This window comes from Streptomyces sp. NPDC104313 (genome assembly GCF_055583985.1).
In genome coordinates this window covers 337,812-395,482 of the sequence record NZ_JBVJMW010000008.1, presented here as the reverse complement: position 1 = coordinate 395,482, position 57,671 = coordinate 337,812, and the positions used below count along the sequence as shown (strand labels likewise).

At 72.3% G+C, this 57,671-nt stretch carries 36 protein-coding genes (1 of these 36 only partly in view); 20 read left to right on the top strand and 16 right to left on the bottom strand.

Features of this window, described 5'->3' with window-relative positions; genetic code table 11:
* The 3 genes in view from ACZ60Q_RS21475 to ACZ60Q_RS21465 are tightly spaced (at most 4 nt apart) and all read right to left on the bottom strand, a layout consistent with a single transcriptional unit that may run on beyond the window.
* Positions 1 to 702, bottom strand: partial view of a DUF4350 domain-containing protein gene (locus tag ACZ60Q_RS21475; RefSeq protein ID WP_469636789.1) — the 5' portion only. 549 nt of this gene lie to the left of the window's left edge; 702 of the gene's 1,251 nt are visible here — the first part of the coding sequence; it begins with the start codon at positions 700 to 702; the stop codon falls past the left edge of the window.
* Positions 699 to 1,385 (bottom strand): DUF4129 domain-containing protein, encoded by a 687-nt coding sequence (locus ACZ60Q_RS21470; RefSeq protein WP_469636786.1) that lies wholly within the window; start codon positions 1,383 to 1,385, stop codon positions 699 to 701. The genes ACZ60Q_RS21475 and ACZ60Q_RS21470 overlap by 4 nt, the downstream gene beginning before the upstream one ends.
* 4 nt (positions 1,386 to 1,389) lie before the next feature.
* Entirely contained in the window at positions 1,390 to 2,601 is a 1,212-nt protein-coding gene (locus ACZ60Q_RS21465; protein WP_469636783.1) for a proline-rich domain-containing protein, read from the bottom strand.
* A 140-nt stretch (positions 2,602 to 2,741) separates the two neighbouring features.
* Between ACZ60Q_RS21465 and mtnA the strand changes: the two genes are divergently transcribed.
* The 7 genes from mtnA to ACZ60Q_RS21430 all read left to right on the top strand — a co-directional run bounded on the left by mtnA (position 2,742) and on the right by ACZ60Q_RS21430 (position 11,297).
* Positions 2,742 to 3,884, top strand: coding sequence for an S-methyl-5-thioribose-1-phosphate isomerase (gene mtnA, locus ACZ60Q_RS21460; protein WP_469636780.1), 1,143 nt, complete (start codon positions 2,742 to 2,744; stop codon positions 3,882 to 3,884).
* A gap of 4 nt (positions 3,885 to 3,888) precedes the next feature.
* Entirely contained in the window at positions 3,889 to 4,578 is a 690-nt protein-coding gene (mtrA, locus tag ACZ60Q_RS21455) for a two-component system response regulator MtrA (RefSeq protein ID WP_007448372.1), read from the top strand.
* Position 4,579: 1 nt separating this feature from the next.
* Complete coding sequence (mtrB, locus tag ACZ60Q_RS21450) at positions 4,580 to 6,619, top strand: MtrAB system histidine kinase MtrB (RefSeq protein ID WP_469636777.1); 2,040 nt, start codon at positions 4,580 to 4,582, stop codon at positions 6,617 to 6,619.
* Between the two features lie 28 nt (positions 6,620 to 6,647).
* Positions 6,648 to 8,486, top strand: coding sequence for an LpqB family beta-propeller domain-containing protein (locus ACZ60Q_RS21445; protein ID WP_469636833.1), 1,839 nt, complete (start codon positions 6,648 to 6,650; stop codon positions 8,484 to 8,486).
* Between the two features lie 85 nt (positions 8,487 to 8,571).
* Entirely contained in the window at positions 8,572 to 9,345 is a 774-nt protein-coding gene (locus ACZ60Q_RS21440) for a ComF family protein (protein ID WP_469636774.1), read from the top strand.
* Positions 9,346 to 9,671: 326 nt separating this feature from the next.
* Positions 9,672 to 10,361 carry a ribosome hibernation-promoting factor, HPF/YfiA family gene (gene hpf / locus ACZ60Q_RS21435; RefSeq protein ID WP_469636771.1) on the top strand — a complete coding sequence of 230 codons (690 nt, stop codon included), beginning with the start codon at positions 9,672 to 9,674 and terminating at the stop codon, positions 10,359 to 10,361.
* Between the two features lie 183 nt (positions 10,362 to 10,544).
* Positions 10,545 to 11,297 (top strand): response regulator, encoded by a 753-nt coding sequence (locus ACZ60Q_RS21430; protein WP_469636768.1) that lies wholly within the window; start codon positions 10,545 to 10,547, stop codon positions 11,295 to 11,297.
* A 39-nt stretch (positions 11,298 to 11,336) separates the two neighbouring features.
* On the opposite strand, the gene ACZ60Q_RS21425 is transcribed toward ACZ60Q_RS21430, so the two are convergent.
* Positions 11,337 to 12,524 carry a winged helix-turn-helix domain-containing protein gene (locus ACZ60Q_RS21425; RefSeq protein WP_469636765.1) on the bottom strand — a complete coding sequence of 396 codons (1,188 nt, stop codon included), beginning with the start codon at positions 12,522 to 12,524 and terminating at the stop codon, positions 11,337 to 11,339.
* Positions 12,525 to 12,600: 76 nt separating this feature from the next.
* A complete protein-coding gene (locus tag ACZ60Q_RS21420) occupies positions 12,601 to 13,212 on the bottom strand; it encodes a GNAT family N-acetyltransferase (protein ID WP_469636762.1) in 612 nt (203 codons plus the stop codon).
* A gap of 240 nt (positions 13,213 to 13,452) precedes the next feature.
* Between ACZ60Q_RS21420 and secA the strand changes: the two genes are divergently transcribed.
* Positions 13,453 to 16,278 carry a preprotein translocase subunit SecA gene (gene secA / locus ACZ60Q_RS21415; RefSeq protein ID WP_469636759.1) on the top strand — a complete coding sequence of 942 codons (2,826 nt, stop codon included), beginning with the start codon at positions 13,453 to 13,455 and terminating at the stop codon, positions 16,276 to 16,278.
* A gap of 65 nt (positions 16,279 to 16,343) precedes the next feature.
* On the opposite strand, the gene ACZ60Q_RS21410 is transcribed toward secA, so the two are convergent.
* Positions 16,344 to 16,790: an Rv3235 family protein gene (locus ACZ60Q_RS21410; RefSeq protein ID WP_469636756.1), complete on the bottom strand. Its 447-nt coding sequence runs from the start codon at positions 16,788 to 16,790 to the stop codon at positions 16,344 to 16,346.
* 274 nt (positions 16,791 to 17,064) lie between these two features.
* Between ACZ60Q_RS21410 and ACZ60Q_RS21405 the strand changes: the two genes are divergently transcribed.
* Complete coding sequence (locus ACZ60Q_RS21405) at positions 17,065 to 17,571, top strand: DUF6912 family protein (RefSeq protein WP_469636753.1); 507 nt, start codon at positions 17,065 to 17,067, stop codon at positions 17,569 to 17,571.
* 38 nt (positions 17,572 to 17,609) lie between these two features.
* Positions 17,610 to 18,287, top strand: coding sequence for an HAD family hydrolase (locus tag ACZ60Q_RS21400; RefSeq protein ID WP_469636750.1), 678 nt, complete (start codon positions 17,610 to 17,612; stop codon positions 18,285 to 18,287).
* Between the two features lie 194 nt (positions 18,288 to 18,481).
* Here the strand turns inward: ACZ60Q_RS21400 and ACZ60Q_RS21395 are convergent, their stop codons facing one another.
* Positions 18,482 to 19,060 (bottom strand): DJ-1/PfpI family protein, encoded by a 579-nt coding sequence (locus ACZ60Q_RS21395; protein WP_469636747.1) that lies wholly within the window; start codon positions 19,058 to 19,060, stop codon positions 18,482 to 18,484.
* 433 nt (positions 19,061 to 19,493) lie between these two features.
* Here ACZ60Q_RS21395 and ACZ60Q_RS21390 point away from each other — a divergent pair, with 433 nt between their 5' ends.
* Complete coding sequence (locus ACZ60Q_RS21390; protein WP_469636744.1) at positions 19,494 to 24,542, top strand: NAD-glutamate dehydrogenase; 5,049 nt, start codon at positions 19,494 to 19,496, stop codon at positions 24,540 to 24,542.
* A 186-nt stretch (positions 24,543 to 24,728) separates the two neighbouring features.
* Here ACZ60Q_RS21390 and ACZ60Q_RS21385 read toward each other — a convergent pair whose 3' ends face one another.
* Both ACZ60Q_RS21385 and ACZ60Q_RS21380 read right to left on the bottom strand, forming a co-directional pair.
* A complete protein-coding gene (locus ACZ60Q_RS21385) occupies positions 24,729 to 25,469 on the bottom strand; it encodes an ABC transporter ATP-binding protein (RefSeq protein WP_469636831.1) in 741 nt (246 codons plus the stop codon).
* A 79-nt stretch (positions 25,470 to 25,548) separates the two neighbouring features.
* Entirely contained in the window at positions 25,549 to 26,454 is a 906-nt protein-coding gene (locus ACZ60Q_RS21380) for an ABC transporter permease (protein ID WP_469636827.1), read from the bottom strand.
* A gap of 255 nt (positions 26,455 to 26,709) precedes the next feature.
* On the opposite strand from ACZ60Q_RS21380, the gene ACZ60Q_RS21375 reads away from it, so the two are divergent.
* Positions 26,710 to 27,345 (top strand): TetR/AcrR family transcriptional regulator, encoded by a 636-nt coding sequence (locus tag ACZ60Q_RS21375; protein WP_469636741.1) that lies wholly within the window; start codon positions 26,710 to 26,712, stop codon positions 27,343 to 27,345.
* Between the two features lie 155 nt (positions 27,346 to 27,500).
* Here the strand turns inward: ACZ60Q_RS21375 and ACZ60Q_RS21370 are convergent, their stop codons facing one another.
* Positions 27,501 to 28,718, bottom strand: coding sequence for a hypothetical protein (locus tag ACZ60Q_RS21370; RefSeq protein WP_469636739.1), 1,218 nt, complete (start codon positions 28,716 to 28,718; stop codon positions 27,501 to 27,503).
* A gap of 82 nt (positions 28,719 to 28,800) precedes the next feature.
* Complete coding sequence (locus ACZ60Q_RS21365) at positions 28,801 to 32,562, bottom strand: bifunctional glycosyltransferase/CDP-glycerol:glycerophosphate glycerophosphotransferase (protein WP_469636736.1); 3,762 nt, start codon at positions 32,560 to 32,562, stop codon at positions 28,801 to 28,803.
* Between the two features lie 101 nt (positions 32,563 to 32,663).
* Here ACZ60Q_RS21365 and ACZ60Q_RS21360 point away from each other — a divergent pair, with 101 nt between their 5' ends.
* The 6 genes from ACZ60Q_RS21360 to ACZ60Q_RS21335 all read left to right on the top strand — a co-directional run bounded on the left by ACZ60Q_RS21360 (position 32,664) and on the right by ACZ60Q_RS21335 (position 43,596).
* Positions 32,664 to 33,917, top strand: a complete 1,254-nt coding sequence (locus tag ACZ60Q_RS21360) for a CDP-glycerol glycerophosphotransferase family protein (protein ID WP_469636734.1) — start codon at positions 32,664 to 32,666, stop codon at positions 33,915 to 33,917.
* 136 nt (positions 33,918 to 34,053) lie between these two features.
* Positions 34,054 to 34,869 (top strand): methyltransferase domain-containing protein, encoded by an 816-nt coding sequence (locus tag ACZ60Q_RS21355; protein ID WP_469636731.1) that lies wholly within the window; start codon positions 34,054 to 34,056, stop codon positions 34,867 to 34,869.
* A gap of 58 nt (positions 34,870 to 34,927) precedes the next feature.
* Positions 34,928 to 35,818: a TylF/MycF/NovP-related O-methyltransferase gene (locus ACZ60Q_RS21350; RefSeq protein WP_469636824.1), complete on the top strand. Its 891-nt coding sequence runs from the start codon at positions 34,928 to 34,930 to the stop codon at positions 35,816 to 35,818.
* Positions 35,819 to 36,128: 310 nt separating this feature from the next.
* Positions 36,129 to 39,581: a bifunctional glycosyltransferase/CDP-glycerol:glycerophosphate glycerophosphotransferase gene (locus ACZ60Q_RS21345; protein WP_469636728.1), complete on the top strand. Its 3,453-nt coding sequence runs from the start codon at positions 36,129 to 36,131 to the stop codon at positions 39,579 to 39,581.
* Positions 39,578 to 42,457, top strand: coding sequence for a CDP-glycerol glycerophosphotransferase family protein (locus ACZ60Q_RS21340; protein WP_469636725.1), 2,880 nt, complete (start codon positions 39,578 to 39,580; stop codon positions 42,455 to 42,457). Before ACZ60Q_RS21345 ends, ACZ60Q_RS21340 begins: the two co-directional genes overlap by 4 nt.
* The gene (locus ACZ60Q_RS21335) at positions 42,454 to 43,596 is read left to right on the top strand and encodes a glycosyltransferase (RefSeq protein ID WP_469636722.1); all 1,143 of its coding nucleotides are present in this window, start codon (positions 42,454 to 42,456) and stop codon (positions 43,594 to 43,596) included. The genes ACZ60Q_RS21340 and ACZ60Q_RS21335 overlap by 4 nt, the downstream gene beginning before the upstream one ends.
* Positions 43,597 to 43,640: 44 nt before the next feature.
* On the opposite strand, the gene ACZ60Q_RS21330 is transcribed toward ACZ60Q_RS21335, so the two are convergent.
* The 5 genes from ACZ60Q_RS21330 to ACZ60Q_RS21310 form a co-directional block, all read right to left on the bottom strand.
* Positions 43,641 to 45,869 (bottom strand): bifunctional glycosyltransferase/CDP-glycerol:glycerophosphate glycerophosphotransferase, encoded by a 2,229-nt coding sequence (locus ACZ60Q_RS21330; protein ID WP_469636719.1) that lies wholly within the window; start codon positions 45,867 to 45,869, stop codon positions 43,641 to 43,643.
* A gap of 189 nt (positions 45,870 to 46,058) precedes the next feature.
* Positions 46,059 to 46,940, bottom strand: coding sequence for a carbohydrate ABC transporter permease (locus ACZ60Q_RS21325; protein ID WP_469636716.1), 882 nt, complete (start codon positions 46,938 to 46,940; stop codon positions 46,059 to 46,061).
* Between the two features lie 100 nt (positions 46,941 to 47,040).
* Entirely contained in the window at positions 47,041 to 48,327 is a 1,287-nt protein-coding gene (locus ACZ60Q_RS21320; protein WP_469636713.1) for a carbohydrate ABC transporter permease, read from the bottom strand.
* A gap of 106 nt (positions 48,328 to 48,433) precedes the next feature.
* Positions 48,434 to 49,792: an ABC transporter substrate-binding protein gene (locus tag ACZ60Q_RS21315; protein WP_469636710.1), complete on the bottom strand. Its 1,359-nt coding sequence runs from the start codon at positions 49,790 to 49,792 to the stop codon at positions 48,434 to 48,436.
* A 278-nt stretch (positions 49,793 to 50,070) separates the two neighbouring features.
* The gene (locus tag ACZ60Q_RS21310; RefSeq protein WP_469636707.1) at positions 50,071 to 53,817 is read right to left on the bottom strand and encodes an FHA domain-containing protein; all 3,747 of its coding nucleotides are present in this window, start codon (positions 53,815 to 53,817) and stop codon (positions 50,071 to 50,073) included.
* Positions 53,818 to 54,462: 645 nt separating this feature from the next.
* Between ACZ60Q_RS21310 and ACZ60Q_RS21305 the strand changes: the two genes are divergently transcribed.
* Positions 54,463 to 56,151 carry a serine/threonine-protein kinase gene (locus ACZ60Q_RS21305; protein WP_469636704.1) on the top strand — a complete coding sequence of 563 codons (1,689 nt, stop codon included), beginning with the start codon at positions 54,463 to 54,465 and terminating at the stop codon, positions 56,149 to 56,151.
* Positions 56,152 to 56,360: 209 nt separating this feature from the next.
* On the top strand, positions 56,361 to 57,608 hold the full coding sequence (locus ACZ60Q_RS21300) for a serine/threonine-protein kinase (RefSeq protein ID WP_469636701.1): 1,248 nt from the start codon (positions 56,361 to 56,363) through the stop codon (positions 57,606 to 57,608).
* Positions 57,609 to 57,671: the final 63 nt, after the last annotated feature.

Below are 57,671 nucleotides of genomic sequence, written 5' to 3'. Positions count from 1 at the left end.
ATGAGGGCGGGAGCCGAGGAGTTGCAGGGCGAGCGAGGCGTTGCCCTGTTTGTCGAGACGCTCGTTGTGGAGGAAGTCGGGCGAGCCGAGGACGACGGTGTCGCCGCCCGCTCCGGTAGGGAGGACGACCAGACTGGCGAGGCCCGCACTCGGGTAGCAGGTGACGGCGTTGGGTTCCTGCGTCGTGTAGCGGGTGCCGCCCATGTCCGCTGTGCCGGCCTGCCGGGCGGCGGAGAGCTCGCACGACGGGGCGAGAGCACTGACGGCGTGGTGCGGCTCGGCGCGGAGACCGGGGGAGAGCCGAGTGGTGGCAGCCGGTCCTGGGGCGATCAGCAGGGTGCGTCCCGCGGAGGCGGAGGCCGTCGCGTCCAGTCGGATCTGCTGCGACCGGGTCAGGAGATTGGGGGCTGCGACGAGGAGCGTGGTGTCGGGGCCGATCGCGGCGGTGGCCTCGTCGAGAGTGGTGGCGACGGTGACGGATATGCCACGCGCCTTGAGGAGTTCGGCCACGGCGCGGCTTCCCTTGGGGTCCGCGGAGCGGGGGTCGAGCTGTCCGTGGTTCGGTCCGGAACGTACGACGGCGAACGTGATGCCGGCGACGACGAGGATGAGGACGACGGCCAGGATGCCTCGGGCGCGGGTCCAGACCTGGCGGGGGGTGGGCGCTGTCGAGGTGGGGGAAGCGCTGGTCGCTACGGTCATCCGGTGGCTCCTCGGGAGGTTCCGGGCAGCAGTGGCTTTGCCTCGTCGAGTTCGAGGTCGAGGGTGCGCAGGGACAGGTATGTCGGCTGTTCCGCGGTGCGGCCCCCGTATGTCACGTCGTCGAAGCTCCGGGCGGCGGCGCGTAGCCGGGCGGTGTGCTCGGGCAGGGTACGGCCCGCTTCGGCTGCGGCTTCGTCCGCTGTGCGGCCGGGACGGGGGTCCAGCAGGGCACGTTCCTCCAGGGACCGGACGATGGCCCGCATGCGTTCCTGGACGGCCTCGGTCCAGCGCAGAGCCGCGGCGTGTGCCTCGGCGGCGGCGCGGTGCTGGGACGCGCTGAGGGGGCCGTCGCTGTCGAAGAGAGCGTCCGAGCTCCGGGAGGCGCGTTGCGGGGTACCGAGCCGCCACCAGAGGGCGGCGGCGAGGCCGAGGACGACGACGACCAGGACGGCGAGTCCGGCCGGACCGCCGGGGGCGGCGCCCGCGGCGGCGTCGAATACTCCGGCGACCCAGTCCCAGAACTGGTTCAGGGCGCGCTGGAGGAAGTTCGGGTCGTTCTCGTGGTACATCGGCTTGGACAGCTCGCTCTCGGCTGCCTCCCGTGCGGGGAGGCGCGGAGTGTCCACGGGTATGTCGTCTGCTGCCGTGTCCCGTGCTGTGGTGATGCCCCCCGCCCCCGACACCGCATCAGCTCCTGGGGGTGTCGGCGCCGTAGCCGGGCAGACCGGCGGCCCGCGCGAGGTCGAGGTCCAGTGCTTCGCGGCGGATGCGCTGGTCCACGTAGAGGAGGGCCATCACTCCGGCGACGAAGGGGTAGATCAGTGTCGAGACGATCACTTCGCCGATGCCGGTGACGATCAGGAACGGCCAGCCGAAGGAAGGAGCGGTGCCGCTGAGGAATTCGCTGACGTCGGTTCCGTCGGCGATCACCGCAATGATGCCGAACGGGATGGAGACGAGGAACATCAGCAGGAACGTCAGCAGCCAGGTCAGGGCGAGGACCCCGAAGGTGCGCCACCAGGCGCCGCGGACGAGCTTCGCCGACCTGCGCAGCGCGGCCACGACGCTCTGTCGTTCCAGCATCAGGGCGGGGGCGGCGAGTGCGAAGCTGACGTTCAGCCAGAGCATCACGACACAGGCGGCGGCGAAGCCGAGGAAGGCGAGTGCGGCTCCCACCTCGGAGCCCAGCAGCAGGCCGGGGCCGATGCCCACGGCCATGATCGCGGCCATGATCAGGGCTACCAGCATGGTCAGACCGAGCAGCGGGAGGACCCGGGGGCGGGCCTCTGCCCAGGTGTCGGAGAGCGTGGCGGGGCGGCCCAGCACCGAGCGGCTGATGACTACGGTGATGATCGACGCGGTGAAGAGCGTGGCGATCATCGTGACGAGGGAGGCCGGGGCCAGCGAGATCAGTGTCGACCGGGCGGATTCGGTGGCCTGCCGGAGGGCCTCGGTGCCGGTGGCGTTCGGGTCGACGGAGGTCGGTTCCGGCAGCAGATAGCGCTGCATGAGGATGACGGCGATCTGGGTGACCACCGAGACCGCGAGGCTGAATCCGAGTGCGGTACGCCAGTGGGCGCGCAGGGCGGAGACGGAGCCGTCGAGGATTTCGCCGAGGCTCAGGGGGCGCAGCGGGATGACGCCGGGCTTCGCGGCCTGGGGCGGTCCTGCCCAGCCCGGTCGCTGCGGGCCACTGCCCCAGCCGGGTGCGGGAGGCTGTGCTCCGGGACCGCTGCCGGGGTTGTTCGGTGGGGACCACTGCCCGGGGGGCGGCTGTTCGGGGGACCACTGTCCCGTCGGGCCGCTTCCGTCCTGGGGTTCGGAAGGGCGGGGAATCGCCGCCTCCTTGCCGTCGGAGGGGGCAGATCCGGGCGACGCCCAGCCCGGAGAGTCGTTCATTCTCGCTCCTTCACCGTCCTGACCGCTCATCGGGGCGGCAGGTTGGCAGCCATCGTGTCACGCGTAGCTCCGGGGCGGACCAGCCGCTCTGTCTCCTCCGTGCCTTCAGGTACGGGCAGCTCACCGGGCAGACTGGGCAGATGGCTGATCAGGACGCGCAATCGTCGGCGGGCTTCGAGCCTCTCCCGCTTTCCGTACTCCGCTGGGACGAGCCCCCGGAGGGTCCCGTGCTGGTGCTTCTCGACCAGACGCGGCTGCCCGCCGAGGAGGTCGAGCTGGTGTGCACCGATGTGCCCGCGCTGGTGCGGGCGATCCAGACACTGGCGGTACGAGGGGCCCCGTTGCTCGGGATCGCCGGGGGCTACGGGGTGGCGCTCGCGGCGGCGCGGGGTTACGACGTTGCGGAGGCGGCCGGTCTGCTGGAGCGGGCGCGGCCCACCGCGGTGAACCTTGGTTACGGGGTTCGGCGGGTGGCGGCCGCCTACGGGGAAGCCGCCGGCAAGGGGGCGGGCGACGAGGCGTCCGCCGCGGCGGCGCTGGCCGCGGCGCGGGCCCTGCACCGGGAGGATGCGCAGGCCAGCGCGCGTATGGCGGAGTACGGCGAGGCGCTGCTGGAGGAGCTGATGCCGGGCCGCGGATATCAGCTGCTGACCCACTGCAACAGCGGGGCGCTGGTCTCCGGGGGCGAGGGGACGGCGTTCGCCGTGGCGTTGCGGGTGCACCGGCAGGGGCGGCTGCGACGGCTGTGGGTGGACGAGACGAGGCCGCTGCTCCAAGGAGCCCGGCTGACCGCGTACGAGGCCGCGCGCAACGGCTTGGCGTACAGCCTGCTCACGGACAGCGCGGCGGGGTCCCTGTTCGCGGCCGGGGAGGTCGACGCGGTGCTCATAGGGGCCGACCGCATCGCCGCCGACGGTTCGGTGGCGAACAAGGTGGGGAGCTATCCGCTGGCCGTGCTCGCGAAGTATCACCACGTGCCCTTCATCGTGGTGGCGCCGACGACGACCGTGGATCTGGAGACCGCGGACGGCCGATCGATCATTGTCGAGCAGCGCTCCGGGAGGGAAGTGACAGAGTTCACATCGCCGCAGGGTGTATCGGTCGGCGGCGGAGGCGTGATGGTCGTCGCACCCCTCGGGGCCCCGGCGTACAACCCGGCCTTCGACGTCACGCCGCCGGAACTGATCACGGCGATCGTCACCGAGGAAGGCGCTGTTTCCCCGGTCACGGGGGTCGGACTGGCAGAGCTGTGTGCCAGGTCATCGCAGGTAACGATTGGCTAATGGGATGATGTCGATTATGAAAGGACGCGTCCTTGTCGTCGACGACGACACCGCACTGGCCGAGATGCTCGGGATTGTGCTGCGTGGAGAAGGTTTCGAGCCGTCGTTCGTAGCGGACGGCGACAAGGCACTGGCCGCATTTCGTGAGGCCAAGCCGGACCTGGTGCTGCTCGACCTCATGCTGCCCGGAAGGGACGGCATCGAGGTGTGCAGGCTGATCAGGGCCGAGTCCGGTGTGCCGATCGTCATGCTCACTGCCAAGAGCGACACCGTCGATGTTGTGGTGGGCCTGGAATCAGGGGCCGACGACTACATCGTCAAGCCGTTCAAACCTAAGGAGTTGGTTGCCCGGATCAGGGCACGTCTGCGGCGGTCCGAAGAGCCCGCGCCGGAACAGCTGACCATCGGTGACCTGGTCATCGACGTGGCAGGCCACTCCGTGAAGCGGGAGGGGCAGTCCATCGCCCTGACCCCGCTGGAGTTCGACCTGCTGGTCGCGCTCGCCCGCAAGCCGTGGCAGGTCTTCACCCGTGAGGTCCTGCTGGAACAGGTGTGGGGTTACCGCCACGCGGCCGACACCCGCCTGGTGAATGTGCATGTCCAGCGTCTGCGTTCCAAGGTCGAGAAGGACCCGGAACGGCCGGAGATCGTCGTGACGGTCCGAGGCGTCGGCTACAAGGCCGGACCGAGCTGAGATGCCCCGAGGCAGCGCCGCTCCGGGGCCCGGCGAGCCGGGAGTCCGTACGGAGCGGGCTGCCGGCCCGGCACGGAAGGCGTCACGTATGAGCCGTTTCCTGCAGGGCGGTCGGCTGTTCGCGGACCGGACGCCCGGCGGGCCGGTACCGCGGTTGCTGATGCGGTGGGTGCGCCGTCCGTTGCTGCCCGCCGTCCGGTTGTGGCGGCGCAATCTGCAGCTCCGCGTCGTCGCGGGCACTCTGCTGATGTCGATCGTCGTCGTGCTGCTGCTCGGCTTCGTCGTCATCGGCCAGGTGCGCAACGGCCTGCTCGAGGCCAAGGGCACCGCCGCCCAGACCCAGGCCGCCGGCGGCTTCGCCGCGGCCCAGGAAAAGGCCAACGCCCCCCTCGCCCCCGACGGGCAGGGGAGCGAGCGCACCGACGGCATGACCGGTAGCACCTCCTGGCGCACCGAGCTCGTCGACCAGCTCGCCAGCGGCGGCAAGAACGCCTTCAACGTGGTGGCGCTCAGCGTCGACTCGGTGAGTGAGGGTGCGAGCAGCCGTGCCGCGCGCGGTTCGGGCAGCGTCGAGGCGTCCAGTGTCCCCGAGCGCCTGCGGCAGAACGTGGGCAAGGGCCAGGGCGCGTATCAGACGTACTCCCTGATCCGGTACTCGTACGGGAGCGAGTCGCAGCCGGGGCTTGTCGTCGGCAAGCGGCTCTACGACATCGATCAGCAGCCCTACGAGCTCTACTACCTCTTCCCGCTCACGCAGGAGGAGAAGTCCATGACCCTGGTCAAAACGACCCTGGCGACCGCCGGACTGTTTGTCGTCGTGCTGCTCGGGGCCATCGCCTGGTTCGTGGTGCGGCAGGTCGTCACACCGGTGCGGATGGCCGCCGGTATCGCCGAGCGGCTCTCCGCCGGCAAGCTCCAGGAACGGATGAAGGTCACCGGCGAGGACGACATCGCCCGGCTCGGCGAGGCCTTCAACAAGATGGCGCAGAACCTTCAGCTGAAGATCCAGCAGCTGGAGGAGCTCTCCCGGATGCAGCGGCGTTTCGTCTCCGATGTCTCGCACGAGCTGCGGACCCCCCTCACGACCGTCAGGATGGCCGCCGACGTCATCCACGAGGCGCGTGCCGACTTCGACCCCGTCACCGCGCGCTCCGCCGAGCTGCTGGGCGACCAGCTCGATCGGTTCGAGTCGTTGCTCGCCGATCTGCTGGAGATCAGCCGGTTCGACGCGGGCGCCGCGGCCCTGGAAGCCGAGCCGATAGACCTGCGGACCGTGGTGCACCGGGTGATCGGTGGCGCCGAGCCGCTCGCCGAGCGCAAGGGCACCCGGATCCTGGTCGTCGGCGACGACCAGCCGGTCATAGCCGAGGCCGATGCCCGCCGCGTCGAACGCGTCCTGCGCAACCTCGTGGTCAACGCCGTCGAACACGGTGAGGGCCGGGACGTCGTGGTGCGGATGGGAGTGGCGCAGGGCGCGGTCGCCGTGGCCGTCCGGGATTACGGGGTCGGGCTCAAGCCCGGCGAGGCGACCCGGGTCTTCAACCGGTTCTGGCGTGCCGATCCGGCACGGGCCCGGACGACCGGCGGGACGGGTCTCGGCCTGTCGATCGCCGTGGAGGACGCCCGGCTGCACGGCGGCTGGCTGCAGGCCTGGGGCGAGCCGGGCGGCGGCTCCCAGTTCAGGCTGACTCTGCCGCGCACGGCGGACGAGCCTCTGCGTGGTTCGCCGATACCGCTGGAGCCCGAGGACTCGCGGCGCAACCGGGGCAACCGGGAACGCGACGAGGCCGGGACGGGCGCGTCGGAAGACCACCGGCTGATGTCCGTGCCGCCCCAGCCCGGGGCAGGCGAGCGTTCGCCGCTGCCCGTGCCCGGCCGGGGCCCCGCCGTCCGCAACGGCACCCCCTCGTCGGTGCACCCCGCCGCGCTGCCCGGCAACGGGTCACGTGTCGTGGCACGTCCGGCCCCGGAGCGTCCCGGTGGGCGCGTGGGCGATGGCGTACAGAATTTCGACCGGGAGGACACCACTCGTGGGTACTGACCGCCGTTCGGGCGGCCGAGGGCGGGCGGTGCGGACGCTCGCGCTGCTGGGCTGCGGCGTCGTCGTGCTGGCCGGGTGCGGCTCGATGCCGGAGACCGGGGACGTCAAGGCGGTCGACGCCTCGCAGCCCGGGGACTCCCAGGTGCAGGTGTACGCGGTGGCACCCCGGGAAGGCGCGCTGCCCAGCGAGATCGTCGACGGCTTCCTGGAGTCGATGACCAGTGATGATCCCGCGTTCGCGACCACCCGGAAGTATCTGAGCACCGACACCCGGCGTACCTGGCAGCCGGGCGGGGGTATCACGGTGCTCGCCCAGGCCCCCAACCGCAGTGGTCCCCTGCTCCGTGACGAGGACAACCGGGCCACCCGGGACAAGGCGACGACCTACACGCTGACCGGCGAGAAGGTGGCGGCGGTCGACGCCCAGAGTTCCTACCGTCCGCTCGCGCCGACCGACTACGCCCAGACCCTGCGCCTGGTGCAGGAGAAGGGGCCGGACGGGAAGCAGGAGTGGCGCATCGACGTCGTTCCGGAGGGTCTGGTCCTCGGGCAGTCCGACTTCAAGCGCCTCTACCGCTCCGTGAACAAGTACTACTTCGCCACCGGGCGTACGAACGGTCGGTCGACACTCGTCGCGGACCCCGTCTACGTACGCAACCGTACGGATCCGGTCACGCGGATGGACACCGCCACGCAGACCGTCAGGACGCTGCTCGCCGGGCCGACGAACTGGCTGCGGCCCGTGGTCGACTCCCGGTTCCCGACGGGGACCGCCCTGCGCAAGGGCGTCATCGCGCTGCCGTCGGAGGATCAGAACGTCCTGAAGGTGCCGCTCAACCACAAGGCCGACAAGGCGAGCCGCAGCGCCTGCCGGATGATGGCCGCGCAGGTGCTGTTCACGCTCGGGGACCTGACCTCGGCACGGGTCGAGCGGGTGGAGCTGGAGGGTGGCGACGGCGGCCAGCTCTGCGCGCTGGACGCCGACGACGCGCCGGAGTTCTCCGCCGACAACGGCTCCGACGAGGCCGACAGCCAGTACTTCATCAACGACAAAGGTCAGGTGGAGCGGATCCCCGGCGCCACCGACGGCACCGGAACGCCCGAACCCGTGACCGGCCCGCTCGGTGCGGGCGTCGTCCCGATGAGCGCCGTCGGGGTGGCCCGGGACGAACAACGGGCCGCCGCGATCTCCTCCCACGGGCAGCACCTCTATGTGTCCTCCCTGGAGACGGAGGGTGAACTGGCCGACCCCCTCGTCAACAGCGAGGCGAAGAAGGCCGCAGACCGGCTGTCATCGCCGAGCTGGGACGGCCGCGGCGACCTTTGGGTCGCCGACCGCGATCCGGCCGGTCCCAGGCTGCTGCGGCTGACCGGAGGTACGGGCGAGCCGCATGAGGTCCGGGTGCCGGGGCTCGACGGCGCCCGGATCGAGGAGCTGCGGATGTCCGCGGACGGGGTGCGGATCGCTCTGCTGCTGAGGAAGGACGGCCGTACGACGCTGAACATCGGCCGGGTCGAGCGCCGGGGCTCCTCCGTGGCGCCCGAGATCTCGGTCGAGGACCTGCGCCAGGCCGCACCACAGCTCACGGAGGTGACGGCCATCTCCTGGTCCGGACGCAGCCGGCTGGTGGTGGTCGGCAAGGAGGAGGGCGGTGTCCAGCAGGTGCGTTACGTGCAGGCGGACGGCTCCACGTCGGCCTCGGGATCGTTGCCCGGGGTGAACCAGGTCCAGTCGGTCGCCGCGGCGGACGACGAGCTGCTTCCGCTGATGGCGGAGACCGTCGGCGACGGCATAGTGAAGCTCTCGCCGGGCGACAACTGGCAGACGGTTCTCAAACAGGGCACCTCGTTGGTCTACCCCGGCTGATCCGCCGGCGGGCCGGGATCCGCCGGAACGCCCGGGGTTTTCCACAGGGGTGGTCCGGTCCCGGCGGTCCCCGCACAGTGGGGCCATGCGGAACGCGTGGCAGGAATTGTCCGGCCTGCTCCTGCCGGTGGCCTGTGCCGGCTGCGGCAGGCCACGTACCGAGCTGTGCGCGGCCTGCGGGGCCGCGTTGCACGGTGCGCCCGCCCGTCCGGTCCGGCCCTCGCCCCGGCCTCCGGGGCTTCCGGCGGTGTACGCGGCCGCGCCGTACGAGAACGCCGTACGCGCGGTTCTGCTGGCCCACAAGGAGCGAGGGGCACTGGGGCTGGCCGGGGCGCTCGGGCGGGCCCTGGCGGGTGGTGTACGGGCCTGGGCGGGGCGGTCGTGCGGTGCGGGCCCCCTGCTGCTGGTCCCGGTTCCCTCCGCGCGTTCCTCGACCGCGGCGCGCGGCCATGACCCGGTGCGCAGGATCGCCGCCGCGGCCGCGCGGGACCTACGGCGCGAGGGACTGCCGACGGAGGTGCTTCCGCTGCTGCGGCAGCGGCGGAAGGTCGCCGACCAGTCGGGACTCGGGGCTCGGCAGCGGCGGACGAATCTGGCCGGCGCGCTGGAGCTCACGGCGGGGGGAGGGCGACTCCTCCGGCACGGACCGCTCGGGTACGGACCGCTCGGGCACGGACCTCTCCGGCAGGGCCGGGTGATCCTCGTCGATGACCTGTTGACGACAGGATCGACGCTGGCGGAGGCGGCACGGGCCGTCGGTGAGGCGCTCGGTGTCGGTCGGGAGCCCTCCGTGCACGGAGGGTGTCGGGCGGCGGTCGTCGCAGCCTCTCCCTCCGCCTTCGAAATAAACCGGAACTGACAGGGAACCCGCATCGTTGCAGGTAATGAGAGGGCAATACCCCCTGAACGGAGGTACGTGCCAGTAGCGGGTGCCGAGACCCTGGTGTGCAGGCTATGTTCGGTTGTGAGGAACGGTGAATGCCGGACCTCGATGAATGCACCATCAGGTTTCGGGCAGGTGACCCACCGGTAGGAGAAGCACGCGAGTCGGTGGGGTTGCGACCCTTCCGACGGGGGAGGAGGAGGCGAAAGCCACCGAGTCCGAGGCCCTGGTGATCTCCGGGGCCTGGTGCAAAAGGGAGATGCTCCGCCGCTGAGCGGGGCGATCCGGGAACGGAGTTCTGCGTGGACATCGTCGTCAAGGGCCGCAAGACCGAGGTGCCGGAGCGGTTTCGCAAGCACGTGGCCGAGAAGCTGAAGCTGGACAAGATCCAGAAGTTCGACGGCAAGGTGATCAGCCTCGACGTCGAGGTGTCCAAGGAGCCGAATCCCCGTCAGGCCGACCGTTCCGACCGGGTGGAGATCACGCTCCGCTCCCGGGGACCGGTCATCCGGGCGGAAGCGGCGGCGGGTGACCCTTACGCAGCACTCGACCTGGCCACCGGAAAGCTGGAGGCCCGGCTCCGCAAGCAGCACGACAAGCGCTACAGCCGCCGTGGCAACGGCCGTCTGTCGGCTGCCGAGGTCGGGGACGTGGTCCCCGGCGTCGCATCGTTCGACGAGGACGGTGAACTGGTCGGCGACCAGCCGTCGGAGCCCGTCCCCACCACGAGGATCGGCTCGCTCGAAGTGCAGGGCGAAGGGCCGCTCGTGATGCGCGAGAAGACCCACACCGCCGCACCGATGGCGCTCGACCAGGCGCTCTACGAGATGGAACTGGTCGGCCACGACTTCTACTTGTTCGTCGACTCCGAGACGAAGGAGCCCAGCGTCGTCTACCGGCGACACGCTTACGACTACGGCGTCATCCACCTGAGGACCGACCCGCTCGCCGCGGACGAAGCAGGCGGCGCGGGCGGTGCGCTCGGCGGCTGAGGCCACAGCGTCGGAGTGCCCCCGGGGCGTTTTCGCGCCACCGGGGGCACCCGCGCACGGGTGCGGGATCACCGTGCCGGGGGCCGGGCATGGAATCATGGCGGCCCGAGCCAATCGGTTTTCTGTGAAGTGCCGTTGGCGAACGACCGACACTTCAGGCCGTGGCCTTCAGGGGGAGGAACGATGGCGGACACCTTCGGGCCCGTGCGCGATGCGAATGGCTCCGGCGACTCCGGTGCGTACACCGGTACCGGCGCGGACGGCGCTTCACGCAAGGAGCCCATCAGGGTCCTCGTGGTCGATGACCACGCGCTCTTCCGCAGGGGCCTGGAGATCGTCCTCGCCCAGGAGGAGGACATTCAGGTCGTCGGCGAGGCCGGGGACGGCTCCGAGGCGGTCGACAAGGCTGCCGACCTGCTGCCCGACATCGTTCTGATGGATGTGCGGATGCCCAAGCGCGGCGGCATCGAGGCCTGTACGGCCATCAAGGAGGTGGCCCCCAGCGCGAAGATCATCATGTTGACGATCAGCGACGAGGAAGCCGACCTCTACGAGGCGATCAAGGCGGGCGCGACCGGCTATCTCCTCAAGGAGATCTCCACCGACGAGGTCGCCACGGCCATTCGCGCGGTAGCCGACGGGCAGTCCCAGATCAGCCCCTCCATGGCCTCCAAGCTGCTCACCGAGTTCAAATCGATGATCCAGCGCACCGACGAGCGACGGCTCGTTCCGGCGCCCCGGCTCACCGAACGCGAGCTGGAAGTGCTGAAACTCGTGGCGACCGGAATGAACAACCGGGACATCGCCAAGGAGTTGTTCATTTCCGAGAACACGGTGAAGAACCACGTCCGCAATATCCTGGAGAAACTCCAGCTGCACTCCCGGATGGAAGCCGTGGTCTACGCCATGCGCGAGAAGATCCTGGAGATCAGGTAGCGGACGGCCCCGGTTCCCGCTCCGGGCAGCGCCGGCCGGTCAGCGGTAGGCGTGCTGGAGCGCGTGGCCGATCTCTTTCCTAAGTGGCTCGCGCAGCTCCGGGGCGTCCACCCGGTCCACCCGGATGTCCGTGCAGCCCACCCAGGCCGCCGCCTCCACCAAGGCCTCGGCCATCGGGGCAACCGCCTTCGGGCCGGCCGGCGACGCCTGCCGGGCGACCAGCGTGGTGCCCTCGCGCGCCGGGTCGACCCGGCCCTGGAGCCTCCCGCCCGCCAGCAACGGCATCGCGAAGTAGCCGTGGATCCGCTTCTGCTTGGGGACGTAGGCCTCCAGCCGATGCGTGAAGCCGAAGATCCGCTCCGTGCGCGCCCGCTCCCAGATCAGGGAGTCGAACGGCGACAACAGCGTCGTACGGTGGCGTCCGCGCGGCTCCTTGGCCAGGGCCTCCGGGTCCGCCCAGGCCGGCTTCGCCCAGCCCTCCACCACGACCGGGACCAGCCCCGAGTCCGCCACCACGGCGTCGAACTCCTCGCCCTTCAGCCGGTGGTAGTCCGCGATGTCGCCGCGGGTGCCGACGCCCAGGGACTTGCCCGCCAGCGCCACCAGCCGCCGCCGGCACTCGGCGTCGCTCAGGTCGTCGTGCAGCAGCGCATCCGGAATGGCCCGCTCGGCCAGGTCGTAGACCCGCTTCCAGCCGCGCCGTTCGGTGCACACCACCTCGCCGTACATCAGGGCCCGCTCGACGGCGACCTTGGACGCCGACCAGTCCCACCACTCGCCCCCGTTCTTCGCGCCGCCCAGCTCGGTCGCCGTCAGCGGCCCCTCGTCGCGCAGCTGCTTGATCACGGTGTCGTACGAGCCGTCGGGCAGATCGTGGCCCCAGTGCGGGCGGGAGCGGTAGGCGCGGCGGCGGAACGCGAAGTGCGGCCACTCCTCGACGGGCAGGACGCACGCCGCGTGCGACCAGTACTCGAAGGTCCGGCCGCCCGACCAGTAGGCGTCCTCCACCGTCCGGCGGCTCACCGGGCCCAGCCGGGCGTAGGGGATCAGCTCGTGCGAGCGGGCCAGCACCGAGATCGTGTCCAACTGGACCGCGCCGAGGTGCCGCAGCACTCCCGGCACCCCTGCCCGGCGGTCCGGAGCCCCCAGGAAGCCCTGGGCGCGCAGCGCTATGCGGCGGGCCTGGTCGGCGGAGAGTTCGACTGCGGGAGGAGGCACAGGCGTCATACAGCGAACCCTAGGCGGCGCCACTGACAGTCCGGCCCCCGGTCCGGCCCCGGACGCCGTACGCGGATCACGCGGTTCACGCTCCGGGACCGGGGGTCCGGCCGGGCCGTGGGGCATGCCGCTCGGGGACGTACGGATGGGTGCCGGCGAGCCCCAGGTCGGACGGGAGCAGGGCCGCTGTCCAGGAGTCGCGCTGAACCCCTTTGTTGAGCAGCCCGGACCGTTGGTCGCCCTCCAGCCGGAACCCCGCCCGCAGGACGACGGCCCGCGAGGCCAGGTTGCCGATCTCGGCCCGCCACTCCAGCCGGTCAGCCCCGAGGGAGGAGAAGGCCCAGCGGGCGGAGCCGAGCACCGCCTCGGTGGCGTATCCGCGGCCGCGGTGCTCCTTGGCGGACCAGTAGCCGACCTCGTAGGTACCCGGCCGACTGCGGCGGTCGATGCCGAGCGCACCTACGAGCGCCCCGGTCTCCCGCAGGACCAGGGCGAAGCCGTAGGCGGAGTCGTCGTGCCAGCCCGCCGGGCAGAGCTCCGTGGTGAACACCTCCGCGTCGGTGAGACGGTACGGAGAGGGGATCACCGTCCAGCGCTGGATGTCCGGGTCCTGGCAGGCGGCGTGCACCGGGTAGGTGTCCTGCGGGCCGAAGGGCCGCAGGAGCAGTCGTTCCGTGGTGAGAGTGATCGGCTCCATGGGCCGATTCTCGTGAGCCGGCATCCTTGGTGCGAGTACTTTTGGGGCTTCCCGGCACCTTCCGTGCGTCTGGACCGTTGTCCTGTAAGGGTGCGGCGAGGTCCACGCGACGGCAGCCCTCCCGACGCGGTGGTGTCCTCGCTTACGATGGCCGTTGCGGTGGGGCCCACCTGCCGTGCCCGCGCCAGAGTCCATTACACGACCCAGTGCCAGGCCCGACCGGCAAGGAGACCAGCCTCAGTGTCCGTCTTCAACAAGCTCATGCGTGCAGGCGAAGGCAAGATCCTGCGCAAACTGCACCGCATCGCGGACCAGGTCAGCTCCATCGAAGAGGACTTCGTCACCCTCTCCGACGCCGAGCTGCGGGCGCTCACCGACGAGTACAAGGAACGGTACGCGGACGGCGAGAGCCTGGACGACCTGCTTCCCGAAGCGTTCGCCACGGTCCGTGAGGCCGCGAAGCGCGTCCTCGGACAGCGCCACTACGACGTACAGATGATGGGCGGAGCCGCCCTGCACCTCGGCTATGTGGCCGAGATGAAGACCGGTGAGGGCAAGACCCTCGTCGGCACTCTGCCCACGTATCTCAACGCGCTCTCCGGCAAGGGCGTGCACCTGATCACGGTCAACGACTATCTCGCCGAGCGCGACTCCGAGATGATGGGCCGGGTTCACAAGTTCCTCGGTCTGGAAGTCGGCTGCATCGTCTCCAACATGACGCCGGCCCAGCGTCGCGAGCAGTACGCCTGCGACATCACGTACGGCACGAACAACGAGTTCGGCTTCGACTACCTCCGCGACAACATGGCGTGGTCCAAGGACGAGCTCGTCCAGCGCGGCCACAACTTCGCCGTGGTCGACGAGGTCGACTCGATCCTCGTCGACGAGGCCCGTACGCCGCTGATCATCTCCGGCCCGGCCGACCAGGCGACCAAGTGGTACGGCGACTTCGCCAAGCTGGTCACGCGCCTCACCAAGGGTGAGGCGGGCAACCAGCTCAAGGGCATCGAGGAGACCGGCGACTACGAGGTCGACGAGAAGAAGCGGACCGTGGCCATCCATGAGTCCGGTGTCGCCAAGGTCGAGGACTGGCTCGGCATCGACAACCTCTACGAGTCGGTGAACACCCCGCTCGTCGGTTATCTGAACAACGCCATCAAGGCCAAGGAACTGTTCAAGAAGGACAAGGACTACGTCGTCATCGACGGCGAAGTCATGATCGTCGACGAGCACACCGGCCGTATCCTCGCCGGCCGCCGCTACAACGAGGGCATGCACCAGGCGATCGAGGCGAAGGAAGGGGTGGATATCAAGGACGAGAACCAGACCCTCGCCACGATCACCCTCCAGAACTTCTTCCGCCTCTACGCCAAGCTCTCCGGTATGACCGGTACGGCGATGACCGAGGCCGCCGAGTTCCACCAGATCTACAAGCTCGGCGTGGTGCCGATCCCGACGAACCGCCCGATGGTCCGCGCCGACCAGTCGGACCTGATCTACCGCACCGAGGTCGCGAAGTTCGCCGCGGTCGTCGACGACATCGCCGAGAAGCACGAGAAGGGCCAGCCGATCCTGGTCGGCACCACCTCGGTCGAGAAGTCCGAGTACCTCTCGCAGCAGCTCTCCAAGCGCGGTGTCCAGCACGAGGTGCTCAACGCCAAGCAGCACGACCGGGAGGCGACGATCGTCGCCCAGGCGGGCCGCAAGGGCGCGGTCACCGTCGCGACGAACATGGCCGGCCGAGGCACCGACATCAAGCTCGGCGGCAACCCGGACGACCTCGCCGAGGCGGAGCTGCGCCAGCGCGGTCTCGACCCGGTGGAGAACGTCGAGGAGTGGGCGGCCGCGCTGCCCGCCGCGCTGGAGTCGGCCGAGCTGGCCGTGAAGGCGGAGTTCGAAGAGGTCAAGGAGCTCGGCGGGCTCTACGTCCTCGGTACGGAGCGCCATGAGTCGCGTCGTATCGACAACCAGCTGCGCGGTCGTTCCGGCCGTCAGGGTGACCCGGGCGAGTCCCGCTTCTACCTGTCGCTGGGCGATGACCTGATGCGCCTGTTCAAGGCCCAGATGGTCGAGCGCGTCATGTCGATGGCGAACGTTCCGGACGATGTCCCGATCGAGAACAAGATGGTCACCCGCGCCATCGCCTCCGCCCAGTCGCAGGTCGAGCAGCAGAACTTCGAGACGCGTAAGAACGTCCTGAAGTACGACGAGGTGCTCAACCGGCAGCGTGAGGTCATCTACGGCGAGCGCCGCCGCGTCCTGGAGGGCGAAGACCTCCAGGACCAGATCCGGCACTTCACGGACGACACGATCGACGACTACATCCGGCAGGAGACCGCCGAGGGCTTCGCCGAGGAGTGGGACCTGGACCGGCTGTGGGGAGCCTTCAAGCAGCTCTACCCGGTGAAGGTCACCGTCGAGGAGCTGGAGGAGGCGGCCGGGGACCTGGCCGGCGTCACCGCCGATTTCATCGCCGAGTCCGTCAAGAACGACATCCACGAGCAGTACGAGGAGCGCGAGAACTCGCTCGGCTCCGACATCATGCGTGAGCTGGAGCGACGCGTCGTCCTCTCCGTGCTCGACCGCAAGTGGCGCGAGCACCTCTACGAGATGGACTACCTCCAGGAGGGCATCGGCCTGCGGGCCATGGCGCAGAAGGACCCGCTGGTCGAGTACCAGCGCGAGGGCTTCGACATGTTCAACGCCATGATGGAGGGCATCAAGGAGGAGTCCGTCGGCTACCTGTTCAACCTGGAGGTCCAGGTCGAGCAGCAGGTCGAGGAGGTTCCGGTGCAGGACGGCGCCGAACGCACCTCGCTGGAGAAGGAGAGCGCCGCTGCCGCCCCGCAGATCCGTGCCAAGGGCCTGGAGGCCCCGCAGCGGCCGGACCGGCTCCACTTCTCCGCTCCCACGGTGGACGGCGAGGGCGGTGTCGTCGAGGGCGACTTCGCCAACGACGACGCCACCGGTGACACGCGGTCCGGTTCCGCCGACGGCATGACGCGTGCGGAGCGCCGCAAGGCCCAGAAGAGCGGCGGCGGCGGCGGTCGCCGTCGCAAGAAGTAGCACCAGCGGTACCGCGGCAGGGGCCGGACACCACGGGGTGTCCGGCCCCTGCCGCGGTTCGCGGGTCACCGGGGGCCGGTGTGGCCGGCCGTGAGGCGTTCGCCGCCCAGTTCCACCGCGGCGCAGCGCCAGCGCTGGTCGGCGCCCTGTTCCAGGCGGAAGGCCATCGCCCGGACCCGGTCGCCCGCGGCGATGCTGGCGAACGCCTCGACCACGCCGGTGGCGGGCTGGGCCCCGCGGCAGTGGCGAAGCACGGGGCGGCTGCCCCGGGTGGCCCCCAGTGGGGTGCTCGGGGCCAGCTCGGCGAGCTGGTCGTAGGCCTCGCCGATGGTGTGGCCGAGCATCCAGTGCACCGGGCGCTGTCCGCTGAGGACCGCGAGCAGGCGCTCGGCGAACCACTGGTGCGGGCGCTGCGGCCGGTGGGGCTGCAGCCTGCGGGACCGCTGCGGAGGTACCGACCGGGGACCACCCTGGTCGCGTCGGCCGGCGGGCCTCGTCCTGTCCGTGCTCATGATCGTCGCCCCCGTTGACCGGGCCCGGTTCCTACCGAGCGGTAACTTGTGTTGGGGATCTTCTACGGGGGCGGTCGTCAGCGACGCAAGGGGCCTTTGGGCGCCGATCGGGCGTGGGTGGATTCACCTATTCGTGGCTCGACCCTTGCGGGACATGGGTGAAAGCGGGGGTGACGGGGTGCCGGCCGTGGACGGACGACCCCGGTTACCGAAACCCGAAAGGGGACGTTCCCACGTATCCTGAGGACGTTTCCCCCGACGAAAGCGACCTGCCATGCGTGTGTACGTCCCCCTGACCCTCTCCGGTCTCGCAGCGGCGCACGGTGCGGGCGAGGTCGGCCCCGGACCGCTGACCGCCTACGCGGTGACCCCCGGGCTGCGTGAGTGGTACGTCTCCGACGACATCGAGGAGCTGGAGTACGCGGCGCTCAGCCGGGCCGCCGCCGCCTCGCTCCGGATGGTCGCGGGGAAGCCGGACGAGGTGCGCCGCCGGGTCGTCATGGCTATCGACGTACCGGACGGGGCCGCTGTCGCCGACCCCGATCACGGGCTGAGCGCCGCATCGCTCGGCGAGGTGCGGATCGCCGCCGCGCTGCCGCTGGCCAAGGCGGCGGCGGTACACGTGGACGCCGACGACGCGGAGAAGGACGTGGCCGCCGCGACGGCCGCGCTGGGGGCGGCGGACCTCGGCGACGACAACGCTCAGTTCACCGTGGACGGAGCCGAGGACCACGAGCTGCTCTGGTTCGGAGTCCAGGAGATTGGGCAGCTCATCGGCTGAGGGCCGGCGTTGTCGTACCCGGCGGGTACGTTTTCTTTATGACTTCGGGGACGACACGCACACATCTGGTCTGGGACTGGAACGGCACGCTGCTCGACGACACCCATGCCGTCATCCAGGCGACGAACGCCGCGTTCGCTGAGGTCGAGCTGGCGCCGATCACGCTTGAGCAGTACCGGGAGATGTACACCATCCCCATACCCCGGTTCTACGAGCGGTTCCTGGGCCGGCTGCCCACCGAGGCCGAGTGGGAGCGGATGGACGGCATCTTCCACCGGTACTACGCGGAGCAGCGGGTGGCCTGTGGGCTCACCGTCGGGGTCGAGGAGCTACTGCACCAGTGGCAGCGGGCCGGGCGCAGCCAGTCGCTGCTGAGTATGTACGGGCACGAGCAGCTGGTGCCGGTGGTGCGGGGGTACGGAATCGAGCCGCGGTTCGTCCGGGTCGAGGGGCGTACGGGGCCGTCCGGCGGGAGCAAGGCGCTCCACATGGAGCGGCACTTCGAGGCGCTGGCCGGGGCGGACGGGATCGTGCCGCGGAACGCGGTGGTCATCGGGGACGCGCTGGACGACGCGGTGGCGGCGGCGCATGTGGGGGCTCGGGCCGTGCTGTACACCGGGGGGTCGCACAGCCGGAGCAGCCTGGAGGGGGCGGGGGTGCCGGTGGTGGACAGCCTGGGGGAGGCGGTGGCGTTGGCGGAGACGTTTTCCGCGTAGCGGGGGCGGGGGGCTTGGCGCGGGTGGGCCTGCCGCGGGCTTTCGGGGCGCTGCCCCGGACCCCGGTCCTCAATCGCCGGACGGGCTGGAGAGTGATCCCGGACGGGCTGGACAGACGTCCTCAATCGCCGGACGGGCTGGAAGGTGCTCCCCGGACGGGCTGAGGGTGCGTCCGGGTGAGGCGGAAGGTGTCCTCAGGTTCCGGAGGGGCTTGAAGGGTGGTTCGACTTGAGTACCTTCAGGAACTCCCGCATCCAGACCGGGTGGTCCGGCCAGGCACGGGAGGAGACCACGGTGCCGTCCACGACCGCTTCCGTGTCCTGGAAGGTCGCGCCCGCGCTCAGCATGTCCGGTTCCAGGGCCGGGTAGGCCGTGACGTTGCGGCCGCTGAGGCTGCCGGTGGCGGCGGTGATCAGGGGGCCGTGGCAGATCTGGGCGACCGGGCGGTCCGCCGAGAAGAAGGCGCCGACGATCTTCCGCAGTTCCGCGTTGTTGCGGAGGTACTCGGGAGCGCGACCACCGGGGATCACCAGGGCGATGTACGCCCCGGGGTCGACCTCGGAGAACGACAGGTCGGCGGGCCAGGTGTAGCCGGGCTTCTCCGTGTACGTGTCGAAGCCGGGCTCGAAGTCGTGGACCACGAAGCGCAGCGTCTTGCGCTCGGGGGCCGCGATGTCGACCTCGTACCCCTCCTCCAGCAGCCGCTGGTACGGGTAGAGGACTTCGAGCGACTCGGCGGCGTCGCCGGTGACGATGAGGATCTTCTGCGGCATGGCGGGGCTCCTCGGGGCCGGTGGCCCCGATGGTGTGCCGAGGGCCTGAATCCGTGCGGTGCGGACAGACTGCCCCGGTTTCGAGAGTTCGCCAAGGGGGCGCGGCGCACTGTCCGGAGTGTCAAAGTTCGGGGGGTTCTTTTGTACACAAGCAGCTCATGACGCAACGGGGTGCGAGGGCGATAGCCTGGTGGCGTGATCAGCGCGATACGCCTCGGGGGCAGCGAAGCCCCCGGCTGCCGCCCGGAGTGCCACAGCACCCGGGCGATCCGCGATCTCCCGACTCCGGACCGGCTGCCGAAAATGGCCAATTTGGTCCCGGGTATCTCTCGAAGCGGCATAGCGTCGACCCAGACCGGAAACCCCGCGTCGTGGCGGTACGCCGCTTTTCTCACCTACGTCACGCAACGGCGCGCGACAGGAGCCAGAGGACATGCAGACCAAGCTGGACGAAGCCAAGGCCGAGCTGCTCGCAGGGGCCGCCAAGGTAGCTGAAAACGGTCCGGGCGGTGGTGTCGGTGGCCCGGGAGGTGCCCCCCGGGCGCCGACTTCCGCCGCCGGGGCCGACGAGAGCGCCCGTCCCGGTCAGGACACGGTGCTCGCCTACCTCCAGCGCTACTACCTGCATACGGCTCCGGAGGACCTCGGCGGCCGTGATCCGGTCGACGTCTTCGGTGCCGCCGCCTCGCACTACCGGCTGGCCGAGAACCGTCCGCAGGGCACCGCCAACGTCCGGGTGCACACCCCGACCGTCGAGGAGAACGGCTGGACCTGCAGCCACTCCGTCGTCGAGGTCGTCACCGACGACATGCCCTTCCTGGTGGACTCCGTCACCAATGAGCTGTCCCGGCAGGGGCGCGGCATCCACGTCGTGATCCACCCGCAGGTCACGGTCCGCCGCGATGTCACCGGCAAGCTCATCGAGGTCCTCTCCGGCGGCCCCGGCCTCCCGAAGAGCACCCAGGGCCGCAAGGACTCCAAGGACGGGAAGGGCGGCAGGGCCGAACTGCCCCACGACGCGCTCGTCGAGTCCTGGATCCACGTGGAGATCGACCGCGAGACCGACCGCGCCGACCTCCAGCAGATCACCACCGACCTGCTGCGTGTCCTGTCCGACGTGCGGGAGACCGTCGAGGACTGGGGGAAGATGCGCGAAGCCGCCCTCCGGATCGCCGACGACCTGCCCGGCGAACCGCTGGACGACCTCGCCGACGAGGAGGTCGAGGAGGCCCGCGAGCTGCTGCGCTGGCTGGCCGCCGACCACTTCACCTTCCTCGGCTACCGCGAGTACGAGCTGAAGGACAGCGACTCGCTGGCCGCCGTGCCCGGCACGGGGCTCGGTATCCTGCGCTCCGACCCGCACCACAGCGAGAACGAGGCCCACCCGGTCAGCCCGTCCTTCGACCGGCTGCCCGCCGACGCCCGCGCCAAGGCCCGCGAGCACAAACTCCTCGTCCTGACGAAGGCCAACAGCCGGGCCACCGTGCACCGCCCCAGCTACCTCGACTACGTCGGCGTGAAGAAGTTCGACGCCAAGGGCAACGTCGTCGGCGAGCGGCGCTTCCTCGGGCTCTTCTCCTCAGCCGCCTACACCGAGTCCGTGCGCCGGGTGCCCGTCATCCGCCGCAGGGTCGCCGAGGTCGTCGAGGGCGCGGGCTTCTCGTACAACAGCCACGACGGTCGCGACCTGCTCCAGATCCTGGAGACCTACCCCCGCGACGAGCTGTTCCAGACGCCCGTCGACCAGCTCCGCTCCATCGTGACCTCCGTCCTCTACCTCCAGGAGCGCCGCCGGCTGCGGCTCTACCTGCGCCAGGACGAGTACGGGCGCTACTACTCCGCGATCGTCTACCTGCCGCGCGACCGCTACACCACCGGCGTACGCCTGCGGCTGATCGACATTCTCAAGGAGGAACTCGGCGGCAACAGCGTCGACTTCACCGCCTGGAACACCGAGTCGATCCTTTCCCGGCTGCACTTCGTCATCCGCGTCCCGGCCGGCACCGAGCTGCCGCACCTGACCGACGCCGACGCCGACCGCATCGAGGCGCGGCTCGTCGAGGCCGCCCGCTCCTGGGCCGACGGCTTCCAGGAGGCGCTCAACGCCGAGCTGGGCGAGGAGCGCGGCGCCGAACTCCAGCGCCAGTACGGCCACTCGTTCCCCGAGGGCTACAAGGCCGATCACTCGCCGCGCGCCGCCGTCGCCGACCTGGTCCACCTGGAGACCCTCAAGCAGGGCGAGAAGGACTTCGCCCTCAGCCTGTACGAGCCGGTCGGTGCGGGCCCCGGCGAGCGCCGCTTCAAGATCTACCGGACCGGCGAGCAGGTCTCCCTCTCCGCCGTCCTCCCGGCGCTCCAGCAGCTCGGCGTCGAGGTCGTCGACGAGCGGCCGTACGAGCTGCGCTGCGCGGACCGTACCCACGCCTGGATCTACGACTTCGGGCTGCGGATGCCGCTGGCCAACGGCAACGGCGGCTATCTCGCCGACGACGCCCGCACCCGCTTCCAGGAGGCCTTCGCCGCCGTCTGGAAGGGCGAGGCGGAGAATGACGGCTTCAACGCCCTGGTCCTCGGCGCGGGGCTGAACTGGCGGCAGGCCATGGTGCTGCGCGCCTACGCGAAGTACCTGCGGCAGGCCGGTTCGACCTTCAGCCAGGACTACATGGAGTCCACGCTCCGCAACAACGTCCACACCACCCGGCTGCTCGTCTCGCTCTTCGAGGCCCGTATGTCGCCCGGTCGCCAGAACGCCGGAACGGAGCTGACCGACGGGCTCCTGGAGGAGCTGGACGGGGCCCTTGACCAGGTCGCCTCACTGGACGAGGACCGGATCCTGCGATCCTTCCTCACCGTCATCAAGGCCACCCTGCGCACCAACTTCTTCCAGAGCGCGAGTGAGGGAGGCGGCAAGGGGGGCCGGCACACGGACGACGGTGCCCCGCATGCGTACGTCTCGATGAAGTTCGACCCGCAGGCCATCCCGGACCTGCCCGCGCCCCGTCCGGCGTACGAGATCTGGGTCTACTCGCCGCGCGTGGAGGGCGTCCACCTGCGCTTCGGCAAGGTCGCCCGAGGCGGGCTGCGCTGGTCGGACCGGCGCGAGGACTTCCGTACGGAGATCCTCGGCCTGGTCAAGGCGCAGATGGTGAAGAACACCGTCATCGTGCCCGTCGGCGCCAAGGGCGGCTTCGTCGCCAAGCAGCTCCCGGACCCGTCCGTGGACCGCGACGCCTGGTTCGCCGAGGGTATCGCCGCGTACCGCACGTTCATCTCCGCGCTGCTCGACATCACCGACAACATGGTGGCCGGCGAGGTCGTACCGCCCGCCGACGTCGTCCGGCACGACGAGGACGACACCTACCTCGTCGTCGCCGCGGACAAGGGCACCGCGAGTTTCTCCGACATCGCCAACGAGGTCGCCGTCGCGTACGGCTTCTGGCTCGGCGACGCGTTCGCCTCCGGCGGCTCGGCCGGCTACGACCACAAGGGCATGGGCATCACCGCCCGGGGCGCCTGGGAGTCCGTCGAGCGGCACTTCCGGGAGCTGGGCCACGACACCCAGACCGAGGACTTCACCGTCGTCGGCGTCGGCGACATGTCCGGCGACGTGTTCGGCAATGGGATGCTGCTCTCCGAGCACATCCGCCTCGTCGCCGCCTTCGACCACCGGCACATCTTCATCGACCCGAAGCCGGACGCCCCCACCTCGTACGCCGAGCGGCGCCGGCTCTTCGACCTGCCGCGCAGCTCCTGGGCCGACTACGACACGGGCCTGCTCTCGGCGGGCGGCGGGATCCACCCGCGCAGCGCCAAGTCGATCCCGCTCAACCCGCACGTCCGCGAGGCGCTCGGCATCGACCCCTCGGTGAGCAAGATGACGCCCGCCGACCTGATGCGGACCATCCTCAAGGCCTCCGTCGACCTGGTGTGGAACGGTGGCATCGGCACGTACATCAAGGCCGTCTCCGAGTCGAACGCCGACGTCGGCGACAAGGCCAACGACGCGATCCGCGTCAATGGCGAGGAGCTGCGGGCCAAGGTCGTCGGCGAGGGCGGCAACCTCGGGGCCACCCAGCTGGGCCGGATCGAGTTCGCCCGCGGCGGCGGCCGGATCAACACCGACGCGATCGACAACAGCGCCGGTGTGGACACCTCCGACCACGAGGTGAACATCAAGATCCTGCTCAACGGTCTGGTCCGGGACGGCGACATGACCGTCAAGCAGCGCAACAAGCTGCTCGCCGACATGACCGACGAGGTCGGTGCGCTCGTTCTGCGCAACAACTACGCGCAGAACGTCGCGCTCTCCAACGCCTTCGCCCAGGCCCCGTCCCTGCTCCACGCCCAGCAGCGCTTCATGCGACGCCTGGAGCGCGACGGCGCCCTCGACCGGGCGCTGGAGTTCCTGCCCGCCGACCGGCACATCCGGGAGCTGCTGAGCAACGGCAAGGGGCTCAGCCAGCCCGAACTGGCCGTGCTGATCGCCTACACCAAGATCACGGCGGCGGCCGAGCTGATCTCCACGGTCCTGCCGGACGACCCGCACCTGCAGAAGCTGGTGCACGCCTACTTCCCGAGCGAGCTGCGCGAGCGGTTCCCCGAGGCGGTCGACGGGCACGCGCTGCGGCGCGAGATCATCACGACGGTCCTGGTCAACGACACGGTGAACACCGCCGGTTCGACCTTCCTGCACCGGCTGCGCGAGGAGACCGGAGCGTCGATCGAGGAGATCGTGCGGGCCCAGTTCACGGCCCGTGAGATCTTCGGCCTGTCCCGGGTGTGGGACGCGGTCGAGGCGCTCGACAACAAGGCCGACGCCGACGTCCAGACCCGGATCCGGCTGCACTCCCGTCGCCTGGTCGAGCGCGGTTCACGCTGGCTGCTGGGCAACCGGCCGCAGCCCGTCGCCATCGCGGAGACCATCGAGTGCTTCCGGGACGGTGTCGCGCGGGTCTGGGACGAGCTGCCCAAGCTGCTCAAGGGCGCGGACCTGGACTGGTACCACTCGATCCTGGAGGAGCTGACGGCCGCGGGCGTGCCGGACGAGCTGGCGGTGCGGGTGGCCGGGTTCTCCTCCGCCTTCCCGGCGCTGGACATCGTGGCCATCGCCGACCGTACGGGCAAGGAGCCGCTGGAGGTCGCCGAGGTTTACTACGATCTCGGCGACCGGCTGCGGATCACCCAGCTGATGGACCGGATCATCGAGCTGCCGCGGGACGACCGCTGGCAGTCGATGGCCCGCGCCTCCATCCGCGAGGACCTGTACGCGGCGCACGCGGCGCTGACGTCGGACGTGCTGAGTGTGGGGAACGGGTCGTCCACGCCGGAGGAACGGTTCCGGGCGTGGGAGGAGAGGAACGCGGCGATCCTGGCCCGGTCGCGGGCGACGCTGGAGGAGATCCAGGGGTCGGACACGTTCGACCTGGCGAATCTCTCGGTGGCGATGCGAACGATGCGGACGTTGTTGCGTACGCACGCGTAGGGAGTTCTTGTACGTCTGTGGGGCCGGCGCCTTTGGTGGCGCCGGCCCCCCCGGGCGTTGGTGCGGCCCGCCCCGGGTGCGGTGCCGTCCTCAGGCGCCGGACGGGCTGGACTGCTGCCCTCAGGCGCCGGACGGGCCGGATCCGCGCGGGTGGGCCGGGGGTGGTGGGCCGGGCGGTCGGAAGGGCTACTTGCGCTTGGTGAACGCCTCGTACGCTGCCACTACTTCCTTCGCCGGGCCGTCCATCCGCAGCGTGCCCGCCTCCAGCCACAGGGCCCGGTCGCAGGTCTCGGTGATCGATTTGTTGCTGTGGCTGACCAGGAAGACCGTGCCCGCCTCGGCCCGCAGTTCCTTGATGCGGTCCTTGCTGCGGCGCTGGAACTTCGCGTCCCCCGTGGACAGCGCCTCGTCGATCAGCAGCACGTCGTGGCTCTTGGCCGCCGCGATGGAGAAGCGGAGCCGGGCGCCCATGCCCGAGGAGTACGTGCGCATCGGCAGTGTGATGAAGTCGCCCTTCTCGTTGATGCCGGAGAAGTCGACGATCTCGTCGTAGCGTTCGCGGATCTGCTCGCGGGTCATGCCCATCGCGAGTCCGCCCAGCACCACGTTGCGCTCGCCCGTCAGGTCGCCCATCAGCGCCGCGTTCACGCCGAGCAGCGACGGCTGGCCCTGGGTGTGGACCCTGCCCCGGGTCGGCGGCAGCAGGCCCGCGACCGCCTTGAGCAGGGTCGACTTTCCCGAGCCGTTGGAGCCGATCAGGCCGATGGCCTCGCCCCTGTACGAGGCGAAACTGACTCCCTTCACGGCGTGCACCTGGCGTGCGCCGGGGGTACGGCGGCGGGTGGTGATCCGGCTGAGCGCCGAGGTCGCGCTGCCCTTGCCCGTACGCGCGCCGTTGACCGTGTACGTGATGTGGACGTCGTCCACGACGACGGTCGGGACACGCCGGTCCTCGGAGGAATCCTTGAGGCCGGCGGAATCCTTGAGGCCGGGGCAATTCTTGGGATCAGCCACGTCCGTACGTCTCCTCGGCCTTCCAGAAGTACACGAATCCGGCCACTCCGCACAGCAGCGCCCAGCCCCCCGCGACCGCCCATGCGAACGGTGGCAGCTGCGCCCCTGTGTAGCTGTCGATGAGCGCGTACCGCATGAGGTTGATGAAGAGCGCCGCCGGGTTGTACTCCAGCGCCACCATCACCGCGTGCGGCACCCGTTCCCCCTTGAGCAGGTGGTCCAGGCTCCACATCACGCCGGAGGAGTACATCCAGGTCCGCAGGACGAACGGCGTCAGCTGTGCGATGTCCGGGGTCTTCGCCGTCAACCGGGCCACGGCCATCGACACCCCGGTGTTGAACACCGCCTGGAGCGCGAGCGCCGGAACCGCCAGCAGCCAGGACGGGCGCGGGTACTGGCCGAACACCAGCAGGATCACGGCCAGCGCGCCGAGTGAGAACAGCAGTTGCTGCAACTGCTGGAGGGCGAGGGCCACCGGCAGCGAGGCGCGCGGGAAGTGCAAGGCCCGCACCAGGCCGATGTTGCCGCTGATCGCCCGCGTGCCCGCGGTGATCGAGCTGGCGGTGAAGGTCCAGATGAAGACCCCGGTGACCAGGAACGGGACGAAGTCCTCCACTCCGTGCTTGGTGTTCATCAGGACGCCGAAGATGAAGTAGTAGACCGTCGCGTTCAGCAGGGGCGTCATGATCTGCCAGATCTGGCCGAGCTTCGCCTGGCTGTACTGGGCGGTCAGCTTGGCCGTCGCGAACGCGGCGATGAAGTGCCGCCGCCCCCAGAGCTGCCGGATGTAGGCGGGCAGCGAGGGCCTGGCGCCGCTGACCGTGAGGCCGTGCCGGGCGGCCAGGGCGGCCAGCTCACCGGGTGCGTAGGTGGGGACGTCCTGGGCGGGGGTGCTCACCGGGGACGGCGGAGCTGCTGTCTGGCTCACCACGAACGATCGCTTTCGATGGAAGCGGGAGGGGGGAAGGGAGTGGAACGGCGGAACCGCGTAACGGCGGGGAGATGGGGAGAGACGGGGCGAGGGAACGGTGGGACGGTACGGTCCCGTGGGGACGCCCTCGTTAGGACGGGACCGTATCGTCGTAACGCTGAGAGTAGGCCGCTTCTACGTCGCAACGCAACCGTTTCGTCGCGGCCGACTATCATGCGGGCCATGACCACCGAACGGGGAACCCGCCGCCGCGCCCCCGCAGGCGCCGCCGTCCTGCGTGAGGACGTGACCGACGCCATCCGCGCCGCCGTCTTCGAGGAACTGGCCGCGGTGGGGTTCGCCCGGATGTCCATCGAGGGCATCGCCCGGCGTGCGGGCGTCGGCAAGACCGCTGTCTACCGCCGCTGGAAGTCCAAGCTGGCGCTCGTCCTCGATCTGGTCGCGGCCGTCGCCGCCCAGGGGATGCCCGCCCCGGCCACCGGTTCGCTGTACGGGGACGTGCGCGCCGTCCTGGAACTGGCCGCGTATGCCCTGCGTCACCCGGTCGCCTCACAGGTCATCCCGGACCTGCTGGTCGAAGCGGCCCGCAATCCGGAGATCTCCGAGGCGATCAAGGTCGCGCTCCTGGACCAGCAGCAGGGCGTCGCCGCCGTGGTGGTGAGGGAGGCGGTGGCCCGGGGGGAGCTGCCCGCCGGCAGCGATCCGGACCGGGCGCTCGACTTGATCGTCGGCCCGCTGTACTGGCGGCTCGTCGTGGTCCGCGGCGAGCTGCCGAAGGGCTACCTGGACGATCTGGCCGCCTCGGCGGTCGCCGCGCTCAAGCACGCCCGAGGGAATCCGGGCCCCGGGCCCGCCTGACCGGAGTAGGTCCCGCCGGTGTCCGGTACGCGTGCGGGGAGGCCTCATGCGCGTCCGACCGGAGTGGGCCCTCGTGCCCGCCCGACCGGAGTGGGTTCTCGTGCCCGCCCGACCGGAGCGGGCCCTCGTGCCCGCCCGACGGAGCCCCGGTCGCGTCAGCCCGCCGTCACCCGTGCCAGCACCTCGCCCGTGCGCGGGCTGAACGCCAGCATCGTCGCGTTCTCGGGCAGGCGCTGGTAACGGGTCAGCAGCAGCCACCGCACCCCGTACCGGGCGGTGATCCCGTCCCGCCGGGCCTGCGGGGTCGACGCGTCGAGGTAGGCGGCCACCGCCCGGCTCCGCTCCCGTCGCTCCGTGCGCGCGAGCCCCGCGTCCGGCAGCCCGTCGGCCAGCACGTACGCCCCGTGTCCGGCCAGCGCGTACATCGCCGGGCGGCTGTCCGTCAGGACCACCTCGCCCGGGGGCACGTACGCGGTCGCCCAGGTGTACGGCTCCCCGGCCGCGCGCACCCCCTCGGCCGCCGGAGGCCCCGTGGTCCGGCCGTCGGCGGGGGTGCGCGGGGCGGTGAGCCCGTTGTAGTACGGCCACAACACCGCCACGGTCACCGCGCACACGACGGCGAACACCCACCGGGACACGGTCGGCCGGATCCGGGTCCGCGTCCGGACCGCGATCAGGGCGAGGCACCCGATCGCCGCGCCGATCGCCGTCGGCGGGTGCACCAGCAGGACGACTCCGAGCAGAACCCCGATCCCGGCCGCCTCGGCCCACCGGGGCGTCCGGCCCGGCTTCGGATCGCCGGGGCGGGCGGTCCGGGCGGTCGCGCGGCCGGTCCACGCCCACAGGTGCAGGGTGACCGCGACCGCGAACGTGCTCGGCGCGCTCCAGCGGGCGGGGTCCGCCCAGTGGATCAGCGTCAGGGGCACCAACACGAGGACCGGAACCCAGCGGTTCGGGGTCAGCAGCCGGGTGAGCCGGCCGATCCCGGTGAGCAGGAGCAGCAGGTTCACCGACGCGGCCAGCGCGACGACGGACGGGCCCGAAAGCCCACTGGCACGGGCGGCCAGCCCTTGCGGCAGCGCGTACGGGGAGTAGTGCGCGCTCGCCACGGCGGGCAGGTCGGTCATCGGGAACGCCGGATGCAGCAGGTTCACCCGCAGCCGTTCGACGACCGCCGCCTGGAGCCCGGCCTCGCAGCACAGCGGAGCCTGCCAGGCCGCCGCCGACAGCAGCGCCCACAGCAGACCGCCCAGCACGAGGTACGGCGACGGCAGCCACAGGGGCGGCCGGGCCGTCCGGTCGGCCCGGCCGTCTCCGGTCGCGGCGGGCGGGAGGTCGGAGGGCGGGGCGGAGGCAGCGGGGAAGAGGGGCACCTCTCATGGGTTCCGTGCGGCGGGCCCGCTCTCCCCGCCGCCACTCGTCCGGGGGATTCCGGGCCCCGGCTTCCCGACGGTCTCAGGGCGTGTCCGCCAGCAGCCGGTCCGCGACCCGGGCCGCCGCGCCGCCGTCGTCCAGATCGCAGTAGTCGCGGCGGAAGCTCTCGTACGCGTCGGCGTGCCGGGCGGCCAGCGGCCCGGTGTCGCGCAGCGCCTGGGCCACCTCGTCCGTCGTGACCAGCAGTGGCCCCGGCGCCCGGGTCTCGAAGTCCAGGCAGAAGCCGCGCACGGTGTCGCGGTAGTGCTCCAGGTCGTAGGTGTGGAAGAGCATCGGCCGGCCCGTCAGCGCGAAGTCGAACACCAGCCCCGCGTAGTCCGTCACCAGGACGTCGGCCACCAGCAGCAGACCGGCCGCCTCCGGGTGACGCGAGACGTCGAGCACGCCGGGCGCCTCCTGGGGGCCGCCGGTGACCCGGGGGTGCCGGCGGACCAGCACCGTGTGGCCGGGGCCGAGCGCCCGGGCCAGGGCCCCCGGGTCGAGTGCCGGATCCCAGCGGTACGGGCCCGGGGCCGTGCGGTCGGCGGACGGCGCCGGGGGGTGGGCCAGGTGGTCGCGGTAGGTCGGGGCGTACAGCACGGTGCGGTGGTCCTCCGGGATCCCCAGCCCGCGCCGGATCTCCTCGCAGGCCTTGTCCCGGCCGGGCGGGAACAGCACGTCGTTGGCGGGCGATCCGGCTTCCAGCACCTCGCCCTCGTACGCCAGCGACCGGCGCAGCCACGGGGTGGCGAAGCGGCTCGGGGAGACCAGTACCGACCACTGGGCCGACCGCCGCGGCAGGGTGGCGAGGTACTGGTGGTCGGCGTAGAGGGTGTCGGCCAGGCAGCCGCCGAACCGGCCGAGCGGGGTGCCGTGCCAGGTCTGGACGACCGTCTGCCCCGGACGCCGCTCGAACCACCCGGGCAGCTGCTCGTCCGTGACGATCCGACGGGAGCGGGCCAGCGCCTCGTACCAGGCGGCGCTGTGCACGGGGACGGCCCGCGCGCCGGGCGGGACGTGGGTGGTGCGGCCGGGGGCGGTACCGGTGACCCACAGGTGCTCGGTCTCCGTGCCCCGGCGCACGAGTTCGGCGTGCACGGCGCGCGGGGAGTCGCCGCCCGCGTAGAGGATGGTGTCGCGGAGCGGGAGGAGCGTGCGCCCGTCACGGTAGTGCGCGGCGCGCAGGAGCCGCCTGCCGTACGCGCTCCGCCCGGCGGCCGCCGCTCGCGACTCCGGCCCCGCGACGACGGACAGGCGGTCGCCGTGCCGCCGTTCCAGCCGCAGAGCGCTCTCGCCTCCGTCGCGGGGGAGGTGCGCGGCGGCGGAGCCGAGGACACGTACGGGCCGGCCGTCCAGGCGGACCTCCCAGCGGCCTTCCGGGAGCGGCGGGGCGATCAGCGCGGAGAACCGGCCCGGCGCGTGGTCGGGGCTCCCGTCAGAGCTCCCGTCAGAGCACTCGTCAGAACACTCGTCGGGGATTTCGTCCGAGCTCTTGTCCGAAGGCCCGTTCACGAAGGCTTCCCTGACGGCCTCCGCACCCGGCTCCGTGACGGCTTCCGCACCCGGCTCCGTGACGGCTTCCGTGACGGCCTCCGCACCCGGCTCCGTGATGTTCCCCGTGAGGGCCGCCGCGATCGGAACCGTCTCGTGCAGCGTCTCGTGGTGCAGGACGAGACGGCCGACGGACGCGGCCACCGCCCCCGGAGCGGGCGGAACGTACGTCCCCGAGACGCGCAGAGCCCCCTCCCGCGTGCGCTCCACCCGGTCCGCGTACGGGGCCCCCGCCAGGTCCAGCACCAGGTCGCCAGCCGGGTCCGCGCACGCGGGCGGCGGCAGCTCCGGGGCGGCGGGCAGGGGGACGCGGGTGCCGTCGGCGAGCACCAGCCGGACCCGCCAGCGCGCCCCGTCCACCGGCTCGACCTCGCGGGGGGCCCGGTGCGGGGCGGGCGGGGCGCCGGCGAGTTCGGCGAGCGGCACCCGCACCGTGAACCCGACCCCGTCCGGCCCGCGCCACCCGTCCGCAGGGGTTGCCGCCGCCGGGGTCGCCGCATCGGACCCGCCCGCCGCACGGGCCCCGTTGGCCCCGGAGGTCTCCGCGTACTCCACCGGGCAGGAGCGCTCCTCGCCCCCCTCGCCCCCCTCGCGCGTCAGCACCAGCGCCCTCGGCCTGCTCCCGCTTCCGTCGAAGAGCCGGCCCGTGAGTTCCAGCGGGGCCCCCTCCGCCTCGGCGGTCCGGTGCCCCTCGGCCCGGGCCCGCAGGCGCGACACGGTCAGCCGGAGCCGGCCGCCCCGGTAGTCGAGCACCGAGCGCCGCCCGTCGCCCAGGTCGTGGACGAGCGGCTGGTCCGCGCCCGCGTCCGGGGCGCGCACCGCCACCCGACGTACCGTCCCGGGCGCGGCGAGGACCAGGCCGACCAGCCAGCCGCCGCCGTCCGCCGTCGCGGGCAGCCGGTCCGGGTCGAGGACCATCTCGAACCCCGCGTGGTCGTAGCCGTGCAGCTCCTGACCGGAGTTCACCGTCGCCTCGGGCGTGTCCACGGACCGCACCGGGACCGGCCGCACCCGCTGCCCGCGCTCCGCCCGGACCATCCCCACCATGAGCCGCTGCCGGGCGGAGGCGCCGGGGAGGTTGCGCAGATACGCGTACCCGCGCAGCCGCAGCTTCCCGTCCGCGCCCCAGCGTGCCTCCAGCAGCCGTGCCACGGCGGGGATGTCCGTGCGCGCGAGCCGGGCGTTCGCGCCGCGCACCCCGGGGTACACCGCTCGCCGCCGCCCCGGGAACCCCTCGACCGCGAACGTACCCGCCCTGTTGGCCCGTTCGAAGGCGAGGACCGCCAGCAGCTCGTCGATCCGCCGCTCCCGCACCAGGGACCACTTGACGCGCAGCTCCACCGGCAGCCCCTCCAGCGCGCCGGGCCCCGCCCGGTCGGCGAAGGCCCCGGCGCCCTCCAGGAACGCCGCCCGGTACGCCTCGCCGCCCATCGGCAGGCCGTCCAGGAAGTACCCGAAGTCGTCCCGCAGACAGGACGCGTCGTACGCCCGCCGCTGCGCCGCGTCCCGGCCGCCCAGAAACGCGCTGACCTGCTCGCACGCGGCGATCCGGTCCCGTACGCCCGTGACGTCCGTACGCCGCCGGGTGATCGATCCCTCCCGCACCCGCCAGTAGTAGACGTGCTCGCGCAGGACGTCCACGGACCGGGCGAGATGGTGCGCGGGGATCATCACCGGGGTGTCCTCGTACAGCTTGCCCACGGGGAACGTGAAGCCGTGCGCGTCCCAGAAGGAGCGCCGGAACACCTTGTTCCAGGCCACCCGGTCGGCCAGCAGGCGCGGGTCCGCGGTGATGTGGGTGCGCGGTCGGGGGGCGGTCAGCCAGCGGTACTGCCAGGCCTGCTGTCGCCCCTGCGCGGTCAGTCGCCACACATTGCCGGTCACCAGATCGGAACCGGTCGACTCCAGCGAGGCCGTCATCCGCTCGTACGCGTCGTGCACGACGACGTCGTCGCTGTCGGCGAACGCCAGGTAGGGGACGGTGGGGGTGGTGTGCCGGACACCGGTGTTGCGGGCGGCGCTCAGGCCGGCGTTCTGCTGCCGGACCAGCCGGAAGCGGCAGTCCCGCGCGGCGAACTCGGCGGCGATCCGGGCACTGCCGTCCGTCGAACCGTCGTCGACCATGACCACCTCGATCGCTTCGAGGGTCTGTTCCGCCACCGACCGCAGGCAGTCCTCCAGGTAGGCCTCGACGTTGTGGACGGGGACGACGACGCTGAGGAGCGGTGGCGGTGGTGCCAGTGGTGGCTTCATGTCCTGGTCAACAGGGGGCGGGTCCCGGGGTCACCGGCGCTGACCCGAACGGGTGAACGTGGGCCGCCCGTTCCCCGACCCCACCACTACGCTCGGCTGCCATGCCCACCCGAGATTCCGTGAAGCGGTTCGTGCGCCGCCATGCCATGCGGGCCGCCTACCGCACCGACCTGCGCCGCCCGCTCGACCCCAACCTCGCGGTCTACGGGGCGTACTGGAACCGGGGCGCCGCCTGCAACCCCGCCGCGATCCACGCCAGGGCCCGCGAACTGGCCCCGCACATCCGGGGCGTGTGGGTCCTCTCCTCCCGGCACCGCGACCGGATGGAGCCCGGTGTGCCGTACGTCATCGAGGGCTCGCGCCCCTACTGGCGGGCCATGGCCACCGCCACCTACCTGGTCAACAACTCCAGCTTTCCCGGCGGCTTCACCAAACGGCCCGGTCAGCGCTATCTCCAGACCCACCACGGGACCCCGCTCAAGACCATGGGGCTGGACCAGCGCGCGTACCCCGCCCTCGCCCGGAAGGCCGACTTCGCCAAGATCCTCGCCCATGTCGCGCAGTGGGACTTCAGCCTCTCCGCCAACCCGCACAGCACCGGGGTCTGGGACCGCGTCTACCCGGGCACCTACGAACGGCTCGACCTCGGATACCCCCGCAACGACCGCTACGCCACCGCCACCTCCGATGAAATCGCGAGGCTCCGCACCGAACTGGGCATCGCCGAGGGGCAGACCGCCCTGCTCTACGCCCCGACCCACCGCGACTACCGCGACGGCTTCGTGCCCGACCTCGACCCGGAGCGACTGGCGAGGGAACTCGGCCCGGAATACGTCCTGTTGGTGCGTGCCCACTACTTCTACGGGCGGTCCGCCGGGGTCGGCGGGACGGTAGGGGCATCGGCCGTGCATCACGAATCGGGGCTGTGTAGAGATGGGGAATACGGCCCACCCCCCGCCAAGCCGTCGGTTTCGGCGGCGCGGGTCGTCGACGTCACCGGGCATCCCCGGGTCGAGGAACTGTGCCTGGCCGCGGACGCGTTGATCGCCGACTACTCCTCCCTGGTCTTCGACTACGCCTGTCTGGACCGCCCGATCGTCGTCCACGCCCCCGACTGGGCCGCCTACCGGGCCGTGCGCGGGACCTACTTCGACCTGCTCTCCGGGCGGCCCGGTGACACCCCCGGCGCCGTCACCACCACCCCCGGGCGGCTGGCCGACGTGTTCCGGACGGGGGAGTGGCGGTCGCCGGAGGCGGCCGCGCTGCGCACCGCGTTCCGGGAGCGGTTCTGCCCGTACGACGACGGGCGCGCGGCGGAACGCGTCGTACGGCGGTTCTTCGCCCCGTCCCTGTGATGCGGAGGCCCGCCCCGGTCCGCCGGCGTGTCCCGCCACCCGAACGGCTCACGCCGGGCCGCCCGTGCCGATTCCTCCGCGCCGCGCGGTCGTTGTTCCCAACAGCTCGCTCACCCCGCCATGTTGGGAGACGTCCATGCACCGGTCCGCCTACGAGCAGATGGAACTCTGCATCCAGGAGTATCTGCCTGCCGAAGGGCCCGCGTCCGGCGCCTACCGCGTCGTCGACCTCGGATCGCGCATCTCCGGCAAGCAGACCCGTACCCACCGGGCGCTCCTCGCCGGGCACCCCATCGACTACTTCGGGGTCGACGTGCGGGACGGCCCCAACGTCGACGCGGTGATGACAAAGCCCTACCGGATTCCCGCCCGCTCCAACAGCGCCGATGTCGTGCTGTCCGGGCAGGCGTTCGAGCACATCCCGTTCTTCTGGGCGTCGATGCTGGAGATCGCCCGGATCCTGAAGCCGGGCGGACACGCGTTCATCACCGCGCCCTCGCGCGGCCATGTCCACGACGCGCAGGACTGCTGGCGCTACTACCCCGACGGGTTCCGCGCGCTCGCCGCCCACTCGCGGCTCGAACTGCGCGAGGCCTACACCGACTTCCCGCCGCGGAAGGGCATCTGGCACGACTACCGGGCCATCGACGGCAAGGCCGCCTACTGGGGCGACTCCGTCGGCGTCTTCCGCAAGCCTCGGCGCTACCCCCGCCTCACGATGTTCGCCGTACGGGAGCTGGCGGTGTGGTGGGCGAACCGGGTCGGCGGCGTGGACGGCGTCCCACTGCCCCGCCCGGTGGACGGCCGTGAGCGGTGCGGTAGGCCCGCATCCGCCCCCGTACCCGAGCAGACGCCCGAACCGGTGCGGGCGCCCGCATCCGAGCGGACGCCCGAACCGGAGCGGACGCCCGAACCGGACAAGGCTCGTGCGTGTGCCGAGCCGGCGGGCTGAGCTGTGGGGCCCGCTGGGACGGTCCGGCGGGATCAATGACAGGTTGACGAAAAATGACATGCGGCGCAAACCGCGCGTACTGTCCCGGGGCATGGCTTGGCGCAACGCCGTCAACGGCGTCCTTCAGCAGCTCACCGGATACCAGCTCAGGCGTGTCACGGTGCCTGCCGCCCGCACCGCCCCCGCCGGTCCCGCACCGGCTCCGGCCGCCGCACCCGCCCCTGTTCCCGTGGCTGCCGCGAAGCCGAAGCCCCAGGCGAAGAAGCCCGCCCTCGCGTTCCCGGCCGACTACGACGACGAGGCGAAGGAGATCATCCGTGCGGTCAAGCCGTACTCGATGACCTCGCCGGAGCGGCTCAACGCCTTTATCCTCGCCACCCGTCACATCGCCCGGCACAACATCCCCGGCTCCATCGTCGAGTGCGGTGTCTGGCGCGGCGGGTCCATGCAGGCCTGCGCCCGGACCCTGCTGTCCGCCGGGGAGACCGAGCGCGACCTGTACCTCTTCGACACGTACGAGGGCATGACCCCGCCCACCGCCGAGGATCTGCGGCGTGACGGCCGGCCGGCCAAGGAACTGCTGGACGCCCAGGGCAAGGACCGGCCGATCTGGGCGGTCGCCTCGCTGGAGGACGTCAAGGCGGGCTTCGACAGCGTCCCGTACCCGAAGGAACGCGTGCACTACGTGCGGGGGAGGGTCGAGGACACCGTCCCCGGGCAGGCCCCCGAACAGATCTCGATCCTGCGTCTGGACACCGACTGGTATGCCTCCACCAAGCATGAACTGGAGCACCTGTACTCCCGGTTGGTCCCCGGCGGAGTGCTTCTGATCGACGACTACGGCTACTGGCAGGGATCACGGCAGGCGGTCGACGAGTTCCTCGACAAGACCGGCGAGCAGCTGCTCCTGCTCCGGATGGACGAGGGACGGATCGCCGTCAAGCCCTGACCCCGCGCCCCGCGGCAGCACCGAGCGCATCGAGCCCCGTGCCCTTCCGGTACGGGGCTCGAACGCGCTCCCGGCACGCCCCGGGACACGCGACTCCGCCCTCCGCGTCACCCGAACGGACCCCCTCGGGTGACCCGTCCTTCCGGTGCGGGTTGTACCCCATGGCCCCCGAGGGCCCTCCCGCCCCGAACCACCCGAACCACGTGAACCACCCGAACCACCCGAACCGCCCCAAGGTCCCGCCCAAGTCCCGTCTCCCCGACGCTCATTGCTCCTTGATGTCGTCCGCCCGGAAGGATCGTGCGCCGCGATGGCACCCCGTCTCACCGTCGTCGTCCCCCTCTACAACGTCGAGGAGTACCTCGGTGCCTGCCTGTCCTCACTCGCCGAGCAGACCATGCCGGACCTGGAGGTCGTCCTCGTCGACGACGGCTCCACGGACAACGGACCGCTCCTGGCACAGGATTTCGCGGACCGCGATCCGCGCTTCCGGCTGCTCCGGCAGGAGAACGCCGGGCTCGGCGCGGCCCGCAACGCCGGCGTCCGCGAGGCCCATCCCGGCGCGGAGTTCCTGACCTTCGTCGACAGCGACGACATCGTGCCGCCCGGCGCCTACGCCCGGATGCTGGCCGAACTCGACGGTTCACGCTCCGACTTCGCCACCGGCAACGTGCTCCGGCTTCGGGCCAACGGGGATCTCGAACAGTCCCCCATGTTCCGCAAACCGATGGAGAGGGCCCGGCGGGCCACCCACATCACCCGGGACTGGATCCTGCTCGGCGACCGCATCGCCTGCAACAAGGTCTTCCGGCGGACCTTCTGGGACGAGCACGCCTTCGCCTTCCCCACCGGGGTGCTGTACGAGGACATCGCCGTCGTCCTGCCCGCCCACTTCCTGGCCCGCTCCGTCGACGTCGTCGAGGAACCCGTCTACCACTGGCGCGACCGCGACGGCTCGATCACCACCCGGCGGGCCGTGCCCCGGGGCATCCGCGACCGGGTCACCGCCGTCACCACCGTCAGCCGCTTCCTCGCCGCCCGGCCCGAACTGGCCGAGGGCAAGCGCCGCTACGAGGCCCACGCGCTCTCCGGTGACCTGTGGCTGTTCATCGAGGCGCTCGGGGGCGGCGACGCGGAGTTCCACGAGGCGTTCCTGAAGCACGCGGGCGCGTTCGCCGCCAGCGTGGAGCCAGGCGTCCTCGCCGGACTGCCCCTGCATCTGCGGGTCAAGTGGCAGCTCATCCGCGACCGCCGGCTCCCCGAACTCCTCGCCCTCCTCGCCGACGAGAAGAGGGACCGGGACACCTTCCACGTCACCGGGCTGCTCCGCCCCCGTGCCCATCACCCCGCCGTCCGCGCCCCCCTGCCGCCCGCCACCACCGCACTGACCTCCGCCGACCTGCCCGTCCACGCCCACCTCACCGAGGCCGTCTGGCGGGACGGACTGTTGCACCTGTCCGGCCACGCCTACGTACGGAACGCCCCGGGCGGACCGGTCCGGATCGGCTGGCTGCGCTCCGGGAAGCGGCTGATCCCCCTGCGGACCCGCCCGGTCCCGGGCGACGAGGCCACCGCCCTCTCCGGGCGCTCCCTGCACCGCTACGACCGCGCCGGGTTCGAGGCCGTCATCGACCCGCGCAGGCTCACGGCGAAGGGCACGGGCAGCGGCGGCGGCGGTCGGACGACGTGGAAGCTGGAGGCCGTCGTCGTCGGCGCGGGCCGGCCGCGCCGGGGCCCGATGCGGCTCGTCGGCACCCCGGCCCCGCCCGCGGTGACGTACACCGACGAGCGGACCCGTATCGTCCCCGTCCTGTCCGGCAACAAGCTGGAGCTGCGCACCGAACAGGTCATGGCCGTGCTGACCGGGCAGTCGGCGGCCGATGACGCCGTACGCCTGGAGGTGAGGATCCTCGGCGACGCCGGGCCGGTCGCCCTCAGGCTCACCGAGTGGCGCACCAGGGAAACCCGGGAGTTCGCCCTGCGCGGCTCCCCCGGCTCCCGGGCGGCGGACATCCCGTTCAGCGCCTTCCGGGGGGAGGACGACATCTGGGGTGTCCAACTCGTCGGTGAGGGAGAGCCGTTGACGGTAGCCGCCCGGACCGATACGCAGGACGGACGCTACGCACTGCCCGGCGGCCGGGAGCTGTACGCGGCCCCCAACCCCTCCGGCGACCTCGTGCTCACCGACCGGGCCGTCCAGCCCGTCGTCACCGCCGCCACCTGGAAGGACTCGGGCGCCCTGATCCTCGAAGGGGCCTTCCCCGAGCCGGCCGGCGCCTTCCGGGAACTCGTCCTGCGACATAGCGGCCACCGGGAGGAGGTGGTCCTCGGCCTGGAGCGGGGAGACGGCGACGGCTTCCGGGCCGTGATCGCGCCCGCCTCCGTCGAGGGACCCGGCGGGGCGCTGCCGCTCGCCGAGGGGCGTTGGTACCTCTTCCTTCGCGAGCCGGGGGAGCGGGACCCGGAGGCGTACCGGCCGCTGCGGCTGAGCACCCCTCTGCACCCCACCCTTCCGCGGCTACAGCGCTCCGGCCACCGGGACTTCATCCTTCAGCGGCGCCACCACGACCGGCTCGTACTGGAGTCCGGCAGCGCCCGCCCGGTGGAGGAGCGGGGAGCGTACGGGCAGCGCGTTCAGCGCGAGCGGTACGCCGGACTGCGTGGCCCCGGAGCGGCCGAACCGCGCCCGGCCGTCCTCTACTCCAGCTTCGACGGCCGCCAGTACTCCGACTCGCCCCGCGCCATCCACCGCGAACTCGCCGCCCGGGGACGCGATATCGAACACCTGTGGGTGGTGCGCGACCAGCAGGCGGCCGTGCCCGAAGGCGTCCGGCCCGTCGCCCTGCACAGCGCCGCGTGGTACGAGGCGCTGGCCCGCAGCCGCTGGATCGTCACCAACACCCACCTGCCCGAGTGGTTCGAGCGGGCCGAGGGCCAGTGCGTTGTCCAGACCTGGCACGGCACCCCCCTCAAGCGCATCGGCCGCGACCTCGCGGGCACCCCGCACGCCGACGCCGCGTACATGGCGTCCATGGAACACCGGTCCGCCCAGTGGAGCGTGCTCGTCTCCCCGAACAGCTTCTCCACCCCCGTCCTGCGCCGTGCCTTCGGCTACTCGGGCGAAGTCCTGGAGTGCGGCTACCCGCGCAACGACCTGCTGTGCGACCCCGACCGGGAAAAGACCGCCGCCGTACGCGAGCGGCTCGCGATCCCCGAGGGGCGGCGCGTGATCCTTTACGCCCCCACCTGGCGCGACGACCACCCCCGGCGGGGCGGGCGCTACGGACTCGACCTCCAACTCGACCTGGAACAGGCGCGGGAGAGCCTGGGCGACGACCATGTCCTGCTGGTCCGCCGCCACTACCTCGTCGGCGGGAGCGTCCCCGACACCGCCTTCGTCCGGGACGTCTCCCGTCACCCGGACGCCGCCGAACTGCTGTTGATCAGCGACGTCCTGGTCACCGACTACTCCTCGATCATGTTCGACTTCGCGCGGACCGGCCGCCCGATGCTCTTCCACACCTACGACCTCGCCCACTACCGCGACACCCTGCGCGGCTTCTGCTTCGACTTCGAGGACCGCGCCCCCGGGCCCCTGATCCCCGACTCCGCCGGGATCGTGGCCGCCCTGCGCGACCCGGAGGGCGCGAGGGCCGGGCACCGGGAGGCGTACGAGCGGTTCCGGGAGGCGTTCTGCGACCTCGACGACGGGACCGCCGCCGCCGGGGTCGTCGACCGGATGCTCAAGGGGGAGCAGGCATGAGCGACTTCAGCTGTGTGATCACCGGCGGCGGGGACAGCGAGGGCCCCGGAGGCGCCGACGCCCTGCGCGCCTCCGTGGAGTCCGTGCTCGGCCAGTCGCTGCGCGGAGCCGAGGCCGTCGTGGTCCTCGCCTCCACCGCCGACCCGGCCGTCCGCACCGCCGCCCGGGCCCTCGCCGACCGGGCCCCCGAGCGGGTCCGGCTCCTCCACGCCGACCCGGCCGTCCGCACCACCGGAGCCCTGCGCAACGCGGGCCTGGACGCGGCGAGGGGCCGGTACGTCCTGGTCCTCGCCACCGGCGAACGCCTCCAGCTCCACGCCTGCCGCAACCTCTGGCAGGCGGGCGAGACCAGCCGCGCCGACCTGATCGCCGGCCGCTGGAGCAGGATCGCGGACGAGGACGGCAAGGAACGGGAACCGTCCTGGCAGAGTGAGCTGTACGCCCGCTCCCGCACCCTCGCCCGCTTCACCGACGCCCCCGAACTCGTCGTCAGGGACGCCCTGGTGACCGGATTCTGTCTGCGCCGCGAGGCCGCCAGACGGCACGGGCTGCGGTACGAGGAGGACCTGGCGCACGGCGAGATCCTCTTCGGCCCGCTCGCCGCCGCCGCGGTCGGCCGGATCGCCCTGGTCCGCCGACTGATCGTGACCGGCCGGGCCGTCCCCGACCGGGCCCGCGACCTCGCCGCCCTGGTCGAGGCCCACCACCGGGTCGGCAACACCCTCCTCGCGCGTGGACTGTCCGAGCTGCGCGAGGAACGGGAGAAGGCGTTCGCCCGCGACCACCTGGTGCCGCTCGCCCGGTCCTTCCCCCACTTGCCCGCCGCCCGCCGCGACCGGGCCGTCGCGACCGCCGCCCGTGTGCTGACCGGTTCCTTCCGGAACGGCCTGCCGGACCTGCCGCCGCTGGAGCGGTTGGCCGTGGGCCTGCTGGCCCGGGGCGACGCCGAAGGGGTCCTCACCGCGGCGTACGCGCTGAGCAGGCCCGCCACCGTGTGCGCGCCGCTGACAACGGGCGCGGACGGCCGGGTGGTCTGGGGCGGCGACCCGACGGGGCCGGGCGTCGACTTCACCGAACTCGGCCACCAGTACCGCACGTTCGGCGACGCGCGGCTGATGAACCGGCTCACCCGCGCCACCGCCGAGCGGGGCCGCCTGCTCCTCGAAGGGCGCCTCGTGCTGCCCGGCCACAGCGGCCCCGCCCCCGGGGCCCCCCTCGGCGCGACCCTGGAGTTCCGGGCCCGGGGAGGGGCGCGCGCCGTCGCGTTCCCGGTCGAGGAGGTCCGGCACGACGGCGACGGGATCATCTGGCGCGCGCGGGCCGACGTCACGCGCCGCCTGCGCCCCGTCGGCGCCCGCGACACGGCGTGGGACGCGCGGCTGACCGTGACGGCGGGGGGCCCCGACGGGCCCAGGTCCGTCAGCGATCTGTTCGCCCCGCAGGACCAGGTGGAAGGGGCCCTCCGGTTCGCCGCCAGGCCCCGGCTCGGGCGGCTCGCCGGGGACACCTGGGAGCCCTACATCACGCTCAAGGACCACTTCGCGCTCCGGCTGACCGCTCGCCGCCGCCCGGCCCGCACCACCCACCGTCTGGTCCGCTACGCCACCCGCTTCCGGCCCGCCCGCAAGGCGAAGCTCCTCGTCCGGTCCCTGCGGGGGCGCCTGGACCGCTACCGCTCCCGGGGCTTCAAGGCCCCCGTCTACAACACCTGGCTCACCCGGCTCCCCGTGCGCCGGGGCTCCGTCGTCCTCGAAAGCCACATGGGCACCTGCTACGGCGACAGCCCGCGCGCCCTCTACGAGGAGATCCGCCGCCAGGGCCTGAAACTCCACGCCACCTGGTCCTACGAACCTTCCCCGGACGGCTTCCCGGCCGACGCCCGCCTCGTACGCCGCTGGTCCTGGCGCTACCTGTGGGCGCTGGCCCGCGCGGAGTACTGGGTCGACAACCAGGGCTTCCCGCAGCAGCTGCACAAGCCCCGGCACACGACGTACCTCCAGACCTGGCACGGTTCCGCGTACAAACGGATGGGCTTCGACGAGACCCGCGTACGGCTCCAGAACACCCCCCAGCGCGTGCGGCTCCAGCAGGCCGTGGACCGCTTCGACCACTTCCTCGTCCGCTCCGAGCACGATGTGAACACCCTCGCCCGCGCCTACCGGCTGCCCGAGGAACGGCTCCTGCGCACCGGCTACCCGCGCAACGACGCCCTGATCGCGGAGCGCGACCGGGTCGAGACCGAGGGGCGGCTGCCGCGCCCGCCGCTCGCCGGAGCGCTGGGGCTGGACGACCACCGGAGGACCGTGCTGTACGCCCCCACGTTCCGGGGCGGCCCGGGCAAGCAGCCCAGGGCCCGACTTCTGCTGGACGTAAGGGAGTTCGCGGAGAGGTTCGGCGACACCCACACCCTGCTCGTGCGGGCCCACTACCTGGATTCCGCCCGGCTGCCGATCTGTCCGCCCGGCACCGTCGTCGACGTCTCGCGCCACCACGACGTCAGCGAAATCCTCGCCCTCACCGATGTGTTGATCACCGACTACTCCTCCATCATGTTCGACTTCGCCCTCCTTGACCGGCCCGTCGTGCTGTTCGCCCCCGACCTGGAGGCGTACGCGGCCGAGCGCGGCAGCTACTTCGACCTGCGGGAGCACGCCCCCGGGCCGGTGACCGCGACACAGGAGGAGCTGTTCGGGGCCCTCGCGGAGCTGAAGAAGTCCGACACCCCGTACATCGACCGACGCCGGGCCTTCGTGCGGCAGTTCGGGCCCTACGACCGGGGCGACGCGGCCCGTAGGACCGTCGCCGCCGTCTTCGCCCCCGGATCCTCCCGGGGTGCCCGCTACACCATCGACCACGACCGGGGGGCCGGCCGATGAGCCGCGACGTCTTCATCGTCTCCAACAGCACCGACGAACTCGGCGGCGTCACCGGCTGGATGCACCAGACCGCCCGTCTCCTCGCCGGCCAGGGGCACCGGGTCCATGCCATCGGCATCCACGCGTCCGACCTCAAGATGGCGCTGCCCGCACAGTCCGCCCATCCCGTCACCGCCCTCCACCCCGCCCACCCCCCGACCCCCTGGACGCCCCACGGCGTCCGTGACCGCTTCCGCCTCCCCACCCGGCGCAAGGAGGCGGCCCGGGCCGCCGCCAAGAGACAGGCGGTCGCCCGGCTCTCGGAGATCTTCGCGACGGCCCGCCCCGGCGCGGTCGTCATCGTCACCCAGGTCTGGGCGATGGAATGGGTCGGGGAGGCCGACACCACCGGGCTGCGGGTCATCGGGATGAGCCACGAGTCCTACGGCTACTCCCGTGCGAGCCACCGCTACCGCTGGATCAAGAACCACTACAAGGACCTCGACCACTGGCTCGTCCTCACCGAGGAGGACGCCGACCAGTGGGCCGGGGACGGCATGAACAACGTCGGTTTCCTGCCCAACGCCCTCTCCCGCCTGCCCGCCGTGCCCTCCCCGCGCACCGCGAGGACCGTCGCCAGCATCGGCCGGCTCAGCGATCAGAAGGGCATCGACCTGCTCCTGGACACCTGGGCCCTGGTCGCCCCCGCCCGCCCCGACTGGCGGCTGCGCGTGTACGGGGCCGGAGAGGACGAGGCCGCGCTGAAGGCCCGGTGCACCGGCCTCGGCCTCGACGGATCCGTGGAGTGGATGGGCCGCACCGACGACGTGGAACGGGCCCTCGCCGAGGCCTCCGTCTTCGTCCAGTCATCCCGGGGCGAGGGTTTCCCGCTGGCCCTGCTGGAGGCGATGGCGAGCGGCGTGCCCTGCGCCGCCTTCGACTGCGCGCCGGGGGTGCGCGAGATCGTCCGGGACGGTGAGGACGGGCTCCTGGCCCCCGCCGGTGATATCGCCGCCCTCGCCGACCGCCTCCTGCGGCTCACCGGCAACCCCCGGTTGCGCGACGCGATGGGCGCGCGGGCCCGGTCCGGCGTCCAGCGGTTCTCCGAGCCGGAGACCCTGCGCCGTTGGGAGGAGCTGTTCGCGTTCCTGGATCGCTGAACGGACGGGCGTTTCGAGCGGCCGCCGGGCGCCGGGCGCCGGGGTCAGCCCTTGACGCCCGCCCCGGCCCCGTCCTGCGCCGGAAGGGCCGCGGGCGTCCGGCGGGCGGCGGACGGCACCGGCAGCGGCAGCCCGTCCGTCTCCCCGAGGAAGACCCGCCGCACCACCCGTTCGGCGGCGTACCCGTCGTCGTACGGGCAGAACCGGGCCCGGAACGCGGCCCGCAGCTGTGCGGAGCGGGAGCCCCGCCAGTGGTCCGTGGCGAAGATGTCGAACAGCTCGTCCTGGCCCCGGGCCACGATGCCGGGAGGGAACGTCGTGATGTCGAAGTACGTTCCCCGGGCCGCCTCGTGCGCCTCGATGTCGTCGAGGTGCAGTACCACCGGGCGGTCCAGGTTGACGTAGTCGAACATCAGCGACGCGTAGTCCGTGATCAGCGCGTCCGACGCGAGCGCCAGCGTCTCCACGGACCGGTGCCCGCTGACGTCGATGATCCGGGGATGCCGCTCGCGGTGACCGGCGGGGCCCGCCGGGTGAGGCGCTCGGGCCAGGACCACGAACTGCGGCCCCAGGACCCGGACCAGTCGCTCCAGGTCCAGCGCGGGCCGCTGGACACGCCGGTAGTCGCGGTGCGTCGGGGCGTACAGCAGGGCCGTGCTGCCCGCCGGGATACCCAGGGTCTCGCGCAGCCGCGCCACCTCGGCCGGACCGGTGCGGTGGTACACGTCGTTGCGCGGCGAGCCGTACTCCAGCGTCGTGTACGCGGACGGGTAGGCCCGTTCCCGTACGAGGGTGGAGTGCGGGTTCGCCGAGAGGGAGAAGTCCCAGGTGTCCACGGAGCGCAGCAACTGCTCGAAGTCGGTGCCCCGGGCGGCGGCGGGCCGGTCCACCAGATCGGTGCCCACGGTCCGCAGGGGCGTCCCTTCGTGCGTCTGCAGCAGGACCTGGCCCCGGCGCTTGACGAGCCCCCGGTCGAAGGCGGAGTCGTTCACCAAATAAGCGGAGCGGGCCAGCGCCGTCCAGTGGGCGAAGGTGCCGCGCGCGAGATGGCGGGTGCTGGTCGGCACGGTGTGGGCGTCGACGGGCCGGCAGATCCAGGCCGTCCGCACCCCCGGGACCAGCTCGCGGACCTTCGCCTCGATCGCCGCCGGGCCGCCCGTGTACCCGCCGCCGCCCCGGGCGGCGAACACCACGTCCCGGGAGCGCAGCGGCAGCCGCAGCTGGATCCGGTAGTGCGCCCGCAGCGCCGCGCCCCGCACCGCCCGGCGTACGGCCGCCGAACCCCGGCGCAGCCGATCGCCGAGGCGCTGGGCCCCCGACAGGGCCCGGTAGGTGCGCCGCGCGCCGAGCCGCAGCAGGCCGTGCCGCAGCAGCGCGCGGCGGGGGACCGGGGCCCCGGGGGTGTGGTAGCGGCGGCAGGACGCGGTCGCCCGGCGGAAGAACGCGGCGCGGCTGTGGAGCGGCAGCCGGTCCCGGGAGGCGAACAGCGCCGAGAAGTGGTCCAGCATGCGGCGGAACATCACCGGCCGCCACAGGGCGAGTTCGGGGCGCGAGTCGATGAACGCGAACACCCGGTCGTACTGGTCGAAGACGTCGAAGTGCTTCTCGCTGGTGGTGGAGAGGATGTTGCCGCGCCGCCGCTGCCGGTAGGAGACGCAGACCGCGTCGAGCACCGCGATCGACCCGGCCGACATCAGCACCGGGTAGGTCCAGGGGGTGTCCTCGTAGTAGCCGGGCGGGAAGCTGAACCCCTCTGCCTCGATGAACGTGCGGCGGTACGCCTTGTTCCAGACGACCATGAGGAGTTGCAGCAGCTCGGGGCGGTCGGTGAGCCGGAAACGGGTGGGCCCGCCCTCGTCGAGGTGGGCGGCCAGGACGTTGCGCACGCTGCGGCCCGTCCAGTACGTGCGGGCGTAGTCGTACATCAGGACGTCGGGCTCGCCGGCCGCGTCGATCCGGTCGGCGATGATCTGGAGCGCGTCCGGCAGCAGGGTGTCGTCACCGTCGAGGAAGATCAGGTAGTCGCCGCCCGCCCGGCCCATCCCGGCGTTGCGGGCCGGTCCCAGGCCCGTGTTGCGGGGGAGATGCAGTGCGGTGACCCGGGGGTCCCGGCGGGCGTAGTCGTCGGCGATCGGCCCACAGGCATCGGGGGAGCAGTCGTCGACCACGACGATCTCGTAGTCCTTGAAGGACTGGGCCAGCACGGAATCCAGACACGCGTGCAGATACGCCTGGACCCGGAATGCGGGCACGATGACGGAGAACCGGGGCACTACACATCCATGGGTCGATCGTTCGCGGGAACCAGGCAGACCGCAAACGTCGGATGGAATGACAGGGTTACGCCGGACGTGGCAATCGGGGGACGCGGACGGCGAAGCGGCCCGGTTCCGGGGAACCGGGCCGCTCCGGGTTGACGTACAGCCGTACGCCTTCGAGCGCGTACGTCCTTGTGGTGAGGGCTACTTGACCGCGCCCGCCATCACACCGGACACGAACTGCCGCTGGAAGGCGAAGAACACCGCCAGCGGGATCACCATCGACACGAACGCGCCGGGCGCCAGCACGTCGATGTTGTTGCCGAACTGGCGTACCTGCTGCTGGAGCGCCACGGTGATCGGCGGCGCATCGGAGTCCGCGAAGATCAGCGCGACCAGCATGTCGTTCCACACCCACAGGAACTGGAAGATGCCGAGCGAGGCGATCGCCGGACCACCCAGCGGCATCACGACCCGGGTGAAGAGCCGGATCTCGCCCGCCCCGTCGAGCCGGGCGGCCTCCAGCAGCTCGCGGGGGATCTCCGCGAAGAAGTTCCGCAGCAGGAAGATCGCGAACGGCAGGCCGAACGCCGTGTGGAACAGCACCACCCCGAGCGTCGTCTCGAAGATCCCGATGGTGCCGAACAGCTCGGAGACCGGGATCAGCGCGACCTGCACCGGCACCACCAGCAACCCGACGACCAGCAGGAACCACCAGTCCCGGCCGGGGAACTCCATCCACGCGAAGGCGTATCCGGCCAGTGAGCCGATCACCACCACCAGCACCGTGGAGGGCACGGTGATCATGATCGTGCTGACGAGGGATCCGGTGATCGTCGAATTGTCCAGCAGCCGCTGGTAGTTGTCGAAGGTCATCTCCGACGGGGCGGTGAGGACCTTCCACCAGCCGGTCGCCGCGATGTCCTGCGGCCCGCGCAGCGAGGACAGCAGCAGGCCGATCGTGGGCATCAGCCAGAACAGGGCGACCAGGATCAGGAAGACCCGCATCACCCCGCCGCCCGCACGGGCGGCGATCCGCGCGCCGAGGGACTGCTTGGCCCTGATGGACGAGTCGGGTGCGCTCATCGGCGTCCCTCCTTCCGGATCCGGCGGATGCTGCTGTGTTCTCCCGGGGGGCGACCCCCGGACCCCCGGCCGGGAGGCGGCGCGGGGCGGGCGGGGCCCGTCATCGGCGTCCCTCCTTCCGGATCCGGCGGATGTTGAACAGCATCACCGGGATCACCAGCAGCAGCAGGAGCACCGCGATCGCGCTTCCGATCCCCAGGTCCGCGTCCGTGCCGAACGAGGACCTGTACAGCTGGAGCGCCAGCACGTTCGCGTCGTCCTGCGAGGAGCCCGGCGCGATGATGAACACCAGGTCGAAGACCTTCAGCACGTTGATCATCAGCGTCACCAGGACCACCGCGAGCACCGGCGCCAGCATCGGCACCGTGATCCGGCGGAACACCTGCCACTCGTTGGCGCCGTCCACCCGGGCCGCCTCCAGGAGTTCACGCGGCAGACCGGCCAGGCCCGCCGCGATCAGGACCATGGCGAACCCGGCCCACATCCATACGTAACTGCCGATGATCCCGGGCGTCACGAGGGACGGCCCGAGCCAGTCGACGCCGTTGTACGGCTCGCGGAAGTTGTCCGCCGGCAGGCGCAGTCGGGACCCGTCCGCCGAGGCGGGCAGGGTGAATACGCCGTCCGCTCCGGCCGTGGCCGTGGCGACGACCTTCCCGTCCTTCACCGCCTCGACCTTCAGCCCCTTCAGCCCCAGCTCCTTCGGGTCGACGACATTCGGCTTCCCGCCGCCGCCCCGGGTGAAGTCCAGCCACGCCGTGCCGGAGATCCCGTCCCCGGACTCCGCCGGGGCCGCCTTCGCCGGCCGCGCGTCACCCGGCATCTTCACCGGAGCCACGCCCACCAGTGGCACCCGCAGCGGCTGGCCCGCCCGGACCGGCTCCTTGGACAGATACACCCCGCCGTCACCCTTCTCCAGCGGGTGCACGGGCAGCGGGCGCGCCTTCGGGAAGCCGGAGGACTGGTTGAACGTGTCGTGCACGCCCACCGCCACCGCGTTGGCCACGCCCCGCTCGGGGGCCTGGTCGTACACCAGCCGGAAGATGATGCCCGCCGCCAGCATCGAGATCGCCATCGGCATGAAGACGATCAGCTTGAACGCGGTGCCCCAGCGGATCCGCTCGGTCAGCACCGCGAAGACCAGCCCGAGTGCGGTGGCGACCGTCGGGGCGAAGACCACCCAGATCGCGTTGTTCTTCACCGCCGTGACGATGGTGGCGTCGGTGAACAGCGCCTTGTAGTTGTCGATCCCGGCGAAGCCCGTACCGGCCTGGTCGAAGAACGACCGGTAGACCGAGTACCCGATCGGATAGAGCACCAGCGCGCCGAGCAGCACCAGTGCGGGCAGCAGGAACGCCGCCGCGATGACCCTGCGGGTGCCGGTCACGCTCCGGCGGGACTTCCCCGGATCCGGCGGCGGGGAGGGACGTGGACCCGTGTCGTCGGCGGGGGGTGCCGAACCGGCGCCCCCCGCGGTCGCTGTCGTCACGGCGTCAGCTCTTGTACGCCTTGACCGCTTCGGACTCCAGCTGTTTCTGGGTCCCCGCGATGTCCTTCGGGTTCTTCAGGAAGTCCTGGAGGATCTTCCACTCGCCCTTCCCGGGCGTCCCGCCGAACGACTGCGGGGCCTGGTCGGACATGTCGAACCGGACGTCGTCACCGGCGTCGACCAGCGCCTGGGCCATCGTGCGCTGCACGTCGTTCGGGTACGCCTTCAGGTCCAGGCTCTTGTTCGGGGAGATGAACCCGCCCGCCTCGGCCCAGATCTTCGCCGCGTCGGAGGACGCCAGCCAGGTCAGCAGCGCCTGCGCGCCCTTGGTGTCCTTCAGCGCCACCGCCGCGTCGCCGCCGGTCACCACGGGAGAGTCCGCGCCGACCGCAGGGAACGGGAAGACCTTGGCGTCCGTGCCGATCTTCGCCTCGGTCTGCGCGATGTTGACGGCGACGAAGTCGCCCTCGAAGACCATCGCGCCCTTGGGCTGGTCGCCCCCGGTGAAGGTCTGCGTCACCGAGGCCGGGAACTCCGTCTGGAGCGCCCCGTCCGCGCCGCCCGCGATCAGCTCCGGCTTCCCGAACAGCCCGGCCAGTGTGGTCAGCGCGTCCTTGACGGACGGGTCGGTCCACGGGATCTCGTGCTTCGCCAGCCGGTCGTACTTCTCCGGCCCCGCCTGGGAGAGGTAGACGTTCTCGAACCAGTCGGTCAGGGTCCAGCCGTCCGCGCCGCCCACCGAGACCGGAGTGACGCCGGAGGCGGAGATGGTCTCCGCGGTCGTCAGGAAGTCCTTCCAGGTCTTCGGCTCGCTCGCCCCCGCGTTGTCGAACGCGGCGGCGTTGTACCAGATCAGGGACTTGTTGGCGGCCTTGAAGTACACGCCGTACTGGGTGCCGTCCACCGCGCCGAGGTCCTGCCAGACCTTCGCGTAGTTCTTGTCGAGCTGCGCCTTCGCCTCGGGGCCGACCGGCTTGGCCCACTTCTTCGCCGCCGCCTGCTGGATCGCACCGACCTGCGGGATCATCGCCACGTCCGGCGGCTGCTTGCCCGCGATCTTGGTGCCCAGGAAGTTGATGATGGGGTCCTGCGCCGGGACGAAGGTGACGCTCGCGCCCGTACGCTTCTCGAACTCGTCCAGCACCTTGGTGAAGTTCTCCTGCTCGGGTCCGGTCCAGACCGCGGCGACCGAGATGGTCTCACCGTCCAGCTTCGGCAGGTTCACCGTGGACGTGCTGTCCGTGCCCTTGCCGGAGTCGTCGTCCGACTTCTTCTTGCCGTCGCCTCCGCATGCGGTGAGCGCCAGGGCGCCGACCGCCGTGAACACGACCGCGGCCCTGCGTATCGAGAAGGTTGTGCGCATTCCTGCCCCGTCTCTTCTGTACGCGTCCGGCCATGTCCGCATGCCCGGACCACGTCGTCCGTGCGCACAGTCCTACGCCCGGCGCACGGGGCCCGCAATACCGCCGGAGGCCCCAACAGGATGATCGTGATCGCCTCGTGACGTCATGTCAGGGCATGTCGGAAGCCTGCCGGGGCAGGGGTAGGGGCGGGTAGATCAGGAGGCCCGGTCGGACGGTGAACGGCATCAGCGCCGGAGGCCGGGTCGGACTGCGCACATCACCAGCTCCGGAGGCCGGGTCAGGCGGTGAACGGCACCAGCGCCGGCAGCCGCTCGGCGTTCACCGAGCGGGCCGCGCGTTCCAGCGCGCTGGCGAGCAGCGCCAGGTCGGTCGGCCCGTTGCCCAGCTCCCGGACCGGGCGTCGGGTCGGCGGATCGCCCATCCGCTCCCACTCCAGCGGGACGACGGTGGGCCGCAGTGTCGCCGTACGCGGGATGCGGCCGGTGACGCGTCCCCCCTGGAACGGCGTCACCCGGCCGTCCGGATGCCCCAGCCTGCCCCGGCCGGGGGCCGGCTCGTCCGGGGACGGCGTCGGCACCGGGGCGTCCAGCACGATGCGCAGCCGGGCGCCCCGGGCCAGCTCGGTGTCCTCGGTGCGGTCCGGGCGCGCGGAGGTGGCGACCAGGTGCACCCCGAGCCGCCCGCCGTCCCGGGCCACGGCCTCCAGGGCCCGCACCACCGAACCGGCGGCGGGCCGGCCGGGACTGCCGAGCGCCGGGGCGACCAGCGCGTCGAAGTCGTCGGCGAGGACGACGAGGCGGGGCAGCGGTGACGGGCCCGGGTCCCCCGTCCTGGCGACCGGGCGCAGCCGCAGGGTGCCGCTGGCCGGGGAGTCCAGATCGCCCCGTTGCTCGGCGCCGCTCGGCGGACGCCGGCCCACGATCCGGGGTGGGACCTTCTGCTGGGCGTGCCGCTCGTGCCAGGCGGCGAAGTCCAGGTCGCCCAGCAGCTCGGCGCGCCGCTTCAGCTCGCCGCCCAGGGCCTGGGCGAACTCCCGCATCCGGACCGGGTCGCACGCCACGAGGTGCGTGAAGACATGGGGCAGCTCCGTACAGGGGAGCAGCCCTTCGCAGCGCTCCCCCTGATCGCCGCCGGAACCGTCGACGAGCAGGATGCCGAGCCGGTCGGGCCGGGCCGCGGAGGCGAGCGAGGCGGCGACGGCCCGGAGCAGCTCGGTGCGACCACTGCCCGGCGGCCCCTCGATCAGCAGGTGCGGCCCCTCGTCGGCGAGATCGACACTGAGGGGCCCCCGGGGGCCCGCCCCGAGCACGAGGACCGGCCGGCCGGTGTGGGCGGCGCCGGCCGGGGGCGCGGCCCCGCCGGAGACGGACGCCGACGCGGCGGCGTCGCCCAGCTCCCCGGATCCGGCCCCGGAGGGCTGCCCCGGTCCGGAACGCTGGGAGCCCAGATACGGCGTGCGCCCGGAGTCGTGCGTGTCCAGGGGTGGGTAGAGGGGCGGGTAGGGCGTCCGGTCCGGGTCGGCGCGGTGGCTCCGGTACGGCGTGTGCCCGGAGCCGCGGGCATCCAGCGGGGGGTACGTGGTGCGGTCCGGGTCGGGGGCGCCCGCGGCCGGGTACGGAGTGCGGCCGGAGTCGCGGTGCGGGGTGGAGGACGCGGTGCGCTGGGGGCCGACGCGGGGGCCCGCACTGAGGGTGCGCCCGGAGTTGGGGCTGTCCAGCTCCTGGCGGGGCGACGGGGCCGTCGCGGCCCGGGGCGTCGACGCACCCGGCTGGGCCTCCGCCGTGGACGCCCAGCGGGCCATCAGCGAGGCCGGGGTGGCGCGGGCCAGGCCCAGCTCGTCCAGCAGCCGGGCGGACGGCGGCAGCGCCGCGGTCGCCGGCCGGCCCGTCGGCGCGGCTGAGCCCTCCTCGCGCAGCGGAGCCAGGGCCCGTCCGAACCGTTCGGCCCAGGCCCCCGACACCGCGTCGACCGCGGCCACCGTCCCGTGCCCAGCGGCCTGCCCGCCCGCCGTGCGCAGCAGGCGCAACGCCGTGGCGACGTCCCCGCTCAGCATCGCCACCGCCCCGCACTCCCGGAAGGCGATGGAGGCCCGGCAGGCGGCCTCGTACGTCGCGGCCACCGGGGAGGCGGGGGAGGCGGCCGGGGTCTCGGCCAGGCAGATCAGATGGATTCCGGCCGCCGCGCCCGCCCCGGCCAGCCGCGCCGTGGTCTCGCGCAGCATCGCCGTACCGGGGTCGCCGTCCAGGACGACCACCGTGTGCGGACCCGTGTGCTCGCGGGCGGCGTCGGCCACCGAGGCCCGGTCCAGATGCGGCCAGCCGGGACCGAGGGGCCCCTCGTCGAGGCGGCGCACCAGCTCGGCCGTACGGGCGGCCGCCTGCTCACGGTCGTACGCGAGGAGCAGCCGGCAGTCCTGGCCGTGCGTCGGGCGCAGATGCGGCAGCCATCCCAGCCAGGACCACTCGCGCCGCCGCTCCTCCAGCGGGCGGGAGCGGTCCGTGCTGATGAGGACGATCTCCAGGTCGAACGGGGAGTGCAGCGCGGCGAGCTGAGCCACTGTCGCGCGGGCCAGCCCGGCCAGCCGGGCGCGCGGACCGGCGAGCCCCAGCGAACCGGCCTCCCGCAGCCCCACGGTCACCGGCACGGCGGGCACCTCGGCCCGGTCGGTCGTGCCGAGCCGCACCACCAGCGCCTCCGGGTGCTCCGGGTGGCGCTCCCAGAGCCGGGGCCCGGGGCCGAGGGCGGTCAGCAGCACGGCGGCCGGATCCGGCCAGGTGCCCTCGGGGGCGGAGGGCAGCGCGGAGAAGGGGGAGCCGGGGGAGGCCGGGGAGGCGAGGTGGCCGGCCCCCGACGGGCCGCCGGACGGATCGTGGGAACCGCCCGGGAAGTCGTGGGATCCCGCCGCGGAGCCGTACGCGCCGGATCCGGGCGCCGATGATCCGGGCGCCGTCGGGCCACCCGGAACGTCCGGGGCGCGGGAGGCGCCGTACGCGTCGCCCCGCCGCTCGGCGCCGGGCTCGGGGCCCGCCGCCTGTTCGCCCTTCGCGCCGCCCTTGAGCCGCCTCGCCCATGCTCCTATCCCGCGCCGGGGGGCCGGGGCGTCGGCGAACTCCTCGCCGCGGGCGTGGGTGCCGTGTTCCGGGTACGCGTCCGGCCCGGCCTCGGCGTACTCGGGCCGGGAGGCCTCTTCGGGGGCGGAACCCGGGGCTCCGGAGCCGCCGTAGGGCGCCGGGGAACCGGCGGACGCGGGTGCGGAAGCGGGGAATGGGGAGGCCGGTGCGCCGTAACCGTGGCCGTGGCCCTGGGCACCGTGGTCGGGGGTGTGCGTGGAGAGCGTCGCGCCGGTGCCGTGGCCCGGGGCGGGGGAATCCGTCCCGGCGCGGGCCACCCGCAGGTGCCCCTCGCCGTCCGGGGCGGTCGGCAGCGTCGCCGGACGGGAGCCCGCCGTGAGACGGAGGACGGACTCGCCGAGCCGCAGCAGCGCGCCGGGGGCGAGGCGGACCGGCCGTTCGCGCACCTCGACGCCGTCCAGCGAGGTGCCGTTCGTCGAACCGAGGTCCGCGACCGAGACCCGGCCGTCGTCGGAGACCGTCACCGCGCAGTGCAGCCGGGAGACGTCCGGGTCGTCGAGCGGGACGTCCGCGCCGGCGGAGCGGCCGATCCGGATCTGCCCGCCGTGCAGCAGGTGGACGCCGCCCGCGTCAGGGCCCGCCACCACGTGGAGCTGGGCCGGAACGGGGTCGTCCGTCGCCTCGTCGTCGCCGGGGACCTGGAGCGAGAGGACCGCGCCGTCCACCAGGGGCGGTTCGCCCAGCGCGACCCGGTGCCCGTCCAGCCGATCCCGTCCGGCGAAGAGCACGATCGCTCCGCCGCCCTGGGAGCTCTCGGGCCCCGACACGGCGGCGGCCAGCTGGGAGGCGACGGCGGCCAGCGCCGTCCCGGCGGGGGCGGTGACGAGCACGTCGCAGGTGCGCGCCGGGGTCTGGCCGCTGCGCGGCGCGAGGACGGTCAGCCGGATCTGCATCGCCGTCAGCGGTCCCTTCTGCGCGGGGGTGCCCGGCAGGGGAAACGCCCTGTGATTCCCCCCACCCGGCACGGACACGTCGTCCGTACAGGTCGTCACGCACCGCGAGGCTTCGACCTCGCGGATCCGTGCTGGAGGCATCCTCGCACCTGCCACTGACAACACGCCCGGCGGTCACCTTTAAATGATCTTGAATGGTCGGCTGTGGGCGCAAAAGTGCCTGCTTGCGTCCGGATCCCGTCGCTCGGAGGGGTTTCCCGGCAGTCACCTGCCGGATGCCGGGAAGGAATCCGCATCCGCGACCGAACGTCTGACCTGCCTGTGGTCAGCTGTGCGGCAACCTTCCGCCCGGTCTGCGCGTCTTCCCCCGAAACGCGGCCCCCGGTGCCCCGTTCGGCGGCACTACAGTGGGCCGGAACATTCGGGCGGGCCCAGGGGGTGGGGGGGGGGGGGGGGGGGGGGGGGGGGGGGGGCCCGGGGGCGGGGGGGGGGGGGGCCCCCCCCGGGGCGCGCCCCCCCCCCCCCCCCCCCCCCCCCCCCCGCCCCCCCCCCGCCCCCCCCCCCCCCCCCCCCCCCCCCCCCCCCCCCCCCCCCCCCACCCCCGTGGGGGACCGCAAGCACCACGATCAGCAGGGAGCGCATGACGTGCGGCCGGTAGGCAGCAAGTACCTGCTCGAGGAGCCGCTCGGACGCGGCGCCACGGGCACCGTCTGGCGAGCCCGCCAGCGGGAGACCGCGGGCGCCGAGGCAGCCGTCGCGGGTCAGCCCGGCGAGACCGTGGCCATCAAGGTCCTCAAGGAGGAGCTGGCCAACGACGCCGATGTCGTGATGCGGTTCCTGCGGGAGCGCTCCGTCCTGCTGCGGCTCACGCACCCCAATATCGTGCGCACCCGGGACCTCGTCGTCGAGGGCGACCTCCTCGCCCTGGTGATGGACCTGATCGACGGCCCCGACCTGCACCGCTACCTCCGCGAGAACGGCCCGCTCACCCCGGTCGCCGCTTCCCTGCTCACCGCGCAGATCGCGGACGCGCTCGCCGCCAGCCACGCCGACGGGGTCGTCCACCGCGACCTCAAACCGGCCAACGTGCTGGTCGACGAGCGCGACGGCCAGATGCACCCGATGCTCACCGACTTCGGCATCGCGCGGCTGGCCGACTCCCCGGGCCTGACCCGGACCCACGAGTTCGTCGGCACGCCCGCCTACGTGGCACCCGAGTCCGCCGAGGGCCGCCCGCAGACCTCCGCCGTCGACATCTACGGCGCGGGCATCCTGCTGTACGAGCTGGTCACCGGCCGCCCGCCGTTCGCCGGGGGCACCGCCCTCGAAGTGCTGCACCGGCACCTCAGCGAGGAGCCCCGCCGCCCCTCCAACGTCCCGGCCCCGCTGTGGACGGTCATAGAGCGCTGCCTGAGCAAGGACCCGGACCGGCGGCCCAGCGCCGAGAACCTGGCCCGTGGTCTGCGTACGGTCGCCTCGGGCATCGGCGTCCACGCGAACTCCGCCCAGATCGCCGCCGCCGACGGGGTGGGCGCCCTGCTCGCCCCCGACCCGGCGCCCACCGCGGTCCCGGACACCCAGGGCGCGGCCGACCCCACGCAGGTGCTGCCGAGCAACGCGGGCTCCTACGACCCCGCCGCCCCCACCAGCGTCTTCCAGCAGACCGGTGGCCCGGGCGGCCAGGGCCCGGGCGGCCACGCCGACCCGACCTCCGTCCTGCCGCCCGTGCCGCAGCGCCCCGACGGGCCGCCGCAGCCGGATGGGCCGCACCCCTGGCAGTCGCAACTCCAGGCGGCACGCGACCGCAACGATCAGACCCAGGTCCAGTACCTCGACCCGGACCAGGACCCGCTGCGCCGCCGTCCCCAGCGCCAGCAGCCCCCGCAGCAACAGCAGCATCAGCAGCCGCCCCAGCGCCGCCAGCCGCCTCCACAGCACCAGCAGTACCCACCGCAACACCAGCAGCAACACCACCAGCCGCAGCGCTACCAGCAGCCGCAGCCGCCCCAGCGGCAGCAGTACGCGCCCCAACAGCAACAACAGCAGCAGCAGCAGCCGCAGCCGCCCCAGCAGCCGGCCCCGCGCGAGCCGCGTCCGCCGAGGCAGCGCGGCGCCAACCCGATGCGCATCCCCGGGCTCGGCTGCCTCAAGGGGTGCCTGTTCACCGTGGTGCTCCTGATCGTCGCCGGCTGGCTCATCTGGGAGCTGACACCGCTCCAGGACTGGGTCGCCCAGGGCAAGGGCTACTGGGAGGCGATCGGCGACGCGATCGGCACGGTCACCGACTGGATCTCGAAGGTCGGCGACAGCACGGGTGGCTCGGGCGGCGTCTGACCCGTAACGGCCGGGCGAGGTCCAGTCCGTAGCGCCCAGCCCGTAACGGCCGGGCGAGGTCCGACCCGCAACCCTGTCCCTTTGTCGACTTCTCCGGGTCCATTCGGCCCGGAGAAGTGAAGGTCGGTGCCATCCAGGGCGCGTGACACCCCGAACGCCGCGTAGCTTTGTCGACCGGGGGTCCACCGCCAGCCGCTGAGGGAGCAGTCTTGGCACGGAATATCGGCAGCCGGTACACGGCCCACCAGATCCTGGGGCGCGGCAGCGCCGGCACGGTATGGCTCGGCGAAGGGCCCGAGGGCCCGGTCGCCATCAAGCTGCTCCGTGAGGACCTCGCGTCCGACCAGGAGCTCGTGGGCCGCTTCGTGCAGGAGCGCACCGCCCTGCTCGGACTCGTCCACCCGCACGTGGTCGCCGTCCGGGACCTCGTCGTGGACGGCAACGACCTGGCCCTGGTCATGACACTCGTACGCGGCACCGACCTGCGTACCCGCCTCGACCGCGAACGCCGTCTCGCACCCGAGGCCGCCGTCGCGATCATCGCGGACGTCGCCGACGGGCTCGCCGCGGCGCACAAGGCCCACGTGGTCCACCGGGACGTCAAGCCGGAGAACATCCTGCTCGACATGGAGGGCCCGCTCGGCCCCGGCGGCGCGCACCCGGCCCTGCTCACCGACTTCGGCGTCGCCAAGCTGATCGACACCCCGCGCCGCACCAAGGCCACGAAGATCATCGGTACGCCGGACTACCTGGCGCCCGAGATCGTCGAGGGCCTCCCGCCCCGCGCCGCCGTCGACATCTACGCCCTGGCGACCGTGCTCTACGAACTGCTCGCCGGATTCACGCCCTTCGGCGGCGGCCACCCCGGCGCGGTCCTGCGCCGGCATGTCACCGAGACCGTCGTCCCGCTCCCCGGCATCCCCGAGGAGCTCTGGCAGCTCCTGGTCCAGTGCCTGGCCAAGGCGCCGGCCTCCCGGCTGCGCGCCTCGGAGCTCGCCGTACGGCTGCGTGACCTGCTGCCCCTGCTGGCGGGGATACCACCGCTGGAAGTGGACGAGCCGGGCCCGGAGGAGAGCGACCAGCAGCCCGCCGCCTACGACGAGCAGCAGTACACCCCGGCCACCGAGGAGCCCCGCCGCCGCGGGGCGGTCCCGCTGGTGCCCGGCTCCGCTCCCGACTCCAACCGGGACACCCACACGAGCATGCGCGTCCCGGCCCCGGACGAGCTGGCGGGCGGCCCCCTCGGGACCGCCCGCGCCCCCCGCGCCCCGGGCAGGCCCCGGCCCGGCTCCGCCCGCAACAAGGCGGCGGCCGTCCGTAAGCGCCGTATCACCCTCGGTGTCGCCGCCCTCGCCCTCTGCGCGGCCGTCGTGGTCGGCGGCTGGCTGGCCACCGGTGACGGCGACGGGGGCCCGGCACCGCAGGACAGCGAGAACTCGGCCCCGGCGACCCCGTAGGGGCGTCAACAGGGGGCGGGCCCGGACGGTGCCGTACGCCCCTGGCAGAGCCGCCGGGCGTCC

Coding starts and splice junctions, on each gene's coding strand:
- ACZ60Q_RS21465 (WP_469636783.1), bottom strand. CDS start 2,601: ATGAACGACTCTCCGGGCTGGGCGTCGCCCGGATCTGCCCCCTCCGAC.
- mtnA (WP_469636780.1), top strand. CDS start 2,742: ATGGCTGATCAGGACGCGCAATCGTCGGCGGGCTTCGAGCCTCTCCCG.
- mtrA (WP_007448372.1), top strand. CDS start 3,889: ATGATGTCGATTATGAAAGGACGCGTCCTTGTCGTCGACGACGACACC.
- mtrB (WP_469636777.1), top strand. CDS start 4,580: ATGCCCCGAGGCAGCGCCGCTCCGGGGCCCGGCGAGCCGGGAGTCCGT.
- ACZ60Q_RS21440 (WP_469636774.1), top strand. CDS start 8,572: ATGCGGAACGCGTGGCAGGAATTGTCCGGCCTGCTCCTGCCGGTGGCC.
- ACZ60Q_RS21430 (WP_469636768.1), top strand. CDS start 10,545: ATGGCGGACACCTTCGGGCCCGTGCGCGATGCGAATGGCTCCGGCGAC.
- ACZ60Q_RS21425 (WP_469636765.1), bottom strand. CDS start 12,524: ATGACGCCTGTGCCTCCTCCCGCAGTCGAACTCTCCGCCGACCAGGCC.
- ACZ60Q_RS21420 (WP_469636762.1), bottom strand. CDS start 13,212: ATGGAGCCGATCACTCTCACCACGGAACGACTGCTCCTGCGGCCCTTC.
- ACZ60Q_RS21410 (WP_469636756.1), bottom strand. CDS start 16,790: ATGAGCACGGACAGGACGAGGCCCGCCGGCCGACGCGACCAGGGTGGT.
- ACZ60Q_RS21405 (WP_469636753.1), top strand. CDS start 17,065: ATGCGTGTGTACGTCCCCCTGACCCTCTCCGGTCTCGCAGCGGCGCAC.
- ACZ60Q_RS21400 (WP_469636750.1), top strand. CDS start 17,610: ATGACTTCGGGGACGACACGCACACATCTGGTCTGGGACTGGAACGGC.
- ACZ60Q_RS21395 (WP_469636747.1), bottom strand. CDS start 19,060: ATGCCGCAGAAGATCCTCATCGTCACCGGCGACGCCGCCGAGTCGCTC.
- ACZ60Q_RS21390 (WP_469636744.1), top strand. CDS start 19,494: ATGCAGACCAAGCTGGACGAAGCCAAGGCCGAGCTGCTCGCAGGGGCC.
- ACZ60Q_RS21375 (WP_469636741.1), top strand. CDS start 26,710: ATGACCACCGAACGGGGAACCCGCCGCCGCGCCCCCGCAGGCGCCGCC.
- ACZ60Q_RS21365 (WP_469636736.1), bottom strand. CDS start 32,562: ATGAAGCCACCACTGGCACCACCGCCACCGCTCCTCAGCGTCGTCGTC.
- ACZ60Q_RS21360 (WP_469636734.1), top strand. CDS start 32,664: ATGCCCACCCGAGATTCCGTGAAGCGGTTCGTGCGCCGCCATGCCATG.
- ACZ60Q_RS21355 (WP_469636731.1), top strand. CDS start 34,054: ATGCACCGGTCCGCCTACGAGCAGATGGAACTCTGCATCCAGGAGTAT.
- ACZ60Q_RS21350 (WP_469636824.1), top strand. CDS start 34,928: ATGCGGCGCAAACCGCGCGTACTGTCCCGGGGCATGGCTTGGCGCAAC.
- ACZ60Q_RS21345 (WP_469636728.1), top strand. CDS start 36,129: ATGGCACCCCGTCTCACCGTCGTCGTCCCCCTCTACAACGTCGAGGAG.
- ACZ60Q_RS21340 (WP_469636725.1), top strand. CDS start 39,578: ATGAGCGACTTCAGCTGTGTGATCACCGGCGGCGGGGACAGCGAGGGC.
- ACZ60Q_RS21335 (WP_469636722.1), top strand. CDS start 42,454: ATGAGCCGCGACGTCTTCATCGTCTCCAACAGCACCGACGAACTCGGC.
- ACZ60Q_RS21325 (WP_469636716.1), bottom strand. CDS start 46,940: ATGAGCGCACCCGACTCGTCCATCAGGGCCAAGCAGTCCCTCGGCGCG.
- ACZ60Q_RS21315 (WP_469636710.1), bottom strand. CDS start 49,792: ATGCGCACAACCTTCTCGATACGCAGGGCCGCGGTCGTGTTCACGGCG.
- ACZ60Q_RS21310 (WP_469636707.1), bottom strand. CDS start 53,817: ATGCAGATCCGGCTGACCGTCCTCGCGCCGCGCAGCGGCCAGACCCCG.